General features: G+C 42.8%; 50 protein-coding genes (1 of these 50 running past the window's edge). 25 read left to right on the top strand and 25 right to left on the bottom strand.

Going from position 1 to position 57,671, the window contains the following annotated elements; genetic code table 11:
- Together ACFFGT_RS24085 and ACFFGT_RS24080 are read left to right on the top strand one after the other, a co-directional pair.
- On the top strand, positions 1–1,716 hold the 3' end of the coding sequence (locus tag ACFFGT_RS24085) for a hybrid sensor histidine kinase/response regulator transcription factor (protein ID WP_377025069.1). 2,427 nt of this gene lie to the left of the window's left edge; only the last 1,716 of its 4,143 coding nucleotides appear in the window; its start codon lies beyond the left edge, outside the window; it ends in the stop codon at positions 1,714–1,716.
- A 142-nt stretch (positions 1,717–1,858) separates the two neighbouring features.
- Positions 1,859–2,419 carry a thioredoxin family protein gene (locus tag ACFFGT_RS24080; protein ID WP_377025068.1) on the top strand — a complete coding sequence of 187 codons (561 nt, stop codon included), beginning with the start codon at positions 1,859–1,861 and terminating at the stop codon, positions 2,417–2,419.
- A 190-nt stretch (positions 2,420–2,609) separates the two neighbouring features.
- On the opposite strand, the gene ACFFGT_RS24075 is transcribed toward ACFFGT_RS24080, so the two are convergent.
- The 7 genes from ACFFGT_RS24075 to ACFFGT_RS24045 form a co-directional block, all read right to left on the bottom strand.
- Positions 2,610–3,710: a phytase gene (locus tag ACFFGT_RS24075; RefSeq protein WP_377025067.1), complete on the bottom strand. Its 1,101-nt coding sequence runs from the start codon at positions 3,708–3,710 to the stop codon at positions 2,610–2,612.
- Positions 3,711–3,771: 61 nt separating this feature from the next.
- Positions 3,772–5,025 carry a right-handed parallel beta-helix repeat-containing protein gene (locus tag ACFFGT_RS24070; protein WP_377025066.1) on the bottom strand — a complete coding sequence of 418 codons (1,254 nt, stop codon included), beginning with the start codon at positions 5,023–5,025 and terminating at the stop codon, positions 3,772–3,774.
- Positions 5,026–5,059: 34 nt separating this feature from the next.
- Positions 5,060–7,831, bottom strand: a complete 2,772-nt coding sequence (locus tag ACFFGT_RS24065; protein WP_377025065.1) for a TonB-dependent receptor — start codon at positions 7,829–7,831, stop codon at positions 5,060–5,062.
- A 258-nt stretch (positions 7,832–8,089) separates the two neighbouring features.
- Complete coding sequence (locus ACFFGT_RS24060; RefSeq protein WP_377025064.1) at positions 8,090–9,733, bottom strand: tetratricopeptide repeat protein; 1,644 nt, start codon at positions 9,731–9,733, stop codon at positions 8,090–8,092.
- Between the two features lie 157 nt (positions 9,734–9,890).
- Positions 9,891–12,995: an AsmA family protein gene (locus ACFFGT_RS24055; RefSeq protein ID WP_377025063.1), complete on the bottom strand. Its 3,105-nt coding sequence runs from the start codon at positions 12,993–12,995 to the stop codon at positions 9,891–9,893.
- Between the two features lie 424 nt (positions 12,996–13,419).
- A complete protein-coding gene (locus tag ACFFGT_RS24050) occupies positions 13,420–15,897 on the bottom strand; it encodes a glutaminase family protein (RefSeq protein WP_377025062.1) in 2,478 nt (825 codons plus the stop codon).
- 57 nt (positions 15,898–15,954) lie between these two features.
- Entirely contained in the window at positions 15,955–17,658 is a 1,704-nt protein-coding gene (locus ACFFGT_RS24045) for an arylsulfatase (protein ID WP_377025061.1), read from the bottom strand.
- 289 nt (positions 17,659–17,947) lie between these two features.
- On the opposite strand from ACFFGT_RS24045, the gene ACFFGT_RS24040 reads away from it, so the two are divergent.
- The 4 genes from ACFFGT_RS24040 (at position 17,948) to ACFFGT_RS24025 (ending at position 19,644) form a co-directional block, all read left to right on the top strand.
- Positions 17,948–18,454 carry a helix-turn-helix transcriptional regulator gene (locus ACFFGT_RS24040; RefSeq protein WP_377025060.1) on the top strand — a complete coding sequence of 169 codons (507 nt, stop codon included), beginning with the start codon at positions 17,948–17,950 and terminating at the stop codon, positions 18,452–18,454.
- A 1-nt stretch (position 18,455) separates the two neighbouring features.
- Positions 18,456–18,656, top strand: coding sequence for a hypothetical protein (locus ACFFGT_RS24035; RefSeq protein ID WP_377025059.1), 201 nt, complete (start codon positions 18,456–18,458; stop codon positions 18,654–18,656).
- The gene (locus tag ACFFGT_RS24030; protein WP_377025124.1) at positions 18,584–18,988 is read left to right on the top strand and encodes a nucleotidyl transferase AbiEii/AbiGii toxin family protein; all 405 of its coding nucleotides are present in this window, start codon (positions 18,584–18,586) and stop codon (positions 18,986–18,988) included. Before ACFFGT_RS24035 ends, ACFFGT_RS24030 begins: the two co-directional genes overlap by 73 nt.
- Before the next feature lie 188 nt (positions 18,989–19,176).
- On the top strand, positions 19,177–19,644 hold the full coding sequence (locus ACFFGT_RS24025; protein ID WP_377025058.1) for a DinB family protein: 468 nt from the start codon (positions 19,177–19,179) through the stop codon (positions 19,642–19,644).
- A gap of 59 nt (positions 19,645–19,703) precedes the next feature.
- On the opposite strand, the gene ACFFGT_RS24020 is transcribed toward ACFFGT_RS24025, so the two are convergent.
- Complete coding sequence (locus tag ACFFGT_RS24020; protein ID WP_377025057.1) at positions 19,704–20,237, bottom strand: OmpA family protein; 534 nt, start codon at positions 20,235–20,237, stop codon at positions 19,704–19,706.
- Between the two features lie 287 nt (positions 20,238–20,524).
- Here ACFFGT_RS24020 and ACFFGT_RS24015 point away from each other — a divergent pair, with 287 nt between their 5' ends.
- The 3 genes from ACFFGT_RS24015 to ACFFGT_RS24005 all read left to right on the top strand — a co-directional run bounded on the left by ACFFGT_RS24015 (position 20,525) and on the right by ACFFGT_RS24005 (position 25,067).
- Positions 20,525–21,706, top strand: a complete 1,182-nt coding sequence (locus ACFFGT_RS24015) for an alginate lyase family protein (RefSeq protein ID WP_377025056.1) — start codon at positions 20,525–20,527, stop codon at positions 21,704–21,706.
- Between the two features lie 365 nt (positions 21,707–22,071).
- Positions 22,072–23,484 carry a glycosyl hydrolase family 18 protein gene (locus ACFFGT_RS24010; protein ID WP_377025055.1) on the top strand — a complete coding sequence of 471 codons (1,413 nt, stop codon included), beginning with the start codon at positions 22,072–22,074 and terminating at the stop codon, positions 23,482–23,484.
- Between the two features lie 194 nt (positions 23,485–23,678).
- Positions 23,679–25,067, top strand: a complete 1,389-nt coding sequence (locus ACFFGT_RS24005) for a glycosyl hydrolase family 18 protein (protein WP_377025054.1) — start codon at positions 23,679–23,681, stop codon at positions 25,065–25,067.
- 290 nt (positions 25,068–25,357) lie between these two features.
- Here ACFFGT_RS24005 and ACFFGT_RS24000 read toward each other — a convergent pair whose 3' ends face one another.
- Entirely contained in the window at positions 25,358–26,170 is an 813-nt protein-coding gene (locus tag ACFFGT_RS24000) for a DUF3108 domain-containing protein (protein ID WP_377025053.1), read from the bottom strand.
- Between the two features lie 234 nt (positions 26,171–26,404).
- Between ACFFGT_RS24000 and ACFFGT_RS23995 the strand changes: the two genes are divergently transcribed.
- The 5 genes from ACFFGT_RS23995 to ACFFGT_RS23975 all read left to right on the top strand — a co-directional run bounded on the left by ACFFGT_RS23995 (position 26,405) and on the right by ACFFGT_RS23975 (position 31,616).
- Entirely contained in the window at positions 26,405–27,424 is a 1,020-nt protein-coding gene (locus ACFFGT_RS23995) for a sensor histidine kinase (protein ID WP_377025052.1), read from the top strand.
- Entirely contained in the window at positions 27,421–28,131 is a 711-nt protein-coding gene (locus ACFFGT_RS23990) for a LytR/AlgR family response regulator transcription factor (RefSeq protein ID WP_377025051.1), read from the top strand. The genes ACFFGT_RS23995 and ACFFGT_RS23990 overlap by 4 nt, the downstream gene beginning before the upstream one ends.
- A 34-nt stretch (positions 28,132–28,165) precedes the next feature.
- Positions 28,166–29,353: an alginate lyase family protein gene (locus tag ACFFGT_RS23985; protein WP_377025050.1), complete on the top strand. Its 1,188-nt coding sequence runs from the start codon at positions 28,166–28,168 to the stop codon at positions 29,351–29,353.
- 506 nt (positions 29,354–29,859) lie between these two features.
- Positions 29,860–30,456: a TetR/AcrR family transcriptional regulator gene (locus tag ACFFGT_RS23980; protein WP_377025049.1), complete on the top strand. Its 597-nt coding sequence runs from the start codon at positions 29,860–29,862 to the stop codon at positions 30,454–30,456.
- 8 nt (positions 30,457–30,464) lie between these two features.
- The gene (locus tag ACFFGT_RS23975) at positions 30,465–31,616 is read left to right on the top strand and encodes an FAD-dependent oxidoreductase (RefSeq protein ID WP_377025048.1); all 1,152 of its coding nucleotides are present in this window, start codon (positions 30,465–30,467) and stop codon (positions 31,614–31,616) included.
- 183 nt (positions 31,617–31,799) lie between these two features.
- On the opposite strand, the gene ACFFGT_RS23970 is transcribed toward ACFFGT_RS23975, so the two are convergent.
- The 5 genes from ACFFGT_RS23970 to ACFFGT_RS23950 all read right to left on the bottom strand — a co-directional run bounded on the left by ACFFGT_RS23970 (position 31,800) and on the right by ACFFGT_RS23950 (position 36,830).
- The gene (locus tag ACFFGT_RS23970; RefSeq protein WP_377025047.1) at positions 31,800–32,822 is read right to left on the bottom strand and encodes an asparaginase; all 1,023 of its coding nucleotides are present in this window, start codon (positions 32,820–32,822) and stop codon (positions 31,800–31,802) included.
- Positions 32,823–32,859: 37 nt separating this feature from the next.
- On the bottom strand, positions 32,860–33,627 hold the full coding sequence (locus ACFFGT_RS23965) for a TatD family hydrolase (protein ID WP_377025046.1): 768 nt from the start codon (positions 33,625–33,627) through the stop codon (positions 32,860–32,862).
- A gap of 142 nt (positions 33,628–33,769) precedes the next feature.
- Complete coding sequence (locus ACFFGT_RS23960) at positions 33,770–34,774, bottom strand: FKBP-type peptidyl-prolyl cis-trans isomerase (RefSeq protein ID WP_377025045.1); 1,005 nt, start codon at positions 34,772–34,774, stop codon at positions 33,770–33,772.
- A 60-nt stretch (positions 34,775–34,834) separates the two neighbouring features.
- Positions 34,835–35,812 (bottom strand): FKBP-type peptidyl-prolyl cis-trans isomerase, encoded by a 978-nt coding sequence (locus tag ACFFGT_RS23955; protein WP_377025044.1) that lies wholly within the window; start codon positions 35,810–35,812, stop codon positions 34,835–34,837.
- 7 nt (positions 35,813–35,819) lie between these two features.
- On the bottom strand, positions 35,820–36,830 hold the full coding sequence (locus ACFFGT_RS23950; RefSeq protein WP_377025043.1) for a DHH family phosphoesterase: 1,011 nt from the start codon (positions 36,828–36,830) through the stop codon (positions 35,820–35,822).
- Positions 36,831–37,040: 210 nt separating this feature from the next.
- Between ACFFGT_RS23950 and ACFFGT_RS23945 the strand changes: the two genes are divergently transcribed.
- Positions 37,041–37,460 (top strand): nucleoside-diphosphate kinase, encoded by a 420-nt coding sequence (locus tag ACFFGT_RS23945; protein WP_377025042.1) that lies wholly within the window; start codon positions 37,041–37,043, stop codon positions 37,458–37,460.
- A gap of 148 nt (positions 37,461–37,608) precedes the next feature.
- Positions 37,609–37,806: a hypothetical protein gene (locus ACFFGT_RS23940; RefSeq protein WP_377025041.1), complete on the top strand. Its 198-nt coding sequence runs from the start codon at positions 37,609–37,611 to the stop codon at positions 37,804–37,806.
- On the opposite strand, the gene ACFFGT_RS23935 is transcribed toward ACFFGT_RS23940, so the two are convergent.
- Together ACFFGT_RS23935 and recF are read right to left on the bottom strand one after the other, a co-directional pair.
- Positions 37,793–38,083: a DciA family protein gene (locus ACFFGT_RS23935; protein WP_377025040.1), complete on the bottom strand. Its 291-nt coding sequence runs from the start codon at positions 38,081–38,083 to the stop codon at positions 37,793–37,795. The genes ACFFGT_RS23940 and ACFFGT_RS23935 overlap by 14 nt on opposite strands.
- Positions 38,076–39,176 (bottom strand): DNA replication/repair protein RecF, encoded by a 1,101-nt coding sequence (gene recF / locus ACFFGT_RS23930; RefSeq protein ID WP_377025039.1) that lies wholly within the window; start codon positions 39,174–39,176, stop codon positions 38,076–38,078. Before recF ends, ACFFGT_RS23935 begins: the two co-directional genes overlap by 8 nt.
- Positions 39,177–39,454: 278 nt before the next feature.
- Between recF and ACFFGT_RS23925 the strand changes: the two genes are divergently transcribed.
- The 6 genes from ACFFGT_RS23925 (at position 39,455) to ACFFGT_RS23900 (ending at position 43,829) form a co-directional block, all read left to right on the top strand.
- Positions 39,455–40,132: a tetratricopeptide repeat protein gene (locus tag ACFFGT_RS23925; protein WP_377025038.1), complete on the top strand. Its 678-nt coding sequence runs from the start codon at positions 39,455–39,457 to the stop codon at positions 40,130–40,132.
- A 186-nt stretch (positions 40,133–40,318) separates the two neighbouring features.
- Complete coding sequence (gene ribH, locus ACFFGT_RS23920; protein WP_377025037.1) at positions 40,319–40,813, top strand: 6,7-dimethyl-8-ribityllumazine synthase; 495 nt, start codon at positions 40,319–40,321, stop codon at positions 40,811–40,813.
- 230 nt (positions 40,814–41,043) lie between these two features.
- A complete protein-coding gene (gene ytxJ, locus ACFFGT_RS23915; RefSeq protein WP_377025036.1) occupies positions 41,044–41,373 on the top strand; it encodes a bacillithiol system redox-active protein YtxJ in 330 nt (109 codons plus the stop codon).
- Between the two features lie 168 nt (positions 41,374–41,541).
- Entirely contained in the window at positions 41,542–42,423 is an 882-nt protein-coding gene (gene lipA, locus ACFFGT_RS23910; protein ID WP_377025035.1) for a lipoyl synthase, read from the top strand.
- A gap of 24 nt (positions 42,424–42,447) precedes the next feature.
- Positions 42,448–42,999, top strand: a complete 552-nt coding sequence (locus ACFFGT_RS23905) for an RNA polymerase sigma factor (RefSeq protein WP_377025034.1) — start codon at positions 42,448–42,450, stop codon at positions 42,997–42,999.
- Between the two features lie 2 nt (positions 43,000–43,001).
- Entirely contained in the window at positions 43,002–43,829 is an 828-nt protein-coding gene (locus tag ACFFGT_RS23900; RefSeq protein ID WP_377025033.1) for an anti-sigma factor, read from the top strand.
- 348 nt (positions 43,830–44,177) lie between these two features.
- Here the strand turns inward: ACFFGT_RS23900 and ACFFGT_RS23895 are convergent, their stop codons facing one another.
- The 4 genes from ACFFGT_RS23895 to ACFFGT_RS23880 all read right to left on the bottom strand — a co-directional run bounded on the left by ACFFGT_RS23895 (position 44,178) and on the right by ACFFGT_RS23880 (position 48,019).
- Entirely contained in the window at positions 44,178–45,683 is a 1,506-nt protein-coding gene (locus tag ACFFGT_RS23895) for an NAD(P)H-hydrate dehydratase (RefSeq protein ID WP_377025032.1), read from the bottom strand.
- A gap of 64 nt (positions 45,684–45,747) precedes the next feature.
- Positions 45,748–46,158, bottom strand: a complete 411-nt coding sequence (locus tag ACFFGT_RS23890; RefSeq protein WP_377025031.1) for a putative toxin-antitoxin system toxin component, PIN family — start codon at positions 46,156–46,158, stop codon at positions 45,748–45,750.
- Positions 46,158–46,397 carry a DUF8507 family protein gene (locus ACFFGT_RS23885; RefSeq protein ID WP_377025030.1) on the bottom strand — a complete coding sequence of 80 codons (240 nt, stop codon included), beginning with the start codon at positions 46,395–46,397 and terminating at the stop codon, positions 46,158–46,160. Before ACFFGT_RS23885 ends, ACFFGT_RS23890 begins: the two co-directional genes overlap by 1 nt.
- Before the next feature lie 122 nt (positions 46,398–46,519).
- Positions 46,520–48,019, bottom strand: a complete 1,500-nt coding sequence (locus ACFFGT_RS23880) for a catalase (RefSeq protein ID WP_377025029.1) — start codon at positions 48,017–48,019, stop codon at positions 46,520–46,522.
- A 93-nt stretch (positions 48,020–48,112) separates the two neighbouring features.
- Here ACFFGT_RS23880 and ACFFGT_RS23875 point away from each other — a divergent pair, with 93 nt between their 5' ends.
- The 3 genes from ACFFGT_RS23875 to ACFFGT_RS23865 all read left to right on the top strand — a co-directional run bounded on the left by ACFFGT_RS23875 (position 48,113) and on the right by ACFFGT_RS23865 (position 52,878).
- Complete coding sequence (locus ACFFGT_RS23875; RefSeq protein WP_377025028.1) at positions 48,113–49,048, top strand: hydrogen peroxide-inducible genes activator; 936 nt, start codon at positions 48,113–48,115, stop codon at positions 49,046–49,048.
- Positions 49,049–49,288: 240 nt separating this feature from the next.
- Positions 49,289–51,709, top strand: coding sequence for a TonB-dependent siderophore receptor (locus ACFFGT_RS23870; protein WP_377025027.1), 2,421 nt, complete (start codon positions 49,289–49,291; stop codon positions 51,707–51,709).
- Positions 51,709–52,878 (top strand): PepSY-associated TM helix domain-containing protein, encoded by a 1,170-nt coding sequence (locus ACFFGT_RS23865; RefSeq protein WP_377025026.1) that lies wholly within the window; start codon positions 51,709–51,711, stop codon positions 52,876–52,878. Before ACFFGT_RS23870 ends, ACFFGT_RS23865 begins: the two co-directional genes overlap by 1 nt.
- A gap of 123 nt (positions 52,879–53,001) precedes the next feature.
- Here ACFFGT_RS23865 and ACFFGT_RS23860 read toward each other — a convergent pair whose 3' ends face one another.
- The 5 genes from ACFFGT_RS23860 to ACFFGT_RS23840 all read right to left on the bottom strand — a co-directional run bounded on the left by ACFFGT_RS23860 (position 53,002) and on the right by ACFFGT_RS23840 (position 57,443).
- A complete protein-coding gene (locus tag ACFFGT_RS23860) occupies positions 53,002–54,024 on the bottom strand; it encodes a 2Fe-2S iron-sulfur cluster-binding protein (RefSeq protein ID WP_377025025.1) in 1,023 nt (340 codons plus the stop codon).
- Positions 54,025–54,027: 3 nt separating this feature from the next.
- Positions 54,028–55,488, bottom strand: a complete 1,461-nt coding sequence (locus tag ACFFGT_RS23855; protein WP_377025024.1) for an amino acid permease — start codon at positions 55,486–55,488, stop codon at positions 54,028–54,030.
- 353 nt (positions 55,489–55,841) lie between these two features.
- On the bottom strand, positions 55,842–56,453 hold the full coding sequence (locus tag ACFFGT_RS23850) for a superoxide dismutase (RefSeq protein ID WP_377025023.1): 612 nt from the start codon (positions 56,451–56,453) through the stop codon (positions 55,842–55,844).
- A 174-nt stretch (positions 56,454–56,627) separates the two neighbouring features.
- Entirely contained in the window at positions 56,628–57,107 is a 480-nt protein-coding gene (locus ACFFGT_RS23845) for a nucleoside deaminase (protein ID WP_377025022.1), read from the bottom strand.
- A complete protein-coding gene (locus ACFFGT_RS23840; RefSeq protein ID WP_377025021.1) occupies positions 57,108–57,443 on the bottom strand; it encodes a tRNA-binding protein in 336 nt (111 codons plus the stop codon).
- Between the last annotated feature and the right edge of the window lie 228 nt (positions 57,444–57,671).

Raw genomic sequence — 57,671 nt, 5'->3', positions numbered from 1 at the left:
ACATTGGTTGTGGCAACCCTTCTGTTGATCATATACCAATTGTTGCGTTTTAAAAAGAACCTCGATCTGCGCCGGATAGAAGAACAAAAACGCGAGGAGATCCATCAGTTACAGCTGCAATTTTTCACCAATATTTCGCATGAGTTCCGTACGCCGCTGTCATTGATCTTGGGCCCGCTGGAAACATTACTTGAAAAAGGCAAATCGGCCACAAGCCAATACTACGAGGTAATGTACCGGAACGCCAACCGCCTGTTGCTGCTCATTAACGAGCTGATGGATTTCAGAAAAGTGGAATCAGGAGCCTTAGGCCTGAAAGTGATGCCGGGCAATATAAATGCCTTTATTGACGAGCTTGCTGCCGAGTTTAAAGAAGCGGCCCAGCTAAAGGGCATCACTTTAAATATAGTTTTAAACGATAGCCTGGGTAATGCCTGGTTTGACAGGCAGGTGCTTGAAAAAATTGTGCTGAACCTCATTAACAACTCTTTAAAATATACCCCGGCTAATGGCGTAGTAACTGTTGAGATTTTGGATAACCCGGAAGCTTTTAAATCGGATTTTGAAAATGAGCTTGTATTAAAAAATAATTTCCGAGCGGGCAGGTATGCTTATATCAGGATCTCGGATAATGGTATTGGTATTTCTAAAGATTCCATCCAACACCTGTTTGAACGCTATTACCGCATCACCGAAACGCACCTGGGCTCGGGCATAGGGTTGGCCTTTGTAAAAAGCCTTACCGTTTTGCACAAAGGGGATATTTATGTGTACAGTCAGCGGTATGCCGGTACCGATATTATTATTGGTTTACCCATTGCCGAAAGCGATTACGGACTGAAAGAAAAATGGAGCGAAGCCACAGAAGCGGGAGGTACCAGGCTGGAGAGTATCCAGATGGAACCCACCGCCCCTGCCGGGCCGCTTTATCCGGCAAAAACCATATCGGCCAACAACAATCATAAATACCGGATATTGATAGTTGAGGATAACGACGAGATCAGGGCGTTTATTAAAAACTCACTTGATGAAAATTATACCATAACCGAAGCTATTGACGGGCACGACGGCTTAACCAAAGCCAAAGAACAACTGCCCGACCTGATCATCAGTGATGTAATGATGCCCGGCATGAACGGTATCGACTTTTGCCAGGCCATAAAAGGCGATCTGGATACCAGTCACATCCCTTTCATTATGCTTACCGCCAAAACCACTTTGCAGGCCGAAATTGAAGGGATCGACTCGGGGGCCGATCTGTATCTGCCGAAACCTATCAGCATTAATTTGCTTACCCTAAGCATCCGTAATATTTTTGAACAACGGCAAAAACTAAAGGAGCGTTACCTCAAAAACCATCATATTGAAGCACGCGAGCTGGTACATTCATCAAAGGACAAAGAGTTTATGGATAAGCTGCTGCTGATCATTGATAAAGAATTAAGCAATCCCGACCTTGACGTAGACCAGCTTTGCAATACCATAGGCATGAGCCGCACCAAGCTTTACCATAAAATTAAGGAGATCTCGGGCCAGGCCCCAAATGAGTTTATCAGGAGCATCAGGCTGAAGAAAGCTATTGAGATCATGACCCATGAAGATGTGCTGCTAACAGAGGTAATTTACCGGGTAGGCATCCAAACCCAATCGTACTTTACCAAGGCCTTTAAAAAAGAGTATGGAAAAACGCCCACACAGTTTTTGCAGGATCTGTAAGCCGGATAGAGTGAAGTAAATAATCATAGCCTTGTAAAGCTTATTGAAATAACCGTACAGTGAATAAAATTACCCCGTACATTATTTAACTTAACCACCGCAAAAGGAACTGCCATTAAGATGGTACCAAAAACAAAACGTTATGGATTTTACGGCCTATCAGCAGCTATTTTTCGATATTTTAAACAGTCCCAATCCGGCGGCACCTTATAACAATCCGGATTATTTAAATTATACAAAGCTCAACTGGTCGCGCCAGCAGCGTTGGCTAAAGGTTGGCATTCTGAACCCGGATTTGACAAATGCCATCGAAAGGATCAGCAAACCACAATTATGGACGGTTATTACCGAAGCCTGGTGTGGCGACGCTTCACATACCATACCCTTCCTGCACCGCCTTTCGGAACTTAATCGGCTCATCAAAGTTGATTACCAGTTAAGGGATTCGCCGCCGTTTCTGATAGAAAGCTATCTGACCAACGGTACCAGATCGATCCCAAAGATCATTATTGCCGACGAAAACGGTGCTGACCTCGCTACCTGGGGCCCCCGCCCGGCAGAATGCCAGCGGTTATACCTGCAAATGGTTAAAGATCATGTTGAAATGAGCGAAAAGAAGATAGCATTGCAGAAATGGTATAATGACGATAAAGGCGAAAGCTTTCAGCGAGAGTTTTTAACTATCATTAATGCAATATTATAACTCTGGATAAAACATGCAACTTGGAAAAAGGCGTCATTGCGAGGTACGAAGCAATCCCCGACTTTACAGGGCGAATCTACATAGTTACTCTGCTTATTGGGGATTGCTTCGTACCTCGCAATGACGTTTTTTAAGTGTCCCATCAGGGTCCTCTGCGAGAGACCCTGATGGGACGGCAAATAGTTTATTACTATTTCACCTTAAGCTCTTTGCCGGCAATATCTTCCCAACGGTAATAGTGAAAAGTTTTATCGTTGCTCATTACCACAAAAATACCATGCTTAAAAGTATCGTTTAACGGTATAGCTGTTACATCGCTTCCGTCGCTTTGCCTTGCGGCAACGTTGGCTATCTTCAGCAGCTTATGCTCAAAATGATTTGTTTTAGTACCTTCCCTGCTAAAGATTTGAAAGCGGTTTGAGCCCTGGTCAGATACCAGGATATAGCCTGTTGTATCCGTTAATTTATAAATCGAGATCCCCTCATGATCGGCACTAAAGCCCGAGGTTCCGAATATGGCCAGTTCCTCGTCGCCTTTTTCAGGATCGGCATAATACTGACGCACACCGGTTTGCTCGTCTGAGTAGTAGATATAGCCCAACTCGTTATCAACAGCAATTGATTCAATTTCTTTTTTGCCGCTGTATTTGCCAAACTTACGTACCAGCGTAGCTTTTACATTACCGGTACCGTCATCTTCAAGCAAATACTGCCAGATATATCCGCCTGTTTGCGGGCCATTTTTGCGACCGGCAATGGCATACATTTTTCCTGCCTTTGAGGTATAGATAGAAATTCCCATCAAATCGCGGTATTCAAAACCTGTTTCACCAACAAAAGCGTCAATGCCGCCATTATCTACAGGTTTCATATCAGGCAATGAATAGATCCGGAGCTTATGGGTCATCCGTTCGGTGGTAATAACAATATCGGTGGGTTTGCCGCCAAGCATTAAACCGTAGGCAAGGTCAACATTGTTTGGGCGTTTTAAACCACGAACAACTTTGTCCTTAATAATCTTCCCTTGCAGGTCGAACACGTAAAGGGCACCTTCGCTGTTTTTATCGGTACCTATGATAAGGCTTTTAGCCGGATCGGCCGGGTTGATCCAGATAGCAGGATCATCGGTATCATACAATACAGGTTCGGTAATAACTACCGGTTTTATTTCGGGCGACGTGCTGCCGGGGATAGTAAGGGCTTTACTGTTGCGTACCTGGCTTTGACCGCAGGCCGTATTACCGATGGCTACAGCCAATGCTACAAATGCTAATTTGCTTAATTTATTCATTGATTATTATTAATAAAAAATGATCCTGCAGGGGGATGCAGGATCATTGCTATGAGTTAATTTATTTTGTTCCGAAAGCGCCGATGTAGTTAGCCGGATCGGGCGATACATAAGTTATCCCGTTTACGGTAATACCTGCAGCATGGTGACGGGTAAAATCTGTTTTACCATGGTTTAAAGCAGGCGAGCCGCTTTGTAAATGAAAATCCCAGCTTACATCATAAACGGCGTTTAAAACCGGGGTTGATTCAGGATAGTTAACAAACTTGGGATCATTATCGCCCGCGTTGGTACCTCTGATCTCATTAACACCAGCAATAATATCTTTAGATGGCTGAAACTGGTTTACCGTGGTTTGATCATAACCATAGTAAAGGTTATTGCTGATGATGGTACGCTTATCTTCGGTTGACTTAGTATCACGTTTGATACCAAAACGGGTGTTTGCAAACAGGTTGTTATAAATATCGGCGTGAACATTGTTCTCCAGCCAGATAGAACCACCTTTTGCCGATGGCCTGCGCCAGCCGGTATTTACCATAGTATTATTATAACATATGATATAGGCCTGCGGGGTACGATCGCCCGAGTTTGATAGCTTTAAAGCATTGGTATTAGCACTGTAAACAAAGTTAAAGCCTACATCTGCCAAACAGCCCGATTTAAAGTTCATGGCTTCACCGCCGGTTACACCTGTGGTATAAAATGTATTGTTGGCAAAAATGATGTTACCGCCTTCAATGTAAGTACAATCCTCCTGGAAGTTGCGTACAGTTGAATTTACAACGATAAGTTTACCATTAACATTTGAAAACCACAATGCAGGAAGGTTTTCGCCTGCAACAGCTTTATAAAGCCCTAACTTTACCGAAGTTGAACCGTCAGAGGTTGTATTGCCGCCATATTCTAAAATAGTATGGTCAAGCACCAGTTCAGCACAGGTTTTAGCTGCAAGGATGCCGCCCCACATTTTACCGAATTTTTTGGCATCGGTACGGTATTCCGGATTTACTGTTATCCTTACCGGGTTTTCGGCAGTACCTAATGAATACAGGTTGCCTTTTACTATAAACTCGGGTTTGGCAACAGTATCCATCAGTACAGTTACTCCCTCTTCAATTGTGAGCGATTTACCTTCGGGGATAATAATATCACCTTTAATGATCTGGGTGCTGCCTTTGGCCCAAACACCTGATACCTCACCACTTGCAGAACCATCTGCAGAGCTGGTATCAACATCAAGGTTAGCTTTTCTGCAACTGCTAAAAGCTATGGCCGATAGCAGCACTGCCGCGAATATTTGTTTTATTTTCATTGTAATGCCTTTTATTTATGGTTGATAAATTATGTTAAAGTTTATAGCGAACACCTATCAAATACGTTTGCTTGTAGTAGTCACTACGGATTAATGTTTGCCCGTTTGCTACAATGTTATCATCTTTTAATGTTGCATTTTCAGGGTTGGTGCCTTTCAGAAACAATTTAGCCGGGCTGTTAAGCAGGTTGCCAGCCTTTATAAATACGCTCAGGTTATTTTTGAAACGTTTTTCGGCAGATGCATCCATCTGGATAAAGCCACGCTGCCAAAGGTCATTGTTCAGGAACTGTGATACAGTGTTGATACGCGGACCAGTATAAGATCCGGCTAACTGTGCATCCCAGCCTTTTTTTGTGTCTTTATACAATAATGACAAGTTGGCGATATGTTCTGACTGACCGTACAATGGCCTTGTTTGATTTACTGAAATCTTGTGCGTATCACCGGTAGCAGCATCAGTAACATAAGTATCTTTAGGCGTAGTGATACGTGAGTGGGTGTAGGTATAATTTGCCTTTACACCAAACTTGTTAAAGAATTTGGTGAAATCAAGCTCCAATCCGTAATTTTTAGCAGTACCAAAGTTACCCGGTACGTAATAAGTGTCCTGTCCGCGTGTGGCATCGGCCTGGAAGCTGTATTCAATAGGATTTGTGATCCTTTTGTAAAACGCACCTGCTAACAATTGCATGCTCGCATCAGGGAACAACTCGTACCTTAAGTCGTAGTTATCAGCAACGGCATGTTTAAGATCGGGATTACCACGCTCGTTGTACTCGTCACCAATTCTTCCGCCAGGAATAAGCTCATAAAAGCCCGGCCTGTTGATTGATTTGAAATAAGAGGCATGCAATTGGTGTTTGTCACTTAAAAAGTATTTCAGCGTTAAGCTTGGCAATACATCGGTATACGTTTGGTTACCGGTTGGCCTTGATTCTCCCTGGGGGAAAAGCATCCTGTAACCCTGGTCAGTATGCTCTACACGTGCGCCACCAACTACCTGGATGGTTTTTGTAGTAAATTTAAACATACCATAACCTGCACCAATTTTTTCGGATGCATCATTAGTTAAAGAGTTATTTACGGCACCCGCCGGGTTGGTTACATTAAAGTTCAGCTGGGTATAATTCGTAAAATCTGTACCATACAAGGCGCTTGGATTGGCAGCAGTAAGGTTGTAGTTGTTATAGAAGCTGGTACGCTCTTTATCACGATATAAACCACCTGCAGAGAAATCAACATTAACACCCCCGATTGGCGCAGTATAAGTAAGGTCCAGGTAACCTGCTTTGTCCTCATCAGTATTACGCTCCCAACGATGGGTAAGCGAAGTACCATTTGTAAGATAAGTACGCCTGTCAACAAAGTTTTCGCGCACACCATTTAAGCTGATGGTAGTATTGTTAGGCACTTCATTTTCGGCCGAAGAATAAACTGCCGACCATTGTACTTTAAGTTTATCGTTAAACAGCTTATGATCACCGCGTAGTGTTCCGCTGTAAATTTGCTGCTCGGTAAAACGACTGCGGGTTGAATAACCTAACTGCGCATTTCCTTTATCCGGATCATAGTCGGTTGAAAAATTGGTAGATTTTTCGTCGCGGACCTGGATACTGGTTAGGTTAACATAAGTATTAAAAAAGCTCAGTTTATTGCGGCTGTCTAATACATAATCAACCTTTGAAAATAAGCCGTAACGTTTTTGCTGTTCAGAGTATTCCCTGTCGTCTCTGCTGGTAACCGCGGCATACTCAGCTGTTGGAACTACTTTAGTATTGTAAAACACACTGTTGCTACCCCGGTAAGTATTCTGGTAACTACCTGCTACTAATACACCTAATTTGTTGTTGAAAAAACGCTGACCTAATGACAAGCTACCAACAAGGTTTGGTGCAGGGTGTTTAAGTGAGTAGTTTAAAGTTCCGGTACCAAAATCGGCCTGGGTTGCCTGGTATGTTTTACCATTGATTTCATAAGGCGATTTGTGGTTAATGCTTGAATAATCGTAGCCCATAAATTTACGATCAAGAAGCAACTGACTATAACCACCGGAAATATTAGCGTTTATTTCAAAGCGCTGAGGAGCATCCTTCATTACCAGGTTAACAGCACCACCAACAGCATCACCTTCAAGATTAGGTGTTAGCGTTTTATAGTATTCCAGCCTTGATAGCAGATCGGAAGGGAAAATATCAAGCGGTACGTAACGGTATTTGTTATCAGGGCTTGGAATTTTGATACCGTTTACAAGGGTATAGTTATACCGTTTATCCATACCACGTAAAATAGGATACTGGGCATCGCCGTTGGTATTACGCTCAACCGATACACCAGATACACGGGAAATAACGTTAGCCACTGTTAAATCGGGAGATACCTCGATGGCCCTGCCAGATACAACGTTCATTACCTGCGTGGCCTCCTGTTCAATACGGCGGGCCGTCCTCTCGGTCGAGCCGCTTCTTTGAGATGCTACCGTGATTTCCTGCAATTGTTTGTTTGCCTCGTCGAGGTATATTTTCAGGTGCGGGGTATCATCTTTGGATATTTCAACCTCCTGCACTGCGGTTGTGTACAGGATGTAAGAAACCCGTAATGAGTAAGTGCCCTTTGGTACATCCTTCAATTCAAACGAACCATCCAGGCCTGTGGTCGTGGCAATCTTCGTTCGGTCGAGGCTAACGGTAGCCCCTACCATTGGTTCGCCGGTTTTACGGTCATAAACATGACCTTTCAGCTTTGCTGCGTTAGCGGCGGTAACGCATAACAGCAGGAATAATAATGTTTGTAAGTATTTTTTCATTTTGCGAAACGATTAATGCAATTGTGATTTGCTTTTTGACGGGGCAAAGGTGTTTAAACCACCGGTACTTACATTAAAACATGCCGTTACAAAAAGGAAACAGCGTTACATGAGGCGTATACGCAACAGCAGCACAAAAATATAATTAATTGATTTTAAGCAATATAACAAAAACACAAACCTCCATTATCATTCAGTTACCGTTACATTAAGCAAATGTTAAGCCGTTAAAACAATAAAAAATGAGGGATAATTGTATTACAGGGCTTGTATAAAAGTGGTAAGGTTTTCGCCCTGTTCAATATTGAGTTTTTTCCTTAAACGGTAGCGGGCCACCCGCAAGCTATCAATGGAAATGCCTAACAAACCGGCTATATCTTTCGAATCCATATTAACCTTAAGCAGGGCTATCAGGCGCAGATCTGTTGAGGTAAGATCATTGCTGCGCTGTTTTAACTTATCAAAAAAACTTTGGTGAACCTGTTCAAAAGCAACAGTAAACTCTTTCCAGTGTTGCTCGTGGTTAAAGCTCTGGTTTATCTGCAGTATAATTTGCTGCATCTGCCTTTTCTGATCGCGCTTATCTTCCTTCACCATATCCTGCAGTGTATTGCGCATGCTCTCTAATAGCTGGTTGTTCTTGATCAGGTTTAACGTGTGCGATGATAATTCCTGTCCCTTAAGGTCCAGCTGCTGTTTCAGGCTTTCTTCTTCCAGCTGCTTATTCTTCAACTCCAGCTCCATTAAATCGCGCTGCGCTTCAAATATCGACCGGTTTTGCTCGGCCAAAACACGCTGGTCCCTGATCTTGAGGCGCTGCCTGCTAAAGGTTACAAACCCAAGTACAACAAGCAATAAAAAAATGGTAATACCGGCAATGGTAACTATCTGGTTGGTTTTACGGATATTATTAAGGCGCGTAATTTCATCACTTTTTTTATCCATATCATACAGCACCTGCAAAAATGAAGTCTGCTTCAAACTTTCCCGCGAATACACATCAAGTGAATACTTACGGCTAAGCTCAAGGTAGTGGTAGGCGCTATCCATCCGGTTCATGAGCTGGTATGATTTGCCCAGGTCACGGCAGGAGGCGGCCAGCTGGTACAGGTTCCCTGTTTTTAATGACAATGCGTATGCTTTGCGCGATTGGACGATCCCCTGTTCATATTTACCCGTTTTCCGTAAAATATCGCCTATGTTATTGACCACCTCAATACTGGCAACTTCATTGTTATACTTATTGTAGATCTCTAATGATTTTTTGAAACAAGCATATGATGAATCATAATTAGCCAGGTCTTCATGAATGCTGCCAAGGTTCTCGTATATTTTTGCCTGCCCGTAATCGTCGCCTATTCGCTTGTAGCTGCTTAAGGCCAGGCGCTGGTAATAAAAAGAGCTGTCGTACTTATGATGTTTTTCATACAGGTGCCCTATTGCGCCAAAAATTTCGGCCTGGCCTTTTTTATTATTGGTTGCCCCGTATAAAGCCAGCGCTTTTTTATACAATTGAAATGATTTATCCGACTGCCGGTTGTAATAGTACAGGATCCCCATTTTACCCAGGTTTTCGGCCAGCAAGTCTTTATTGCCTACCTGTCCGAACACTTTATCAGCATGTAAATAAAAATCAAGTGCCTGTGCGTAATGGCCCTGGTTAAAACAGATCTGCCCCATTTGCTGCAGGCTCATGCCAGCAGTAAGGTTATCATTATCCTGAACGGCAGTGGCATGGATCTTTTTCAGAATGATCAATACCGAGTCGGGATGCTGCTGTGCAAGCAACTGCAGTTGCTGAAATCGATCAGTTTTGTTTGACTGAGCCAAAGCCGTTGTACCCGCTGTTAATAAAAACAGGTACAGCGATAATTGAATAAGCCTGATGTAAAGTTTAATCATATCTGAAAATTGAGCGGGCATCCTCATACGAAAAGAAGCCACTCTTAATCACTTAAGCATAAAAATGGCAAGCAAAAGAAGCATTTCAATATGACTTTAATGTTAACTAACTTCCGTATGTTAACTATTTTACATTCATCGGGCTGCTAAACTGCATTTACTCATCGTCCTGGGTTTCTTTCAGCTCATCCTCTTTTTTACCCTTACCCAAATGGATCAGTGGTTTATCCTGAGTACCGGTAATGGTCATCGGGATGCCGAAAATACCGAAAGGCGGCAGCCCTAACCTGAATTTCAGGTTCAGCTTACCATCCAAACCTACCTGGCCTTCAAACCTCGGTCTGAAACCCGCGATACGCATTTTGGTGCGTTCAATAGTAATGATGTTATTTGCTATTGTGGTTTTAATATCAACCTTTTTCACATCGCCGTGGCCAACGCTATCGTGTCCGGTTTGCTTACCTACAGCGCTCAATAATTTCAACCCGTATACTTTTACCTGTTTTACAGATAGCACACCTCCACCTTTTAATGACGGATAAACCGGTTTCATATCGCTGTTAAGCTTGCCGGCCAGCTTATAATCCAACGATACAATGCCCTGCACATGTTCTGCCGAAGTAGCCATATCATGAAACAGCTTGATCTCGCGGTAAGCCCTTTGGATATCAAATTCTTTAGCGCTAATGTGGTAATCAAAAAAAGCTTTCTGCGGATTGATGCTGCCATAAGTGGCGTCCATAACCACTGGCGCACCTATCAGGCTGAAACCGGCCTGTTTAAGGATGATCTGCCCGTTAGTAATGTTCATAGCACCTTTGGCATCGCTGATATCTAAACCACTATATTTTACTTTTTTTACATCAGCAGCAAAATTAAGGTCGAGGTTGGTTGGCACCAGTATTACACCTGATGATTTGGATGGTTTAGCTGATGGCGGAACGCCCGCAAATGCCATAAAATCATCAGCAATGATCAAATCGCTTTTTAAGTTAAACTCGCCTTTCAGCGGCGAATTTGGCTGAAGCGCGTAACCTATCACATTGGATAAAGCACCATCAAGCACCACTATTGATTTACCATAGTTAGCCTTAAACTGGTCAAACTTCATTTTATCCTGGTTAAAGCTGAATACGCCATTAGTGATAAAAAACGGTTTGGGGAACAACTCGGTGGTAAGTTTGATATTCTTCACCTTCATACTGCCCGAATTGGCCAGCTTATCATACCGGCCTGCAGTAGCATCGCTTTGCTTGCCTTGCAGTTTAAAATTGGTGCTTACAAAACCATTTACATCATACCCTTTTACGGCAAACACTTTATAAATTTTGCCTAAATCCAAACTGCCGCGGGAGGCCACATTATAATCAAGATCATCAAAATTGCGCAGATTGGCCCTCAGTAAAAATGGCTGCCCTTCAAAATTGAACGATACCGGTTTAATGTTCACCTTAAGCCCTTTTAATGAACCTGTATTGTTAAAAATATTTACGCTTACCTGCACATTTTGCATAGGGTGCGGATAATATTTTGTTTGGATGTAACCGTTCTTCAGGTTGATTTCGGCATTGGTAACCGGGAAGATCCGGCGGGCAGGAATATACCGGCCTTTGCTTTGCAGGTTTGCATCAAAATCGCCGCGGAAGTCAATGCTGTCAACCGGGTAAAACTGTTTGATATCATCTAAATGAAATTTGGCATTTAAACCGGCATCAATCAAAGCTCCGGCCTTATTGCTTAGTTTCAGATAGCCCTTTATGTAATTATTCAGCGCATTGATGTTCAGATTGCGCACATCCATGGTGGCGTTGGCAATATTATGATCGGGGCAGGCGGCATCCAGGTCAAAACTGATATTGTTGATGGCTTGCGGCAGTTTGGTGTATTTAAAATATCCATTCCTGAATGTCGACCTGAGTTTAAATTGGGGAATGCTGGTAATTACCGTATCCATCTTTTTCCTTAAGCCTGTTTTTCTGATACCGGTGGTGTATTTACCCTCGGCCAGTAAATGTAATCCATACCTGCCCTTCACCTGGAACGGCTTAATTCCAAAAACTTTATACCATTGCTCCAGGTCAATTTCGGTATTCACCTTGGCATAAATATATGGCGATTTAATCCCCTTTACTTTCAATACCGAACCGAAGTAATCCTTACCGATATTAAAATAAACCGAATCGACATTAAGGGTTAAGCTATCGGGGTTGAGACCCGGCAAACTGGCATCCATATTCAGGTACAGGTTTTTAACCGGTGCAGGGGTACTCTTGTTAACGATGGAACCATCGCGCACTTTCATGCTGATACTCAAATTAGGCATGATATTTTTTGAGGCGATGTACTTTCCGCTAAGGTCAAGCTGGATGATACCGTTACCGCTGATATCCATATTGTCGACATATTTGGCGTATTCATCCGGGATGGCGGTAAAAACATCCCCAAGATCATTCTGATCGCTCCTGATCTTGAAATCCATATCATAACCATCTTTCAAAAACTCAAACCGACCTTTAAATTTAACCGGGAGCTTGTTAATGAGCAGGTCGTTTTTTTGAAAGGCAAATGCCAATGATTTGGTATTGATGCTGGTAACCAGATCAGCATTTACTTTTTTCTTAAGCACATAAGCTTTATTGCCGTAATAAAAATCGACCGAAGCAGCATCTACATGACTGTAAAGGTCGAAGATATCTTTGCTTAAATCGCCGCTGCCCTTATAGTTAAGCTCCCGCGCGTTGATCTGCATAGGCAGCGAACGGTCGTCATAAACCAAATGGCTTTTTTCTATCAATATCTGTTCAATCCCTAAGGATGCACTGGCGGTATCGGCTTTATTGTCCTCCTTTGGAGGAGATGATTTGTAAACGTTATAATTGGCTTTACCCGCGCTGTCAACCTGAATGTTGATCAATGCGTGATCGAGATAGATCTTGTTTACGTTGATCTTGCTTTTAAACACCGATGAAAGATCGATAGCCAATGAAATTTCTTTAGCCGAAATCAGCGTATCATTCTGAAAAGGCACACTACCATTGAGTACAAAATCATTAAGCGTAAGGGTAAGCGACGGGAACTTTTTAAAGAATGACAAGCGGGTGCTTGAAAACGAAAGCTTGCTGTTTACGCTGCCTGCAGCCCATTGTTTTATTTTTTGAGTCACCGTTTCGGGAAACAGGTACGGCAACAGAAACATTAACAGCAACAAACTTACAATAGTAATTGCGCTTATTTTAAGCGTTTTAACCAATATTTTTTTCAAAGGGAGCGGCATAAAGATTATTATAGCTAACGAAGCATGAAAGTAATCATAAAACCTAATTATTTAATATCAAATAATGATGATTGTAGTGTTAGGAGAAAGTGATGGCTGGTGCGGTGAAAACACCGCAGGTGTTAAAAAAAATGTCATTGCGAGGAGCGGCAAGGAGGGAGCATTGGGGCGACGTGGCAATCTCTTAGCTGTGCATAAACACTTTGCAGGTTCGCTCTGCATCCGACGAGATTGCCACGCTGCGCTCGCAACGACATGGTTTTTGTTTATTTTCCAGGCAACTTTCATCTTCCGAACTATTACTGATCGAAGTTTCGCTATCGCTAACTTCGACCACAACAAGAGTGGAAGACTTAAACAACAAAAGGCCCGCGAATGCAGGCCCTTTGTTCAATCAGGAAATTTCCAGCATTTACTTCGCCGCCAATTTATCCCTCAAAGTTTTCATGTAATAACCACCAACCACGCTCCGGGCCTGAAAACCTACCATCTTACCGTTGGTAGTTTCATGCCAGTCACTCAGTGGTACACGCGATGGGGTTTCGGTTGCAAATTTGTAAACCGGGGCAATTAAAGCGTTGAAATCTGCTTTGTTATCAGCCATGGTTGCTGTCCACAATATCCAGTCGCTTTTTGAATAAGTTTTACGGCTATCCAATGGCAGGCCAAAATCATTTTGGTGAGCCAGGTAATACTTAAATTCGGTATCGTAAACCTTTTGCGGAAACAGGTGCAGACCTAATACTTTATCCCAAACCATGTTATATTTCTGGCTCCAGGTGTTTTTGTTATCGAAAACTAAAGCGTAGTGGTCGCCGGCGTTATCTTTCTCTTCCCATTTAACAGCCATTTCTTTAGCCATGGCTTTGTATTTTTTTGCAGTAACAGCATCGCCCATCATACCGGCCAGTTCGCCGTAGGCATCAATAGCCACAATAGCTTTTACAGATAAGTTGGCATTATGCGCCAGGTGACCGGCAAAGTCGTCGGTACACAATTGGTTACCCGGATCAAAACCTGCCTTAGCAAGGTAATCAGTCCAAATGGTTAATGTTTTCCAGTGTTTTTTTGCATAATTGGCATTGCCTTCAACTTTGGCAATAGCCGCTGTAAGTATGATCATGTTACCGCTTTCCTCAACAGGCATATCTTCACCATAAGTTTGACCATTAGCCAATGGGTAGGTACCTAAATCATGCGATGAGTAAGGCTTGTTCCATTTACCGCTTTCGCTGAAGTAGAAGATGCCGGTCAGCATGCCTTTCATCAGCTCAGGGTTATAAAGTAGGTACATAGGTGCCGAAGGATAGGTAACGTCAACCGTATTGATGGACCCGTTGCTGAAGTTCTCTTTTGAGAGGAACAACAAATCTCCCTCAGGACTTTTAACCAACTGATGCGCCGCTATGCTTTGGCGATAAGCCATAACGCAAAGTTTGGCATATTTCTCACCTCCTGCTTTAACAGCATCCTGGTATATTTTAGCATCGGTTTTAATACAGGTACCTATTACTTTAGCGTAGTTCTTTGTAGCATCGCTCAGTACGCCTTCAATAGTAGCACCCGCGGTATTACGCCACCAGGGCCTTAAATTGGTTTTGAAGTATTGTATCGAATAGATATCATCATACCCAACCGAAATAAATTTAGATACCGGGGCAGCGCTTACTTTGCCAAACGGCAATACGGTATTCAGCATTAATTGCTTGCCAGTTGCCGTAGCAGTGCCGGCTTGAGCACCCATAAAGGCAGATACAGCGTCACCTTCGGGAGTGATGTATTGTTTAGCGCCTGCAGTTGATGAAGCTACATAAACATAGCCCCAGTCAATTCGTAGGTTATCGCCTTTTTTTTGCAGTACCGGTTGTTCAACGGTGCCTGCTTTTAACAGTTTAAGCCCGTTCTGGCTGTATTTTGATGCTGTAACTTCTTGCGATGGTGTATTTACAGCAACGTTGCTTGATACCCCCTGGTAAATCTGCACATCATGCGCCTTACCATCTGTAGATTTTAGCTGGTAAGTGATATATGATACCGGGGTAGCAAATAATTTCAGGTCGCTCATTACCAATGGCGAGGTGAAAGTAAGTTTCAGGTTAACCTCACCTGCTTTAAAGTTATATACCGTTTGGGTAGCAGTAACTTTAACGCTGGTTTGTTCAGCCAGTTTAACGGCTTCGTCATCTTTGCTCAATACTTCTTCGGCAAGGCCGGCATCAATGAATGAGCCGCCACCGGTGTTTTTGCAATGTATAGCCAAAACATTCTCACCCACCTTTAAATTTGATTTTGCGCTGGCTGATAATGCAACAGTTTCAAAATCGCCATTAGCGCCACCTTCAGCAGCAATCTGCTGACCATTCAGGTATACTTCGGCTTCATCATCATGATAGATCTTCAGCATCAAACGACCTTTAGGCAGTTCGGCAATATTGAATTTACGACGAACCCAAATGTCTTTACCCCGCCACTCAGTGCCTTTGCTTGCACGTTCATCACCAAACGGTGCAGTACCGGTTTTCCAGCCTTGATCATTAAAACCTGGTTTTTCCCAGCCATCGGCAGGCGCTGTTTCGGCCTGGTACTGGCTGCTGTATGATTTTTCGTCGGTAGCCGCTAAAATGGTTCTGTAATTAACGGCAGATGCCCCCATAAAACGATAGTAATTACCATCAACCTTAATAATACCTAACATCGACTGATCCTTACCAGTCCAGTGTTTGGTGGTCGATTCGTTCAACTTATCGGTATTTGACCAGATGCTGAAATACGTGTTGTGCGTGATCAGCGGATAGGATGGCATTTTATCCTGAGCCAAAGCTGTTTGTGCAACAAACGAAGCAGCCAGTCCGGAAACGAGCAGATACGTTTTTTTGAAAATGCGATTCATAAATTATTGATGTTCGGTTTTAAATTAATTATTCTATTCGTGTTTTATTGGTTTGCATTATTTGCCCGGCTTTGGAAATACCTGATGTGTATTTGCCCAGGCATGCCAAAGACTATCCAATTGGTGTACCTTGCCAGGGTATTTAGATTTCAGATCGGTTATTTCGGTTTTGTCCTGTGTAAGATCATATAAATGCCAGGTAGAGTCATTGCTAAGCGATACCAGCTTCCAGTTTCCTGAACGTGCGTACCGGGCGCCGAAATGTTCATTAAAAAGATCTTCATGCCCAGTCGTTTGTTTGCCTTTAAATGTTGGCACAAGGCTGATCCCTGTAGTTGGCGGAATGTTATGCCCTTTATATGTTTTAGGATACTTAGCCCCGGCCAGTTCAACAAAAGTGCTCATGAAATCCATCACATGGCCTACATGATCATCAAAACCTCCTTTGTTAGCAACAATACCCTTTGGCCAGAAAGCGATCATCGGGGTATGAATACCTCCCTCATATGATTCGGCCTTCCAATACTCATATGGTGTATTAGCCACATTTGCCCAACGGGCTCCAATTGATGAATAAGTAGTTTCAGGGCCCGGCAAAGCTTCTTTTTTAGTGGCGTAAACTATTTTACGGCCATCGCGGGTTTCATTGGGGCGGTCAAATCCTGGGCCATAAGCGGCACAGTTTTCGGCGCTTGCCCCATTATCCGACAGGAAAACAATAAGCGTATTATCCAGCTGACCGGTTTCTTTCAGTGTTTTAATAATCCTGCCTATACCCTGATCCATCCTGTCGATCATGGCAGCATGAACAGCCATGGCCTTGGCATCCCAATCTTTATCCGGGTTGTTTTCCCATTGCAGATCGCCCTTCCATCGGTCGGACAGCTTAGTTTTAGTTGGGTCGATGAGGCCAAGCTTCACCATTTTTTTATATCTCGCTTCACGGATGGCCTGCCAGCCAACTTTGTACGTGTCTTTATATCTGGCAATATCCTCAGGCTTTGCCATCAACGGCCAGTGCGGGGCATTTTCGGCAACGTACAAAAAGAACGGCTTTAACGATTTAGCGTAGCCCTTGATGTAAGCCACTGCCGTATCGTTAATAGCATCTGTATGATAGTAGTTTTTAGGGACTGTTTTAATGGGCGTAGTACCGTTAACCAAACTAAAGGGATCATAAAAATCAACCACGCCCCAAATAGTACCGAAAAATTTCTCAAACCCGCGACTGGTTGGATACTGGCTAATGGGCGAAAAATCGGCAAAGTCTTTATGATGGTTTAACCAGGCCATCTGATCCTGGGCATTAGGTTGCCCATTGGTATTGGATACATGCCACTTACCCGACATGGCCGTATGGTAACCGGCAGATTTCAGTACTTCAGCAAGGGTTACTGCGTTATCGGAAATGTGGCCGAGATAGCCAGGCTCATCTTCGGCATCGGTCATTTTGCCTATACCTGCTTGTTGATTATATAAACCTGTGAGTAAAGATGCTCTTGTTGGGCAGCAACGCGATGTGTTATAGAATTGCCTGTACCGGATACCATTTTGAGCAAGATAATTGATATTAGGTGTATTAACCTCGCCACCATAGCAGCCAATATCAGAAAACCCAAGGTCATCAGCCATGATCACAATGATGTTGGGCCGCTTCTTTGGCGGTTCAGTTTGCTTTACAGGCTTAGCCTGCCATGCACCCGAAACAAGAGCTATTGCACCGGTGCAAAATAAACCGGCATATAGTTTATATTTATTCATAGGCGATCACATTACCTGCGCCAGAGCTGGTTAAATTTATGTTTTCAACAAAAGCAGGAAGGTTAAAAATGGCCGGAGCTATGATGCTTTAACATACAGCACAACGAACAGTTTTGCACGTTCCAAATTAAAGCAATCATTTTACACAAAACGGCTCAATCATTGGTAAAATCGTATCATTTTATGATGGATAATCGGTAACGAAGAACATTATATCCTTAATCTGTCCAGATGCCATAAATTGAAATTTGCATAAACCATTATTTATAAACAAATTTGTTTATAAATAATGAAAGCTGTATTAGAAAAATACAAGGGAATTCATCCCGGGATTGTACTTGAACGTGAGCTTAAGAAACGAAATCTTAAGAAAGGCCCATTCGCGCTTTCATTGCAGGAGTACCCGCAAACGTTAAATGGCATAACAAAAGGCCAAAGAGGATTAACGCCTGCACTTTCATTAAAAATAGATAAGGCTTTAGGTATGGAAGAAGGAACGATGCTTTTGCTCCAGGCTTATTATGAAATAAAAAAAGAGCAGCAAAAAAACAACTTAAACAAGCATCCTGATCTCTCAATTATTAGAAAAATACTATTCTGGGACACCGACATGAATAAAATTGACTGGGAGCAACAGCATAAAGCTGTTATTCAACGTGTGTTTGCAAGGGGAAATGAGCAGGAAAAAAAAGAAATTATCAGATTTTATGGCGAAGACAAAGTAAAAGCAGTAGCAGACAACGCCACCATCGAAAATAATAGACCGAAGATAATGGGCCATTTAAAATCAAAATAATATGCTGCGTTGGAATACTGTAAATGATCTTTTAAAAAACTGCCTTAAGAGCTTAATGAAAGCCGATGAGCTTAAAGATTTCAGGCTTGTTGGCGGCACCGCCTTAAGTTTGTATTTAGGCCATCGGATATCAGTAGAATTGACCTTTTTACAGACGCCACCTATGGTTCTGTTGATTTTGATGCTATTGAAAGCTTCCTGAAAAAAGAATTCAGCTATGTTGAAGCAGAGTTTGGTGGCAATCCGGGCATGGGAAAATCATATCTTATTGGTACAAACCCGGATAATGTTGTAAAGTTAGATCTATATTATTCCATGGATCCCTTTTTTCAGGACGCTATTGAGGAAGATAATTTACGCATAGCAACCGTAGAAGAGATAATTGCGATGAAAGTAGATGTAATACAAAGAGGTGGCAGAAAAAAAGACTTTTGGGATTTACATGAGCTACTTGCTCGGTATGCCATAGCTGATATGATAGATCTGCACAGGCAACGATTTGAATGGACACAACAAGCATCTCATCATAAATAATTTCACAAACTTTTCAGATGCCGATGATGACCTTGACCCTATTTGTTTAAAAAACAAAGAATGGATATTTATTAAGGAAGATATTGAAGAAGCTGTAAACAGAATTGATGAATAAACCTCATCCAAATACAGTCTCAAATCAATACATCATTTTATCTTTAAACAAAGTTTCATTTTCGCCCAAGCATATGAAAATTTACACCTCCCTTTCCGAAAGGTTAAAAACCCAGCACCAAACTATGGCGCAATTGGTTGCAGGTATAAGCAATGATAAGCTAACTACCCCTCCGGCATCCGGCAAATGGAGCGCTTTAGATAACATTGCCCACCTGGCCCGTTATCAGAAAATATTTACAGCGCGCGTACATCAGATCATTAATGAGGATACGCCCATATTTGACCGCTACAATGGCGATCTGGATCCGGAGTTTGCACCTTTCAGGTTGATGGGCCTGGCCGAACTGCTTGATATCATCAATACAGACCGGGCAATTATCTTCGATCTGCTATCGGCGCTCAGCGATACGGAACTGTTGCGCATTGGGGTGCACCCTAAATATGGCAGACTTACCATTATAAAATGGGCTGATTTTTTTATACTGCATGAGGCCCATCATCTATTCACGGTTTTCCAGCTGGTTAATGGCACAGAATAATTTGCCCAACAAAAAAGGCAGCCCGATGAGCTGCCTTTGTATTATTTAAAAGTTTTTATTTACTGTGCAATCTTCACTTCAACACGACGGTTAAGCGCACGGCCTTCTTCATTCGAGTTATCGGCTATCGGTTTACTTTCACCCCAGCCTTTTACAGTTAGGTTATCGGCATTAACACCGCTGTTTACAAGGTATAGTTTTACAGAGTTTGCCCTATCAACAGATAATGACATGTTATGCTCAGCAGTACCTTCTGCAGAAGCATTACCATTTAAAACAAACTTAACCGATTGATCTAATTTCAATTCTTTAACAATATGATCCAAAGTTTGGTACGAAGCAGTTTTTAACACTGCCGAGTTAAATTCAAACTGGATATTGCTGAAATTATAATCTGGTTTTTCAGGTGCCGGAGCAGGGGCTGGTGCCGGAGCGGGAGCAGGTTTTGGAGCAGGTGGCGGCGTTGCAGCTTGTTGGGTTGGCTGGGCCGGCGGCGGTGTTTGCACAACGGCTTTTTTGGTTTTGCAGGCTTGGGTAGTAATAGCTAAAGCAGCTATAGTAAGAGCTAATAAAGGTGTTTTTAGAGTTTTCATATCTAATGATTTGCGTAAACATAAAAAACGTTGGCATAATGTTTATAGTGCCCAACCATAATTTTATGGTTAAATAACGCTTTTTACATACAGGTGTAGATTATTTAATCAATAGTTATGCCATTTGCATCGAAGAGCCTGCAAATCCTAATGAAGAATCCCCCTAAGAATCTCTTACTTCAACGTTATCGTGAAAAAAAGCCTCTGCAAATCCCCTACACACTAAAAATACCAATCCAATTCCCCGGCCTATTCTTATCTTGTCGGCACCATTACAAACCATCGCCATGAAAAAATTATTTGCTGCAATTTTAATCGCGGTAACCTGTTTAACGCAATCTTCTTTTGTTTATAAACAGCCGCTGCCCGATAAATCCACCGCTGAAAAAACTGCGGAACAAATCCTTAAAAAACAAATAATGGCCGAAGCTGCCTGGGCCATGCAGCAGCAACCGGTTACGGTTACCGCATCATCATCGCCAAGAAGCGCAGGTGGTAAGCACGATTTTTTTTCGGAAGCCGATTATTTCTGGCCCGATCCTAAAAATCCCGAAGGCCCATACATTAACCGTGATGGGCTTACCAACCCGGATAATTTTGTAGAACACCGCAAAGCCATGATCCGTTTCAGCAAAATCGTTGGTGCACTGGCATCAGCCTATAAAATAACCGGCGATGTAAAATATGTTAGGCAGGCCGTTATTCATCTTAAGGCCTGGTTTGTTGATCCCGAAACCATGATGAACCCAAGCCTTTGGTTTGCACAGGCGGTTAAAGGACAATTTACTGGCCGCAACTACGGCATTATCGATACCATCCACCTTATGGAGGTTGCGCAGGGCATTATTGTTATGGAAAAGGCCATGGATGCAGAAACCACAGCCGGCGTTAAAAAATGGTTTGCCGACTATACCCAATGGCTTATGACCAGCAAACCGGGTATGCAGGAAAGAGATGTGAAGAACAACCACGCTACCTGCTGGGCCATGCAGGTAGCCTCTTTTGCGAAACTTTGTAAAAACGAGGTAGTGCTTGATTCAATACGGATACGATATAAAACCATATTACTTCCCCGGCAAATGGGCACCGACGGCAGCTTCCCATTAGAATTGGAACGTACCAAGCCCTATGGCTACTCTATTTTTAACCTTGATGCCATGACCATGTTATGCCAGATCCTTTCAAGCCCGCAGGATAATTTATGGAACTTTGAAACAGCTGATGGCAAGTCAATCAAAAAAGGAATAAGCTACCTATACCCCTTTGTTTCAGATAAAAGCAAATGGGCTTTAAAACCCGATGTAATGTATTGGGATAACTGGCCCGTTGCGCAGCCATTCCTGCTGTTTGGTGCTAATACCTATCATGAAAACGCGTGGCTAAACACATGGAAAAAGCTTGACCATAACCCTCAGGTTGAAGAAGTTATCCGGAATTTGCCTATCAGGCACCCGCTTATCTGGTTTTAACCGGATAAGCGATTTACAAAATCAACGCATTTTCCACGCTATAATAATATATAAACTGTGAGTTAAGCGTATCATAAAAATATTTCTTTATCAGAAAGGCGGATATTCCCCGTTAAGATTACACTACAAAAGCACTACTACGCTTGCGATTGAATCGTATTGAAGCTATTATAAGGTATTTATAATAAGATGTTTATATAATTTTACTCATACAAAAACATCAATAATACCTATTAACGCCCCTTTCCTGATATTAGTATATGATATTCATAAGTATCATGAATTTAGTTAACAGGTTGTGTTTTTATTACAAGGCCAATTATTAACCTAAATAAATACATCAAACACACTTAACAAATTAACTTATGAGATCAAAATTTAACTCTTACCTCTTTGGCCTGATCCTGGCTGCGCTTGCAGCGCTATCATCCTGTAAAAAGGATAACATGAACCAGTTTAAAACCGGTGGCGATTCAAATACAGATAACAGCAGCAAGCCGGTAGCTGTTAATAATGCCGTACCCATTGCCTCATTTAAAGTAATAGGTTACCTGCCCAGCTGGCAGGGCGATGTAAATACCGTTCAATACAGCAAACTAACCCATGTTAATTACGCTTTTCTTACACCAACCAACACCGGGGGGCTCAATCCGCTGGATAACCTTTCAAAATTCACCTCCCTGGTATCAAACGCGCACAGCCACAATGTGAAAGTTATTATTTCTGTTGGCGGCGGCGGCGGCGGCGATGCATTCCATCCTATTGTTGCCAATGCCGGTTACCGCACCGCTTTTGTTAATAATATGGTTAACTTTTGTAACCAGTACAATGTTGATGGGGTGGATATCGATTGGGAATTTCCATCGGCAGGTACCGAAACCAATAATTTTTATTTACTGCTGCAGGAATTATCAACTGCTATGCACAATGGCGGCAGGGTATGTACCATCGCCTCCATTTCAGTTGGTGCCACTTACGTTACCAGCAACATGTTCTCCATCCTCGATTGGATCAATGTTATGGATTATGACGATAACAACTTCCAGCACTCTACTTACCAGTCGGCAGTTGATTGTTTAAATTACTGGGCAGGTCGCGGCCTGCCTGCTGCAAAAACCATATTGGGTGTTCCGTTTTATGCCAGGGATAACCGGTATGATTATTCAACTATGAACTATGTTGATGTACTGGCCGCAGGCGGCAGTCCTAATTCAGATACATTCCAAACTTTTGGTTATAATGGTATCCCAACTATCAAAAGTAAAACCACACTGGCGCTTAACCAGGCAGGAGGTATGATGATCTGGGATCTGGGTGGCGATGCTTCAGGTGCTAACTCCCTGCTTTCGGCCATAAACTCCGTTATTACAGGTGGTACTACTACTCCGCCAAATACACCACCGATAGGTACTGTAATTTCACTTAAAGGCTTTAACGGCAAATACGTAAGCGGCGAAAACGGCACCCAGGCCATGACCTGTACCCGTACCACCGCCGGCGATTGGGAACATTTCACCGTGCTTGATGCAGGCAGCGGCAAAATTTACCTGCGCAGTATGGGCAAATATGTATCATCAGAAAACGGCACGCAGGCCATTACCTGCAACCGCACTACCCCAAGCGACTGGGAAAAATTTGACTGGATAGTTACCACCGACGGCAAAATTACCCTGCGTGGCAACAACGGTAAATTTATCTCCAGCGAAAACGGCACCCAGGCCATGACTTGCAACAGGGCTACCGCATCGGGTTGGGAAGCGTTTGGGTTGAATCAATAATAAAAAACTAAAACCAAAGCAGGGGATTGTGCGATTCCCTCCCTCGGGAGGGTGCAGGGAGGGGTTCCACTACTATGCCAGTTATAGGCAAAGCGTATAAACCCCTCCCTGCTCGCTCTGCCTCGCCGCCGCCCTCCCGAGGGAGGGAATTTGAAGAATTTAGCCTTTAATCCATTTACCAATAAACCACCTTTATGAAAACAACTTTAAACTCCCGCCTGCTATGGTGTATAGCAGTAGTTTTCTTCGCGCTTTCATCGTGTCGTAAGGATAATTTTTCAGCCAATCAGCCCAATAACCCTGTTGATAACAGCGCTCAAAAGGCAGTAGCTGTTGATGCCGTGCCTGGCTTTAAGGTAGTAGGTTACTTGCCAAGCTGGGCTGGTGCCGTAAGCGCTGTTCAATTTTCAAAACTCACCCATGTTAACTACGCTTTTGTTGCGCCTACTCCATCGGGTGGTATCGGCGCGGTTGACAACGTATCCAAGCTGCAAAGCCTGGTATCAACCGGTCACGCTAATGGTGTAAAAGTACTGGTATCCTTTGGCGGCTGGAACAATGGCGACGACAGCGCTTTTGAAACATTGGCCGCCAATTCAACTTCACGTACTAATTTTGTGAACAACCTCATCAGCTTTGCTAACCAATACAATTTGGATGGCATAGATATCGACTGGGAATATCCTGACGATGGCGCTTCGGCTAATAATTACGCCGCACTGATGTCGCAATTAAGCACTGCACTACATAACCAGGGTAAGCTGTTAACTGCTGCTGTAATATCAAGCGATGGTTCAGGTGTATTGAACAGCGTTTTTGGCTATGTTGATTTCCTGAACCTGATGGCTTACGATGGTGACGGACCAAACCACTCGCCATATTCACTGGCCCAAACATCATTAAACTATTGGATTGGTCGCGGATTGCCAAAGGCTAAAGCTATTTTGGGTGTTCCGTTTTATGGTAGGGAGCCATATACCTCCTATGCCGATATCCTTGCGGGTGGCGGCAGTCCTAATTCAGATACCTGGAACGGGATTGGTTACAACGGTATTCCAACCATTAAAAGCAAAACTACACTGGCAATTAACCAGGGCGGAGGTATCATGATGTGGGAGTTATCACAGGATGTTACGGGTGCTAATTCTCTATTATCAGCTATAAACTCGGTTATCAACGGCAGCACAACGCCGCCTACATCCCCTCCCATCGGTACCGTAATTTCGCTTAAAGGCTTTAACAACCTATATGTAAGTGGCGAAAACGGCACACAAGCTATGAACTGTAACCGTGCTACCGCAGGCGATTGGGAACATTTCACCGTACTTGATGCAGGCGCCGGTAAAATCTACCTGCGCAGCATGGGCAAATATGTATCATCAGAAAACGGCACGCAAGCCATTACCTGTAACCGCACTACACCAGGCGACTGGGAAAAATTTGACTGGATAGTTACCACCGACGGCAAAATTACCCTGCGTGGCAACAACGGCAAATTCATCTCCAGCGAAAACGGCACACAAGCCATGACTTGCAACCGGGCTACAGCATCGGGCTGGGAAGCCTTCGGCCTAAACCAATAAAACTATTAACTGATCTATAACAAGGCCGGGGCTATGATTTGACATCATAGCCCCGGCTGTTTTCAGAGGATTATATTATGCACGTTAAGGAAAAATGTCATTTCGATAGAGCTTGAGTGGGGATGAGCGCCGGAGCGAAAGAGAAATCTTATACACCCTGACAAGCGTAATGCAGGGCGTAGAAGATTTTTCGCTATCGCTCAAGAGATAGTTTCTCCTCACCCTTACCGCACAAGTCCCCTACCTGTTCGTTCGAAATGACAACAGTAATTTGTTATTTTCATCAAAAATCACTTCGCGAACCTCGGCAGCAGATTAGTGGCGGCACCCATCATTTTTACTTTATATCGATACCCTCCCCCAAAAGAATCTTCCTCTTTTAAAAACTCGTGGTTCTTTTTGCTGATCCAGTAGGTTTCGGTAAAATGGCGACCGTTGTAATCGCTCTCGTTATACAGTTTCCAGCAATCAACCTTGTTACCATCCAGTGTGGCAATTACCTCGCTGCCGGTTACTTTGTATAACACATAAAGCGGCGCCGGGATTCCCGCCTCATAAAAAGGGACAGCAAAACTTTTGCCCTCGGCCAGCGGTAACATCTCAAAGGTTTCAATGTCTAAATTCCAGTTAAGGTTGGCGAAAGCGAAATCAAGCTTAAAATTCTTTACCTCATTATTGGCAACGGTATCGGCACTTACCACTTTATCAGCAGCCCAGTTAAAGGCTTTTGTTTTTTTACCGATGGTTTCTGAATGATAGATCGGCGCAAAATCCGCTGCTTTATTGATGGAATATATAGAACGATACGACGAACTATCGCTGCCATACCAGTGCTGGGTTACGGTAAATACCTTTTCGCCGTTGCGGGTTTCGAGGTTGATATCGCGCAGCCAAAGCCAAAATTTCAGACTGCGGTTGTCTTTTGTATTTTGAAAATACACGAGGTACTGTTTTAACCCGGGTTTAAGTGCTGATGTAAGCAGGCGCTTGTCTTTTACGCGGATGGTATCGGTTTGGGCAAATACTTTGGGCGTATGCGATAGCAGCAGTAAAAGGCTGAGGCTTATGGCTACTATTTTTTCGGCTAAGTGTTCGGTTTTCATGATAATTTGATTGTTTGATAAGGATAATTTCTGTTAACAGTTCAAAGCTGCCCTTTATCAATCGCCCGGTAAAATCAGTTAAACCAATGCTCCGTTCTTTTTAGCCTAATCCTGTATTTATTCAATAATGCACCGGCAGCCCGGCTTATTGAACATTTAGAGCCATTTATTGAATAAATACCGGCAATGATTTAAAACCGGCATCAACAAACAAAAAGCTTAGTAATTTTAAAAATGCAATTATTTAAAACCCGGCCAACTATTAAACAACTCCAGCTTTTGGTATGGGTATCAGTGTTCCTGCTCCTGTTTTTTTCTTATTTGCCGATGGATGGCGCGGCCGAATCGGCTATCTATGCCAGTGTAACCACCTCCTTTTATGCCATTATGATATATGGGAATATCCAGGTACTATACCCGCTGTTTTATCAAAAGGGCAAATATGTTTGGTATGTGCTGCTGGTGATTTTATTTGTAGCAGCAACAGGCGTGCTCCGTGGGTATACTACCTTATTCCTTTATAATACATTCTTTGCAAAAACACCGGAGGAGATCAGTTTAAAAGCTATCATTAATTATGTTTCGGGCGGAGTACTTATTTATATGATGAGCCTCATTTTCCGGATAGCGTTAGAATACTTCAAGCTAAAACAACAAACCGAAGAGATCATCATTCAAAAAAGCCAGGCCGAGCTAAACCTGCTTAAATCACAGGTGCAGCCGCACTTTTTATTCAACACGCTTAACAACATTTATTACGAGGCTTATCGCGAAGCGCCCCGCACAGCGGCTTTGATTGAGCGGCTTTCGGATATTATGCGCTATTTTGTTGATGAAAGCCCCAAGGATGATGTGGCTATCGGCACCGAAGTGCAGTTTATTGAAAATTATATCGCGTTAGAAAAAATCAGGATCAGGCATGAGGTGGTGGTATTTTTTGAAAAGAATTTCAATTCAGATCTCCGGATTCCACCTATGCTGCTCATGACTTTTGTGGAGAATATTTTTAAGCATGGTATCGATAAATCGAGCGAGCAAAACCTCATCGGCATCTCTTTGGTTCAACAGGATGGCTACCTGTTTTTTAAAACCAATAATGCCATCCATACCGAAATGGCCGGCAAGCGTACCACCGGCTTTGGTATTGTTAATTTAACTAAAAGGCTAACCATGCTGTATGGTTCAAACTTTGACCTCAAAATTGATAAAAGCAACAACACCTTTGCCGCATATTTAAAGATCCCGATAGCATGAACTTAAGCTGTATCATAATTGATGACGAACCCAATGCGGTTAACCTGCTCGAGATCCTGGTGCAGCAAAGTACCCAATGGCAGCTTAAAGCAAAATGCTATAACGCGCTTGAGGCGCTTGCCTTTTTGAAAAACCATAAGGTTGATTTTATTTTTTTGGATATCAACATGCCGCAGCTAACGGGCATGGAACTGGCAGGCCTGCTGCCACCGCAAACCAAAATTGTATTCACCACCGCCTATTCGGAGTATGCAGCCGAGAGCTATACCTACCAAACTATCGATTACCTGCTGAAACCGATCACCCTGAAACGTTTCCTGGCGGCTATGCAAAAAATAGAAGCTTATTTTGTTAAGCCTGCTCCTGTGATACAGCAACCCCCAACTACTGATGAGGGCTATTTCTTTGTAAAATCGGGCAAGGTATTACGCCGGATCCTGCTTGACGAGATCTTATACTTTGAAGGCGAAAAGGAATATGTAAGGCTGGTAACCGCCCAGGAACAATTACTTATTTATCGCCGTTTAAAAGATATTGAAGAACAGCTTTCGCCCCCCTTTGTACGGGTACACAACTCCTATATTGTAAACACCAAACAACTGGTAAAAATTCAGGATAACCATATCTATATCGCCGATAAACATATCCCCGTAAGCGAAAAATTTAAAGATAGCTTTATGATGATAATTAATAAAAGGATATTTTAGCATAAGTAAGGCAAACCAGGCCTTGCCCTATCTTATGAAATTCAAAAAACTATCTGCCCTGTTGCTTTTGCTATTTGTCATGTTCAATAACTCATCCTTCGCGCAGCAAAAAACCGGCTTCCTGTTGGTTGATGAGCAATTGTTAGCCAAATCGAAAGAGCTATTAAAACAGGGAGATAAAGAAGCATCCGCAAAAATTAACACCATTATCGGGCGGGCGGACAGCGCGCTTACCAAAGGCCCATATTCCGTTACTTTCAATAAAACCAAAACAGCGCCCAACAACGATAAGCACGACTATGTGAGCCAGGCCCCCTACTGGTGGGCCGATCCAGCAAAACCAAACGGCCTGCCCTATATCCGCAAAGACGGCGAGCGTAACCCGGAAATTTATTTATTGCACGACCGCAGCCAACTCGGCGACATGTGTTCGGCCGTAAAGCAATTGGCATTTGCTTACTACTATACAGGCAACGAAAAATATGCTGTGAAGGCCAAAACCTTACTGCAAACATGGTTTATTGATCCACCTACCCGCATGAACCCCAACTTAAACTATGCGCAATACATTCCGGGATTAAATGATGGGCGGGGTATTGGTATTATTGAAAGCCGTGAACTAACTGTCATCCCCGATGCCATTGCCATGTTGAACGGCAGCAGTGCTTTTGACGCTAAATTGGTAAACAATATTAAAGATTGGTTCAAAGCTTTTGCCGGCTGGCTGCAAACCAGCCCTAATGGTAAAGACGAACATTCACAACTCAATAACCATGGTTCCTATTATGATGTACAGCTCATTGATTATTCGCTTTTTACGGGAGATAAGAAAACGGCTGTACTATTGCTTCAAAATACTACTATAGCCCGGATCGAAAAACAGTTTACACCCGAAGGTGCCCAGCCCCTTGAACTGGCCCGCACCAAATCATGGGATTATGTGAACATGAACCTGTATGCCTGGTGCCAGCTGGCAATACTGGCAGGGCATGTAAATATCGATCTGTGGCATCAGCAGACTGCTGATGGCCGGGGAATGAAGGCTGCTGTAAAATGGCTGATCCCCTATGCTTCCGGCGAAAAGAAATGGGAAAACCAGCAGATAGCCGGGTTTGAGTACGAACAGTTAAAATTTATTATGGATAAGGCGAGTGCGCAATATCCTGATCTGAAGTTTGATGAGGTGTTTAAGAGATTCCCAAGAGAATTGGAGGTGGAATAATGGGAGTATACTATTTAGATAACTTACCCGGCAATCCCGTTTTTTTAGAAACTCTTTCGCCTTTTCTACTTTGTTCACAACAAAAGGGGCATTAGAATGATCTTTGATATCATTACTTAAGATGGCACGACCATATCCTATTTCCGTGTCTCTCGTTTTTTTGATTGTTGACATAGTACATATTTACTTAATAGTTACCTCACTCACTTCCACGATAAATTTAAAACTGGAGCATGAGGAGCGCGCCTCTTCTTCACTCTCACTGCTATAAGCACATAGTTTAAATAACTGTTACTAATCCTCTCCTTTTAAGCTATTTTCTCGCAAAGGCGCGAAGACGCAAAGTTTTTTCTTAGCGCCTTCGCGTCTTTGCGTGCTTAAATAAATCGTACACAATTGATATAAACCTTTCGCGTCTTCCAACCCAATTGTCATAATTTCAAAAAACAATTATAAGTAAATAAACATTTACTTATAATTGTATCGAGATTCAAATTACTCACATTATGAGGCCAAAGAATTTAGAAAAAGAACAAGCCATCCGCACCATTGCCCTGGATATCATCGCCAGTGAAGGCCTGGAAAACCTGAGTATGCAAAAGCTGGCTAAAGCGGCTAATGTATCTCCCCGTACCATTTATATTAAATACGAGGATAAGGACGATCTGCTGATCAAGCTTTTCATTACTGAAGTTTTAGGGGCTTATGAAGCTGCCATATTAAAAGACTTCGATACGGAGATGGATTTTGAAACCGGGGTAAAAAAACTCTGGCATAACGGTTTTCAATATTTAACAAACAACCGTACACACTTCGCGCTGATCCTGTATGGCAAATCCTCACCGCTGTTAAATAAGGCTTATCAAAAGCAAAATATCAGGCAGGGGCAGTTTTTTGCGCCTATCCATCAGTTTATGGAGGCTAAAGTAAAGGCGGGGATCATTCTCAATCTTCCTTTTGACGTGCAGCGGGCATTATTGTTCTCTCCGATGCTTGATTTGGTAAACGAGTTTTTTGATCACGCCGACAGGCCTGTACAGATTATTACCGATGAAGTAATTGCAACCTGCTGCGATGCGGTAATAAAAGGAATAATGAAATAATTAACAACATGAAAGCAATTAAAAACAAAAACATAGCTATTGTAGGCGGCGGCCCCGGCGGGCTAACCCTTGCCCGGATCTTACAAATGAACGGCGCCAGCGTAAAGGTTTACGAACGCGACCTGAACCGGGATGTGCGGGTGCAGGGCGCTACGCTTGATCTGCATGAAGAATCCGGATTAAAAGCGCTCGAAGTGGCCGGTTTGATGGATGCATTTAACGCCAACTACCGTCCCGGCGCCGACAAGCTCCGCGTTGTAGATAAACATGGCAACATTGTACTTGATGAACATGGTGCCGATGGAGGTTCTTATAACCGTCCCGAAATTGATCGTGGGCCGTTAAGGAAAATCCTGCTCGAATCTCTACAGCCCGACACGGTTGTTTGGGATAGTCAATTTGTAGCGCTCGGCGAACAGGATGGCACAATTAAATTGGAGTTTAAAAATGGCACAATCGCCTGGGTCGATGTGGTGATAGCAGCAGACGGTGCCAATTCCAGGATCCGCCCGTATATTACTCCTATTAAACCTTTTTATGCTGGTGTAAGTGTGATAGAGGGCGCAGTTTATAATTCGGAAAAGGCAAGCCCCCGGATCCATGAACTTTTGAACGATGGTAAAATATTTGCCATGGGCGATGAAAAAACACTCATAGTAAGCTCAAAAGGTGATGGCAGCCTGGTATTTTATGCAGGTATTAAATCGTCCGAATCGTGGTTGCAGGATAGCGGAATTGATTTCAGGGATAAAGCGCAGGTATTTGCCTGGTTTAAACAGGAGTTTGCTGGCTGGGATAGCATCTGGGATGAACTGTTTGAAAACGCCGAACCTGTATTTATACCCCGACCGCAATATTGTATGCCTTTAGATCAAACCTGGGAAGCTTTACCAAACCTTACCATGCTTGGCGATGCCGCTCACCTGATGCCACCCTATGCCGGCGAAGGCGTAAACATGGCTATGTTCGATGCTTTGGAACTGGCCCAATGCCTGCTTAGTGATGATTATGCCGATACACATGATGCAATTGAAGCCTATGAAAAACAGATGCGCACAAGGGCATCAGAAACCGCGGCCATGACATTGGAGCAAACGGATTCATTGCATTCGGCTGATGGGTTAAGGAATTTGGTGGCGATGTTTAACCCGGAGGAATAATCCCCAATAATGCTCCGCTAACAGCCGTTAAAACAAAAGCGTCATTGCGGGGTACGAAGCAATCCCCGATCTGCAGAGCCGCTCTGTATAGTTTGGGATTGCTTCGTACCTTGCAATAACGGTTTTATTATGCTATTTTAAAAACCTACTTTTAATCAGGCTATCAGCATCACTTTATAAAGTTCATGATACCGTAATCTCGCCCCTCAAATCTGTTTCCAGCCATTCTTTCACCTGCAGCGGGTCATCGCTTTGGCCAAGCAGGTACATCATTTTGGTTACAGCCGATTCAAAGGTCATATCATAGCCGTTGGCAATGCCGATATCTTTAAGGTGCTTGCTGGTTTCGTAACGGCCAAGCTCAACAGTACCAACCTTACATTGCGAAATATCAAGGATCACTTTACCCCTGTCCACAGCATTTTTAAGCAGATCGATAAACCAGGCATCGGTTGTGGTATTGCCAGCACCAAAGGTTTCCATTACTATACCCCGTACATCTGCACTTAAAATGTTCTCTACTACTTTAGGGCTTATGCCCGGGTACAATTTCAATACACCAACATCACTCACCAGGTTGTTGTGCACTATCAGCGAGCTTTCATCTTCAGGCTGCCTGATATCGTTTACACTAAAGCGTAAATGCACGCCAGATTCGGCCAAAATAGGATAGTTTGGCGAGCGGAAAGCCTCAAATTTGGATGAATTATATTTAAAAGCCCTGTTACCGCGGAAAAGTTTATAATCAAAATAAATACAAACCTCGGGCACGCGGGCACGATCGTTCTTTTTAGCTTTGGCAATTTCAATTGCCGTCATCAGGTTTTCCTTTGCATCGGTACGGATGGCGCTTATAGGCAATTGCGAGCCCGTGAAAATGATGGGCTTGCCTAAGTTCTCTAACATAAAGCTCAGTGCAGATGCAGTATAAGCCATTGTATCCGAGCCGTGTAAAATCACAAAACCATCGTTATCATGGTAGTTTGACTGGATTAAACCAGCCAGTTCGCTCCAGATCTCGGGGTTCATGTTTGATGAATCTATGATCTCTTCAAACGAGTGTACCTTAATACGGCAGTTAAGCTTTTCAAGCTCGGGCACATTATCCATTATTTGCTCAAAATTGATAGGCTTGAGCACCTTTGTAACCGGATCACTCATCATACCTATTGTCCCTCCGGTATAAATGATCAAAATTTGGCTCATTAATTAAGGTTTATGTTGTAATAAATATTAAACAATTTTAAATTCCGAACACAAGCCTGGAATTTTCGGTAGTGACCTCAGCCACTTTCTCAATGCTTGTTTGGTGAAGCTCTGCTACCTTTTGGGCAATAAACACCAGGTATGAGCTTTCATTAGGTTTACCCCTGAACGGAACGGGCGTAAGGTACGGAGAATCTGTTTCTAAAACTATATGCTTTAAGTCAATTTCCGGTATTACCTTCTCAAGTCCCGAGTTTTTATAGGTTACAATGCCACCTATCCCGAGGTAAAAATTAAGGTCGATCACTTTTTGGGCCTGCTCAACCGTGCCGCCAAAACAATGAAAAATGCCGCGCAGCTTTTCATCAGCTTCCTGCTGCAATACCTCGTACACCTCGTCAAAAGCATCGCGGCAATGGATCACAATTGCCAGGTCAAGGCTTTTGGCCCAGTTAATCTGCTTTACAAAAGCATCCACCTGTTCTTTTAAATGCGTTTTATCCCAATACAGGTCAATACCAATCTCACCAATGGCATAGATCTTATTCTGCTGATGGGCATTCATAATGGCCGAAAGTTCGTCTTCCCAATTTTCCTTTACATCGCAGGGATGTAAGCCCAGCATCGGGTAGCAATATTGAGGATACTCATTCACCAAATCATAAACCAGTGGTACGGAAGCTGCATCAACATTTGGTAAAAACAAGCGGGTAATGTTATTATCGATACAACGCTGCATTAACGCCGTGCGTTTGTCAGTAATGGTTTCGTAGTATAGATGGGTGTGCGTGTCGGTTAAAACCATGCTGCAAAAATAAACCTTGGATACTTAATAACGAATTTATAGCGGTAAAGTATCCCCCCAATTAATTTAAAATTGCGCCTTATAAACAAAAAACCTCCTGCTTTTAAGGCAGGAGGTTGATTATCATATATTTTCAATACTACTAATTGGTTTTTTTGGCAGGTTTTACTTTTACCATTTCAATATCAAATAACAAGGTGCTGTTTGGCGGAATAGCGCCCGAACCCCGCTCCCCGTAACCAAGGCCTGATGGGATAACGAAAGTGGCTTTTGAACCCTCGTTCATTAAAAGCAAGCCTTCTTCCCAACCCGGTATAACCCGCCCCTCGCCAATAACAACGCTGATAGGTTCATAAGGACGGCCTGGTTGATCTAAACCTGCAGCCTTGGCATTAGCCTCAATGCTGCTGTCAAACACTTTTCCGTTGAGCAATTTGCCGGTATAATTTACCAGCACTGTATCACCGTTTACCGGTTTATATTTATCCGACGGACTTGTGATCATGTATTGCAGACCCGAGGCTGTAGTTGTGGTTTTAAGACCGTGAGCAGTTACGTACTCATTGGCTGCGGCAACTTCAGCTTGTTTTTGTTTTTCCATGGCGGCATTCCTTTCGGCCATAGCTTCATTTATGGATTGTATCTTTTCCATCTTTAAAACAAAAGTCAGGAAACTGCCTTTCGGAAAAAATGGCGGGCGGGCTTCTTCATGGCCTTTAAATATCGAATCGGTAGGGATTTTTACCAATGCGCTGTCTTTAGCGGCAAGCAGAGGGAACACATCCATCATATCGCCCAAAGCGCGTGACGGTTGGATCTGTGCCTGTGCAGGATGACCTGCAGTATAGCTGCTGTAAAGCACAGAATCTTTACCTGTTTTCTGGATAAAGTTAAAGGTGATCACATCGCTGATCTTTGGCTTTGCACCCGGATTTGCAGTGTAGATCTTATAAAAAGAACCTTTAGAAGTTTTAAGCATGCCAGCAACCTGGGGAGGTGTGACACTCTTTTTCACGATGGCAGGCTTTTTTACAGCACCACTTTTGGCTGCAGCCGTATGTTTTTTTACACCACCTGTTTGTGCACTGGCTGTCAATGCCGAGACAGTTAGTAAAGATGCTATAAAATAAAGAATGTACTTTTTCATAAGCTATAAATAAAAAAGCCTTTCCTGCGGGTGCAGGAAAGGCCTTGTAAAATAGTATAATTATTTTGTTGCCGGAGTTGGCATTTGCATTTGCGGCATAACCGGTTTCGGTGCGTTTGGATTTGGATGAACGATATCAACCAGCTCAACTTCAAACACAAGCGGTGTGTAAGGCTGCATTTGCGGGCTGCCCTGATCGCCATAACCTAATGCTGATGGAACAACCAACACTGCTTTGGTACCTTTATTAAACAATTGGAAAGCTTCATCCCAACCTTTGATCACTTTGCTTTCACCTACCGGGATACGGATAGGCTGATAAGGGTTCATTGGGTTGATCTGCATTTTTTCTTTTACAGCTACAGCTTTAACACTTGTTTCCAAAACCTTGCCGGTAACAAGCCTCAAAGTATAGTTAATTACGGCTGTATCACCTACTGCTACGTTTGCACCGCTGCCTGGTGTAGTAACTGCATAGTTTAAGCCTGAAGTTGTTGTTACAAATTTCAGGTCTTTATGAGTATCTAAATAACCTTTGATCTTAGCGGGCTCTTTACCTTTAAGGGCATCAGTTTGACCTTTCATGTACTGGGTAACACGATCGCGGAAAACAGTTTCGTTAAGAGCGCCTTTGGCAATAACCTTTTCAATTTTAATTGTATAAACCAGGTATTTACCTTTAAAACCCGGCGGGCGTTGCTGACCACCTTTAAATACCGAATCGGCTGCAATTTTGAATGTAGCGCTATCACCTTCGCCCAATAAGCTCAACCCTGAAACAATATCACCTTTCATCTGAGGTTTAGGCATCAGCGTTGGTATAGGCTGGCCATTATCATATGAGTTATTGATAATTGAATCTTTATCAGTTTTAAGGATCATGTTCAGTGTCATAAAGTCACCTTCCTTAACTTTGGGATTGCCTTTTGAAGTGTGGATATTATAAAGCAAGCCGCCTTCGCCCTGCTTAAACCCACCGTTGCAACTTGCAAATCCAATAGCCGCAAGTGACAGAAACATCAGTTTTCTTTTCATCATTACTTTTTTACTGTATTAATAGTTTTTTATATTCAGGTAAAATTTGTTTAAATTGTTGTACAACCTGCTCAAGGCTGTTTTCGGAATGACCACCGGCCGCATTGCGGTGACCGCCGCCATTAAAGTATTTTTTGCAAATCTCGTTAGCCGGGAACTCCCCTTTTGAGCGTAACGAAAGTTTTACCCTGTCGCTGCGTTCAACTATAAAGGCAGCCAAACGTACGTTTGCCATCGATAGTGCATAATTTACCACACCTTCTGTATCACCGGTTTCAACATCAAACCGTTCCAGGTCCTGCTTGCTAACTGCAATAATAGCTGTATTAAATTCGGGCAGTACTTCCAGGCAATTAGCCAGGCAATGGCCCAAAAAGCGTAACCTGTTTTCGGATGCGCTATTGTATACCAGCTCATGAATGCGCCAGTTAACAGCACCGGCATCTATTAAATCGGCAACTATGCGGTGAACTGTTGATGTAGTGTTTGGAAGCCTGAATGAAGCCGAATCGGTCATGATGCCTGTATAAAGACAGGTTGCCACATCCTTATTTACAAGCTCTTTATGGTGCAATTCGTTTACAATAAAATCATACACCAATTGCGCGGTAGCGCAGGCGTTGATATCCCAGTGCCTGTAATCGTCAAAGTCGGCAGGTTCCAGGTGATGATCGATCATGATCTTGTAAGCGCTGCTTCCGCCAACTAATTCACCCATATCGTTGATACGGCTCAGGGCATTAAAGTCAAGGCAAAATATAAGTTTCGCATCGGCTATCAGGGCGGCAGCCTCTTCGCGGTGCTCGGTATATATAATAACATCCTCATTACCGGGCAGCCAACTTAAAAAGTCAGGGTAATCTGTAGGGGCAATAACCCTGGCATGATGGCCCTGCTGTATCAAATAATTATATAAGCCTAATGACGACCCCATAGCATCACCATCAGGTTTATGATGGGTTGTGATCACTATCTTTTGAGGCTGCGTTAAAAGGTCAGTAAGCGAAGCTAAATCAAACATCAATTCTTAAAAAAGAGTTGCAAAGCTAAATAAATTAATCAAATACAAACCATCTAATTTAATTCAAAAAGCTTTATCTTACAGTTACAAAAGCCTATTTTTGCCGCAAATTTTAAATATCACCCAAGCTATTAACAAACTTGTGGTTTAAAGTTGACCCAAAAAAGGCATTTAGTCTATTAATAACCCAAAAAAGAAACAATTATTTCAATGAAAACCAACAGAACATTTACCATGATAAAGCCTGATGCTGTTGCTGACGGTCATATCGGTGCTATTTTAGACATTATAACCAAAAACGGTTTTAAAATTATTGCCCTTAAATACACTAAATTATCTGCCGAAAAAGCCGGACAGTTTTACGAAGTGCATAAAGAGCGTCCTTTTTATAACGGATTGGTTGAATTTATGTCATCAGGTCCTATTGTGGCAGCTATCCTTGAAAAAGACAACGCTATTGCCGATTTCCGCAAACTGATTGGCGCTACTAACCCTGCTGATGCTGCTGAAGGTACCATCCGTAACCTGTATGCAAGGTCAATTGGCGAAAATGCCGTTCACGGTTCAGACTCTGACGACAATGCCGACATTGAAGGAAACTTCTTTTTCTCGGCTTTTGAAAGGTTTTAAGTAAGCTCATTTCGGGTGCAATCAGGCAACCAGCGGGTTACACCCGAAATGTTTACGTTTTTCTTGCAATTATGGTTACATTTTTTTTAACTTTACATCCGCACCTGAACTATATTACATAATTGACAAACCGATAATATCACACAACATGAAACCACTATTCAAATACATATTTTACGTACTAATATTGGTATTGTTGGTTATTGGTTCGATTATGCTTTACAGGACACACCCCGAAGCGCAACTTGCCTTCACTATTCCAGGCCTGTTCATCCTTGCTTATTCAAAGCTTACCGACGACCTTAAATTAAGGCAACACGGTTTACGCATGTTTAGAGGAAGATAATCTCTTCAACAAGCACACTTTTAGCTTCATTGTTTATTTTTTCAATTATCTGGCTGCGCATCAGCATCAGTTCGTTTTTTATTACGGATGATTCTATCCGCAGGAATAATTTTTTATCGCGCACAAATAACTCTTTAGTACGGTTAGCTACCGATTTGCCTACCAGGTTTGGCCAGGCCGTAATAACGCCCGTTTCATCAAAACGCCGTTTGATCTTATACACATTAAGCATTTGCTCAATGGCCTCTTTAAGTGTTTTGTCGTTAGTTTTACGCATCAATCGCTCCTCCCTTTACTTTAAATAGTTTAACAGCTACCCCTATTTTATTAAAAACACTTTCAACACGTTCTACCCCGGTATCAGTTATAAAAACCTGCCCGAAATCATTATTTGATACCATCTGCATTAATTTGGTAACCCGCCCGTCATCAAGCTTATCAAAAATATCATCAAGCAAAAGCAAGGGCTTAAATCCTTTTTGCTGATACAGGAAAGTATACTGCGCAAGCTTAAGCGCAATTAAAAATGATTTTTGCTGTCCCTGCGATCCGAATTTTTTCATGGCCATACCGTGAATATTGAATTGCAGGTCATCTTTATGAATCCCGGCTGTCGTACGTTCCAGCACTTTATCCCGGTCAAAGCTCTTCTTTAATAAACTGTCAAAATCATCTCCCAGCAATTGCGATTCATATACCAGCTCAACACGCTCGGCATTATCGCTCAAAAAATCGTAATGCTTATTAAAAATAGCAACAAACCCCTCCATGAAATCCCTGCGCCTTTCAAAAATGCGATTACCTGAAGCGTTCAGCTGCTCATCAATTACTTCAAACAACCCGGCATCATATCGCCCCGTATCAGCCACTTGTTTTAAAAGCGCGTTGCGGTTGGTGAGGATCTTGTTATAAGTGATCAGCTCATCTAAATAATGATTATCTGTTTGCGATATTACATTATCAATAAACTTGCGCCGCTCTTCGCTCCCTTCGGTAATGATACTGGTATCATTTGGCGAGATCATTACCAGCGGCAACAGCCCGATATGATCGGCCAGGCGCTGGTAGTCTTTTTTATTGCGTTTAAACTGCTTTTTTTGATTGCGCTTTACCGAGCAGGCGACAGCCTCGGGCTGATCATTCTTATTAAATACGCCGGTAACAATAAAAAAATCGGCACCCTGCTTAATCTGCTGGCTGTCTATCGGGTTAAAGTAACTTTTGCATAACGACAGGTAATGAATAGCATCGAGCAAATTGGTTTTGCCCGCACCATTGTTTCCGGTAAAAGCGTTAACCCCCTCGCTGAAAACCAGTTCGGCCTCATCGTAATTTTTAAAGTTGATAACTGACAGCTGTTGCAGGTGCATGGGATGGCAAAGTTAGTGTTTTTTGGTGAGTGGTTGTTTTTTGGGTGAGTGGTTGATTGAGTTTATTAGGTGAATGGTTGGTGTATTTTGCGAAAAGCGGCTTATTTAGGTTGATTAGCAAATGATTTAGCTTGATTAAAGCATGGCCTTTTAGCAGATTTTCACTACTCACCTGATCAACTCAATCAACCGCTCACCCTTCTTTAATTATTTAATACAAAAGGTATTGCCAGTAAATTTGAAAACCGTATTTTTGCAAACTTAATTTTAGAACAACAATGTCAAAAACCCAGGCTAACATCAAAGTTGCAGCACCAGAAAACAATTTTGGTCAGAGTGGCAAATTTGTGCGTGAGAATCAAAAAAGCTTATTATTTATTGTAGGGGCCATTATTGCCCTTATAGCTATCTATTTCATTTACTTAAAATTATACTTAGGTCCGCGTGAAGTTACTGCCACTAACCAAATGTATAAAGCACAGGATTTTTGGCAGCAAAAAAACTGGGACAAAGCCATTAAAGGTGATGCCGGTTTCCCGGGTTTTGAAAAAATCATCAGCGATTACAGCAATACCAAAGCTGCAAACCTTGCTTATTTTTACTTGGGTACAGCTTATTTAAACAAAGGTGATTACCGTAAAGCTATTGACAACCTTACCAATTACCGCGGTGATGATAGCATGCTGGCAGCCGAAGCTTTTGGCAGCACCGGCGATGCTTACGTAGAATTGAAAGATTACGAAAAAGCAGAAACCTATTTCAGCAAAGCTGCTGATAAAGCAAAGAATAAATTTTTATCGCCGCTTTACCTTAAAAAATTAGGTTTAGCTTACGAGGCTCAGAAAAACAACAAAGACGCTGCTGAAGCATATAAAAGAATAAAAACTGAATATCCTGAAAGCGACGAGGCTCGAAATATCGACGAATATATAGCCCGCGCTGAAGCGAAACAATAATTTATTTCGGATTTGAGAATTTCGATTTCGGATTTATCGGGTTTTAAATACCTTTAAATCCGGAATCGATTTTTTTTATAAGCAGATTTTGATCATCGATCACAGCGCTTAACAGATCCGAAATCGAACCTCCGAAATTCGAAATAAAAAATATCCGAAATCGAAATTCCCAAATCCGAAATATCTATGGCTACACAGCTTAAAAACCTTTCCGACTTTTCGAATACCGAAATACCATCAGCAGCACCGTACCGCTTCGGTATAGTTGTAGCCGAATGGAATGCCGAAATTACCAATGCACTTTACCAGGGCGCATACCAAAGCCTGGTAAGTAACGGCGCACTGGCCGAAAACATTTTTTCATACCAGGTACCCGGCAGCTTTGAGCTTACATCAGGAGCAGAGCTATTATTAAAAAAAGGTGGTTTCGATGCGGTAATTTGCCTGGGCTGTGTAATACAGGGCGAAACAAGGCATTTTGATTTTATTTGCAACGCAGTAGCAAACGGAGTAAGCAATGTTGCCATAAAATACTCAAAACCTGTTATATTTGGTGTATTAACTACTGATAATCAGCAACAGGCTATTGACAGGGCGGGCGGCAAACATGGCAACAAAGGCGATGAAGCAGCTATCACTGCTATCAAAATGGCGGCCCTTGCTGAAACATTAAACAGTTAAAACCCGTTAAAGCAATTAATTTTAGCTCAACATGAAAAAATTAGTTTACATAGCACTTATAGCTGCGGCAGTTGCAACAGTATCATCTTGCTCAAATAAATTATGCCCGGCTTACGGCTCATATCCCAAAACTGGTCGTTAACAGTTAATTGTCATTTTTAAACCTGCTTAAACACATTACACAGTTTTTGTGTTATAATTACGTTATAGCATTTTAACTATATAATAATATGAACTGGATTTCGTTGGAGACGGCCGATCAGCTTATGGCGATCAAACAACAAGAAGGCTATAGCCTTATATTTAAACATAGTACACGTTGCTCCATCAGCATGATGGCAAAAAGACGTTTTGAGCTTGACTGGGATAATCTTCCCGAAAATATATCCCTTTATTTTTTAGACCTGATCAAATACCGCGACCTGTCAGGCCAGGTAGCGCAATTGTTTCAGGTACACCATGAATCGCCACAATTATTACTCATTAAAAATGGCGAATGCATTCTTGACCAATCGCACAGCGGGATCTCTGTTGATGAAACTTTAGAAGTGCTGAATTAGTCTTTTAGTTCATGGTTCATAGATAATGGTTCATGGTTTTTAGAGAAAACTGATGAACCTCCCCATATTGTTATAAATGATAATCGTTTTGCAATAATCCGGGCGACTATGAACTATGAACCATCCACCATGAACTAATAATATTCAGTTTTTAACTACATTTGTACCATGATTGAATTGCCGGTAGTTCCTGCTGTTAGCCAGCCTGTACGCAAGCCCGATTGGCTTAGGGTTAAGCTTCCTACAGGAAAAGAATATGCTCACGTACGCAGCCTGGTTGATACTCACAAGCTGCACACTATATGCGAAAGTGGTAATTGCCCTAATATGGGCGAGTGCTGGGGGGCCGGCACTGCTACTTTCATGATCCTGGGTAATATCTGTACCCGTTCGTGCTCGTTTTGCGCTGTTGCAACCGGCAGGCCTTTAGCTGTTGATGTTGATGAGCCAAACCGCGTAGCCACCTCCGTAAAACTGATGCAGGTAAAACATTGCGTTATCACCTCTGTTGATCGCGACGACCTGAAAGACGGTGGCTCCATCATCTGGGCTGAAACCATCAATGCCATCCGCCGTGAAAGCCCCGATACTACTTTAGAAACCCTGCTGCCCGATTTTAAAGGCAACTGGGATAACCTTGCCCGTGTTTTGGAAACCAGGCCCGAAGTAGTTTCACATAACCTCGAAACAGTTAGGCGCCTCACTAAAGAAGTGCGGATCCAGGCAAAATATGATCGCAGCCTTGAAGCATTGAAACATATTTCAGAAGCAGGCTTACGCACAAAATCGGGCATTATGCTTGGTTTGGGCGAAACAGAAGAAGATGTTCTGGAAGCCATGGACGACCTGCTTGCCGCAGGTGTACACATCCTTACGCTGGGACAGTATTTACAACCAACACGTAACCACCACCCGGTTATAGACTGGATCCATCCCGACCAGTTTGCCCGTTACAAACAATTTGGACTGGATAAGGGTTTTAGATATGTGGAAAGCGGCCCGCTGGTTCGCTCATCCTATCATGCAGAAAAACATCTGTTTGAAATGTGATAATTCCTTTATATCTTCACCACGTTGAGTAAAAAACGAAAAATATCGCTATCGGAAGAAGAGCTGGTGCTATCATTGCAGCACCGGGAAAAAATCGCCGTAGAAGCGCTATATGATATGTATTCGGCCTCGTTATTCGGGGTGATATCACGCATAATAAATGACACCGCTATAGCCGAAGATGTTTTACAGGAAACCTTTGTAAAAATCTGGCATTCCTTTTCAAGCTACAGTACTGAAAAAGGCCGTTTATTTACCTGGATGGTTAATATCGCGCGCAACCTTGCGATAGATAAAATCAGATCAAAAGATTTTAAGAACCAAAACAAAAACCAGGAGATTGAAAATAACGTAACTTTCATTGACGAGCAAAGGAACACAGTTTACAAACCTGAGTTAATGGGCGTTAAGGATTTAGTGCAAACGCTAAAACCCGAACAAAAGCTGATCATAGAGCTGGTGTATTTTAAAGGTTATACCCACGTGGAAGCCGCCGAAGAATTAGGCATTCCGCTGGGTACCATTAAAACCCGGTTACGAATGGCTATCCAGGAACTCAGAAAACATTTTAATTGAAAGTGGAAGATTTAAAAGCATATATAGAATCAGGGATACTGGAACTTTACGTTTTGGGGGATGTTACCCCGGCCGAAAAGTTGCAGGTTGAAGATATGGCTTCAAAGCATCCGGCTATTAAGGCCGAGCTGGATGAAATAGAGCGCTCAATGGAACTGTATGCTGAAGAAAACGCCATCGAGCCATCAGAACATTTACGCAGCCGCATATTAGGCAGCTTACTTACCAATTTTGGCGACGATAATAACTTTCCAACACAAACACACGTAGAACGTGAAAAAGTTGTTGTTATGCAGCCTGATAAAGAAAAAGAAACCAATTTTTATAAATATGCATTTGCTGCATGCCTTGCTTTATTGTTAGCAAGCGCAGTGGCGTTGTATAATCTTTATAGCCGCCTTAACGATACAAATACCCAGCTAAGTGCAATGCAGGCCCAAAACCAGCATTTTAGCAACACTGTTAGTGCAAAAGATAGCGAACTTAACCTTTTAAGAGATACTTCATATAAACTGATCCACTTAAGAGGTACTGCCAAATCGCCTGAATCGATGATGACCGTGGCCTTTAGCCCATCTAAACAAAAAGTGGTTATTGATATGGAAGGCCTTAAACTACCGGCAAACGATCAAACCCACCAGTACCAGCTTTGGGCATTGGTAGGCGGGAAACCGGTTGACCTGGGTGTGTTTGATGCAACAGCCGATTCGAGCGGATTCAAGAACATGAAAGCAATAGCCTCGGCCGATGCCTTCGCAGTAACACTTGAGCCGAGAGGCGGTAGTGCAAGTCCAACATTGTCAGAAATGGTGGTGCTCGGCAAATACTAAAGCCATAAAAAAGCAGCCTCCGGGCTGTCATAAAGCAAAAAGCTTACATTTTTTTCAGATTTATTCCGAAAACGATGTAAGCTTTTTGCTTTTTATACGTTTGGTACTTATATTTCGTGTAAACCTAAACTACACGGGATTAATAATTTAACTTTTTTTTAACAAAAACCAAAACCAATTATTAGTTTTTTTGTAACTAATAAGTACGTGCAAACGTCTTATGAATAGTTAGGACATAAACGAGAGAAAAAACCAAAAATCCTAACCCCCAGATTTGAGTATTTAGTTCTTTATAAGATCAGTTAATAGTTAATTTAAAACGGCTGTATAATACTTGCAGCCGTTTTTTTATGCTCTTAACTTTGCCATGGTAACCGGCAGCTGCGTGATAAGCTTACCTGGTAAAACAACATGCATCCGGCTGGGCAGTGCCAGCTCATCTCCGGCCTTACCATGAATATAAGCGCCAATAATGCAGGCCCGCTCCGGCGGGTACTTTTGTCCAAGCAGCGCAGTTATCACACCGGTAAGCACATCGCCCATTCCCCCGCTTGCCATAGCGGCATTTCCTGACGAGTTAAAATAAGCTGTGCCCTCAGGTGTAGCAACAATGGTATAATCATTTTTAAGCAGGATGCATAGGTTTAGTTCCTTTGCCTTTTTTATTGCAGTTTGCAGCCGCTGCCACCAGTTGGTATGTTCGCCAAAAAGCCTGTCAAACTCTTTCATGTGCGGGGTTAAAATACTCCCTGCGGGCAATTGTGTTAACAATTCCTGATTTTCGGAAAGCAGGTTCAAGGCATCGGCATCAATAACCAATGGCTTTTTATAGTTTTTGATGATGGCTTTTAACAATACCAAAGCATCATCATCTTTTCCTAAGCCCGGCCCTACAGCTATCGAGCTAAATTTATCCCATTCAATATCGGGCAATTCAGTACCGCTCCTTACTATCGCCATAATTTCGGGCAGGTAGCTATTAAGCGCTGTTAAACCACTTTCGGGGATACAGGCAGTTGTTAACCCTGCCCCCGCATGTGCCGCCGCTGATGAGCTTAATAATGCCGCTCCCATAGTTTTTGCCTGTCCTGCAACAATCAACGCATGACCGTATGTTCCTTTATTACTAAAACGGTGCCGTGGTTTCAGCATTTGCCTGATATCTTTTTCTTCAATAAACTGGTATGGTGAATTCAGGCCCTGAACAAACTTTTCGCTGATACCAATATTTACCGACTCCCAGCAATTGATATAAGGTGCCGATTCGGGCAGCAGGAAATTGATCTTGGGCTGCTGAAAGGTGATCACAAGATCGGCTTTGACGGCGATCGTATCTTTAGGTACTTCACCTTCCGAAAAGAAACCTGTAGGAACATCAACAGCAACCACTGTGCGCTCAAGTTCATTGATATACTTAACCAGCCGTTCATAATCGCCGCTAAGCGGCTTGTTTAAGCCACTGCCAAGCAGCGCGTCAATAATTACCGGGCTGTCATCCTCTGGGATTTCACTGCCTTTTGTAAGTTCAGTTATGGTTACGCAGGTTTGCTTTAACCTCTCAAAATTGTGGTTAAAATCGGCAGATGCCTTATCCGAAAACCGGGCTATTACAACATAAAGCTTATTATAATGATGATCGCACAAAATACGTGCTATGGCAAGGCCATCGCCTCCGTTATTACCGGTTCCGCAATAAAAAGTTATGGGCTCATTTTTATCGGGGAAACGGTTTGCAAACCAGCCCACAAAAGCCCTGGAGGCGCGCTCCATCAGGTCGACAGATGATATCGGTTCATTAACAATAGTATAAGCATCGCCCTCGCGAATTTGTTCGGCAATTAATAAAGGAAGCATATATCCTAAAGTAAGGATTTATGGGATTTGTTTTAAGAGAAATTATTGGTGGCCACCACGGTTCTTAAAGACGCTTAACAATATTCAAAAATTCGTTAGCAGAAATTATCTTAACAGAAGGAAAGGCGAGCTGTTTTACAACGTTAAAATGAGAATCATTAGTAACCAGATAATCAGCATTTGCGGCTACGGCTACGTCAAAAAATTTATTATCATCCGGATCGCTGATGATTAAGTTCCACGAGTAGTATACTTTTTGATTAATCACATTAACCGCTTCAACAAAAATTTCGAGCACTATTTCTGCTGCTTTGGTGCCTGAACGGAGCTGAATTATTTCTTCGTACTCATAAATAATCTCATCAGATATGATAAGATTATATTTTTCATCAATAAAAGCCTCCCATATGGGTCGGTACTCACTCTTTTTCCCTATCGCAACTAACAGAATATTTGAGTCGAGTACAATGTTCATCAATGCTTTTTGGAAGAACTACGAAAATGCACCTTACTTAATTGTTCGTAAGTTTCGGCTGTAATATTGTTTCCACTTTCCCATTCCTCAATTGCTTCATCCAATTGCTGAGAAAGAAGCTTAACTGCAAGACGTCTTATTTGGGCAAAGTCGGCTTCAGGCAAAGGTTTTTTTAATAGCCTCAGCATCATCACCTGTTGCTCGTTTAAAGACTCGGAGGTTAACTCTTTTGCTCCCATAAATCAAATATAACGAAATGCTGAGATAAATTATTTTTTAATTGCGCGTTGTAATCCCTAAGGATAAAAACAAAAAAAGGCGGACAATAATGCCCGCCCTTATTTATTAGTAGTTGTAGGGGCTAAACATTTTGGGGCATTTGCTTCATGGTTTCGGCCAGGTCAAGCTCCAGGCCTTTGGCAACAGCCATACCTAAATTGATATCGGCCCTGAACCAGTGGCAAAGCTGGCGGTTAACGATCATATCTTTTTTAGGGCCTTCAATGCCACTCATCGAGTTTACGATGTTGGCAATCAAATCCTTTTTTTGCTGGCCATCCATCAGGCGGTAAAGGTTTCCGGGTTGGGTGTAATGATCATTTTCGCCTTCGGCGTTACGGTCGTACCAATCACCTACTGAGCTTCCAAAATCCCAGGCAGGTTCCTTGTAGCTTTGGTCAACTTCAATATCGTCAAAGCTGTTAGGGAAGTAATTAGGGTTTGAACCACCGTTACCATTAACGGTCATCTGACCATCGCGCTGATAATTGCTTACCAGGTAAGGGCATTTATTCACCGGGATCTGCTCGTAATTGCCGCCTAAACGGTAACGGTGCGCATCTGGGTATGACAGGATCCGCCCCTGCAGCATTTTATCGGGCGAGTAACCCACACCATCAATAACGTGTGCCGGTGCAAATGCAGCCTGCTCCACATGTGCAAAATAGTTATCGGGGTTTTCATTTAATTCTAATACACCTACATCAATCAACGGGTAATCGGCATGTGGCCATACTTTAGTTAAATCGAACGGATTAATATGGTATGTTTTAGCATCAGCCTCAGGCATCACCTGTATTTTAAGCGACCATTTAGGAAAATCGCCGTTATCAATAGCAGTTAACAGGTCATGTTGCGCAAAATCGGGGGCTTTACCGCGCATGTCTGCGGCTTCGGCATCGGTAAAGTTTTTAATGCCCTGCTGGGTTTTAAAATGGAACTTAACCCAAAACCTTTCATTATTGGCATTAATGAACGAAAAAGTATGACTGCCGAAGCCATCCATATGACGATATCCGTAAGGCGTACCGCGATCGCTCATTAAAATGGTTACCTGGTGCAAACTTTCAGGATTCAGCGACCAAAAATCCCACATCATGGTAGCGCTTTTACAGTTAGTATATGGGTCGCGTTTTTGGGTGTGGATGAAATCACCAAATTTTTTAGGGTCTTTTATAAAAAACACGGGGGTGTTGTTACCAACCAAATCCCAGTTCCCATCTTCGGTATAAAATTTAATAGCAAAACCACGCGGGTCACGTTCTGTATCTGCCGAACCTTTTTCGCCGCCTACAGTCGAAAAACGCAGGAACAATTTGGTTTGCTTACCTATTGTGTTAAAGATCTTGGCACGGGTATATTTTGAAATATCATGCGTAACTGTAAAAGTTCCATAAGCACCAGATCCTTTTGCGTGAACCACACGTTCCGGGATCCTTTCGCGGTTAAAGTGGGCCATCTTTTCGTGCAGGATGAAATCCTGAAGTAAGATCGGTCCGCGGGGGCCGGCTGTCATGGAGTTCTCATTTTCCACATAAGGCTTCCCTGATGCAGTGGTTAATTTCTTTTTATTTGTTTCCATATTTAGTTGGTTTTGATAATTCAAACCTCATGAAAATATTTCAATAGAAAAAATCAATATTTATTATCTTCGCATAGTATTTATCTATATTACATGACTATTACACAACTGGAGTATATTGTGGCGGTTGATACCTACCGCAGTTTTGTTGCAGCAGCCGAAAAATGCTTCGTAACCCAACCTACATTGAGCATGCAGGTGCAAAAACTGGAAGACACCCTGGGTGTTAAGATTTTTGACCGCAGCAAACAACCTGTAGTACCTACCGAAATAGGGATTGAAATAATTACACAGGCGCGCATCATGTTATCTGAAAGCGAAAAGATCAAAGAGATCATTTCCGACAGGCAAAAGGAGCTTTCGGGCGAATTGCGGGTGGGTATTATCCCTACTGTTTCGCCGTATATATTACCCAAAATCATTCACGGCTTTATTGAAAAATATCCGCAGGTAAAACTGATTGTATGGGAACAAACCACTGAAGAGATCATCCAGCAGTTAAAACTGGGCATGCTTGATTGCGGTATCCTTTCAACCCCGCTGCATGAAAGCAATCTTACCGAAATCCCTGTGTTCTATGAAAACTTTGTAGCCTATGTATCCAAAAACAGCAGGCTGTCAAAAAAGAAAAACATTGTTCCGGATGATATAGATATGGAAGAGATCTGGATCCTGAACGAAGGCCATTGCATGCGCGAGCAGGTACTTAACATTTGTCAACGCCGTAAATCGACCAAAGGTTTTCAGCATTTTGAATATAATACCGGCAGCGTTGAAACCCTTAAACGCATGGTCGATCAAAATAACGGCGCCACCATATTGCCCGAGCTGGCCCTGTCCGAACTGAGTGAAAAACAATTGGATAAGGTGCGCTACTTTAAATCGCCCGAGCCCGCCCGTGAGGTAAGCATTGTGATACAACGCAACTTTTTAAAACGCCGCATGATCGAGGCTTTAAAAGCTGAGATCCTGGAGTTTGTACCAAAGCGGATGAAGAGTAAAAAGAAAAAAGAAGTGATGGATATTTAGGCTCCGCCCTTTTCTTCCAGCCATACTTACGAAGTTTTTAAAACTTCGTAAGTATTTCCTTTCTTCTCTTTTGAGTTATTTCCATTTTGGAAACCTATGAGTTTCCGGACAATACAGTGCAATGTAAGTTACTGTATTACAGAACATAAAACAACGCTATTTAGATTTATTATAAATAATTTGCATCATAACACTTGCGTGACTACTTTTGGGCACTTATTTATATTTAGTCTAAATAAAATGAATCAACCCCAACCATCTTTTAAAAAGATCTTTTCGCTTTCATTTTTAGCAATCCTGCTACTCATCAACACTATCCCAACTTTTGCGCAGCAAACAAGGGGCACTCTTAAAGGCAAAGTTATTACTGCAAAAAATGACCCTGCCGAAAATGTCTCAATCGTACTTAAAGGCACCAAATTTGGCACCATAACCGACGAAAACGGCCTGTTTGAAATTAAAGCCCCTCAAGGTAATTATACGCTTGTAATATCTGAAGTTGGTGCAAAAGGCCAGGAAAAAACAGTAACCATAACAGCAGGCCAAACAACTAACCTTCCCGCTATCAGTGTTGATAATACTATTCACGGCTTACAGGAGGTAAATATCAATGCTAATAAAACCAACAAATTTAAACGTACCCGCAGCGAAGATGTAGCCAAAATGCCTTTGGCCAACCTCGAAAATCCGCAGGTTTACAATACGGTTAGCAGCCAATTAATACAGGAACAATTAGCTTTTTCTGTAGATGATGCACTCAGGAATGCTCCCGGTTTACAAAAAATGTGGGATGCAACCGGTCGCGGTGGCGATGGTGGCGCTTACTATAACAGTCGTGGTTTTATAGTACAGAGTACCATGCGCAATGGTATTGCCGGTAATGTTACCAATAGTATCGACGCGGCAAACGTCGAAAGGATCGAGATCATCAAAGGCCCATCGGGTACTTTGTTTGGCAGTTCATTAACATCATACGGTGGTTTAATAAACCGCGTAACCAAAAAACCTTATGATACCTTTGGCGGCGAAGTAAGCCTGTCGGGCGGAAACTTTGGCTTTTATCGCGGCAGCGCCGATATCAATACGCCTGTCGATAAAGATAAAAAAGTATTATTCCGGCTAAATACCGCGTTTAATCATGATGGCAGCTTTCAAAACAATGGTTTTTCGCGCAATGTAGTTATCGACCCAAGCATCGTTTACAAAGCCACCGACAGGTTAACTATCAGTGCTGATGCAGAACTATCCTATGGTAAAAACGTAGGTAAAACCATTTTCTTTTTCCCTTATGGACAAACAGTTCAGCAGTTAGGCTTCAATAGTGCCGATAAATCAAATATTGATTACAGGCAAAGCTACCATGGCGATGGTCTTACCCAAATATCACAAAACAGGAACATCTACGGCGAAGTAAAATACAAGATCTCAAACGCATGGACCTCACGTACCAACCTGAGCTTTACCCATAGCTACTCAGATGGCCACGGCCTTTACTATTACCTGATGCCGGGCGATTCCATATCACGTAACGATCAGGCTACCCGCAACAGCAAGGATGACATGATCGAGATTCAGCAAAACTTTAACGGCGATTTCAAAATAGGCAAGTTCCGTAACAGGTTTGTTGGTGGTTTGGATTTCTTCAGAGAAAACTCACAGCAGTATTTCTACGGCAGTACGCTTGATACAGTATCGACAACAGGAAACCACAACTATAATAACTTTAACGGAGCAGCCATGGATGCTATTTATGCATCAGGAGCTATTGGCTTTACCTATCCGGCCATGTATAAACAAAACACTTACAGCGCCTACATATCAGACGTGTTTAATATTACCGATCAGTTAATAGCATCGGCAGGTGTACGTGTAGACAGGTTTGACAATAAAGGTAACTACGACCCGACAACACAAAAAACTTCGGGAGCTTTTAAACAAACCGCATTTTCGCCAAAATTTGGTTTGGTTTATCAGCCGGTAAAAGATCACGTATCAATATTTGCCAATTACCAGAACAGCTTTAACAACCAAACCGGTACTACCGAAAACAATAAACCACTTAAGCCTGAACAGGCCAATCAAATTGAAGGCGGTGTAAAATTAGACCTGTTTGATGGTAAATTAAGCAGTACAGTAAGTTACTACGATATCAAGGTAAAAGACATTGTACGCCCATCTACTGTAAACCCGGTGCTTTCTGTACAGGATGGCACGCAATTCAGCAAAGGTTTTGAAGCTGAAGTAATTGCAAATCCCGTACCTGGTTTAAACTTAACTGCAGGCTTTACTTACAACAATTCAAAGCTTACCAAAACTGCCGATGCAACTGTTGAAGGCCTTCGCCCTGCAACAGCGGGTTCACCTTACCAGGCTAATTTCTGGGCAAGCTACAAAATTCAGCAGGGCTCTGTTAAAGGTTTAGGTTTTGGTATTGGCGGCAACTATGCCAGCGACAACAAGATTATCAACAGCTATACTTTAGGAGTATTCACGCTGCCATCGTACACTATACTCAATGCATCAGCATTTTACGACACCAACAGATACAGGTTTGGAGCCAAGCTTGATAACTTTACCAACCAAAAATACTGGTTAGGGTACACTACCGTTAACCCGCAAAAATTAAGAAGTTTTGCATTAAGCGCCACCTACAAATTTTAATGATGACGCTTTTTAAGAAAACCATATTATTCATACATCGCTGGCTCGGATTTATATCCGGGCTGGTGGTGTTTATAGTGAGTATCACCGGCTGTATCTTTTGTTTTCAGGATGAGATCCAGGATGCTATACATAGCTACCGTAAAGTCGAGGTACAAAACAAGCCATATATAGCTCCCTCAATCCTCAAGGCCGAAGCGCTAAAAGGCCGCAAAGGGGCTACAGCCAGTTATATTTACTACTATGGTATTGGTCGTCCGGCCGGAGTATTGGTAACCGATAAAAAAGAAGGCCTCCTTTTTGTTTACCAAAACCCTTATACCGCCAGGATCACTCATACCGAAAGCCCTGCTTCAAATTTCTTCGTTGTTGTTGAATACATTCACTTGTACCTATTGTTACCAGCCAACATAGGCAGCATGGTGGTTGGCATTTCGGTAATTATTTTTGTAGTGCTGATGATAACCGGTATAGTACTGTGGTGGCCCAAACGCAAAAGCGACCGTAAGCGGAGCTTTACCATTAAGTGGAACGGACGCTGGCGCAGGGTGAACTACGACTTGCATAATGTACTGGGCTTTTATGCTACCAGTGTCGCCATTATATTGGCTATAACCGGCCTTTCAATTGCCTTTGACTGGGTGCGTGAAGGCATTTACGCTACCGCCAATCTTGGCAAAGCACACCCCGAAGAAAAGGTGGTTTTCAAATCCGACTCGTTATTGAACGGTAAAATGGATACCACCCAGGTTATCAACAAAGCGTATTTAGCGGCCAAAGCCGGTTCGCCAAATGCGGAAATGTTCTTGATATATGATGATGCCACCAAAGCCGGCGCTGTAGGTATAACCGCCTACGCGCAAGCCCTGCACTACTATAAAAGCGATAGCTACACCTTTGATAAATACACCGGCAAATTATTGAACCGTACGCCCCATGATCAAAAAAGCGCCGGCATGAAGATGAATAACATGAACTATGATATTCACGTAGGCCAAATCTTAGGGCTGCCCGGTAAGATCATCGCTTTTTTAGTGAGCCTCATTTGTGCCAGTTTGCCTGTCACAGGCTTTATAGTTTGGTTGGGCAAACGCAAAAAGTCCAAATCAAAAAAAGTAAAAACCGTTGTGCATAGACGGACGGTAAGGCAGCATTTGCCGGCTAAGTAATAAGCCCTCACTTACCACCCGTCATTGCGAGGCACGAAGCAATCCCCTACTTTACAAGGCGAATCTGCATAGTTACTCTGCTTATTAGGGATTGCTTCGCACCTCGCAATGACGTCTTTTTAATCATAGTTCGACTACCACCTCATCATCCAGCGGATGCCCGGTGCAGGTCAGGATCCAGCCTTGCGCAAGGTCCGTTTCGGTAAGCACATCGTTCTTCACCATTTCTACTTTACCGCCGGTGCATTTAACCATGCAGGTAGAGCATACGCCGCCACGACAGCTATAAGGTAATGGGATATTGTTTTGCAGGGCTGCCTGCAGTATGGATTGATTTTCACCCACTACAATATCATGCAGTTCTCCCCTATATTTAATTTTGATGTTTTTGGGCGGAAAGCTGGTATAGCCGCTTGTTACAGCAACAGTTTCGAGCACAAAATTTTCACGGCGGATCTTAGCCTGGTCAATGCCCATATAAACCAGGTCGAACCGGATCATGCGCATGTAGGGAAAGGGGCCGCACAGGTAAAACTCTGCATCGGCCAAATTAAAACGGGTGTGCTGCTTTACCAGCTTTTCTACCTTATCAGTATTGAGGCGGTTGGCCTCACTGCTCAGCAGGTGGATAATGATTAACCTTTCGGGATGCTCAGCTGCCAGTTTATCCAGCTCATCTTTAAATAAAACAGAGGCAGCATTTTGATTACTGTAAATAAGTATCAGCCTGCTTTTACCATCCCGGCTCAAAATATATTTTAGTTGCGAAAATATAGGGGTAACGCCGCTGCCGGCGGCAAATAAAAACAGGTCTTTTTCCTGCTGATAGTTGCTGATAGTAAAACGCCCGGCCGGGGCGAGTGCCGTTAACTCATCACCTTCCTTTATCCTGGTAAGCATAAAACGGGAGATCTCACCATTGGTAATGCGCTTTATGGTGATAGCCAAACAGGGCTCATCCGGTGACGAACTTAGTGAATATGACCGCCTGGTCTCTTCCTGCCGGTGGCTAAATATCAGGGTAATAAACTGCCCTGCTATATATGGGATGGAACTCCCATCAACACTGCTCAAATAAAACGTAGCAGTATCAGGAGTTTCCCATTTTATGCGTTCAACTTTTAGTTTTAAAATATCTTCAGTCATCAATTAGTAGCGCTGGTGCTTATCCTCAAGCATTCTGCGGATAACGCTGTTCTTTTTGCCGTAAGTATAGTAGATAACCAAACCAATTGCAAGCCAAATGATCAATCGTAACCAAGTATCGCCGGGTAAAAATGTCATCATGGCAAAACAGGTCAGGATCCCCAGTATCGGCACAAGCGGAACAAGAGGTGTTTTAAAAGGCCGGTGAATATTGGGCTGCTGTTTACGCAATATGAGCACCCCGGCGCAAACCATAACAAATGCAAGCAGGGTACCAATGCTGGTCATTTCACCAACTACACGGATCGGCACAAAGGCGGCAAACAGGGCGATAAAGGCGCAAAGCATAATATTCGATTTCCAGGGCGTACGAAATTTAGGGTGGATCTCTGAAAACACTTTGGGCAGTAAACCATCTTTCGACATAGAAAAGAAAACCCGCGACTGGCCCAGCAGATCGACCAGGATCACTGAGGTATAACCGATCAATATAGCCAGTACGATAGCCTTACTCAGCCATTGATAATGCGTTTTTTCAATGGCGATGGCAACCGGCGCGCCCGAACCTATAAACTCCTTATAATTAGCCATACCGGTCATTACGTGTGCAAACACAATGAACAATACCGTACAGATGAGCAGTGAACCGATGATCCCGATAGGCATATTGCGCTGCGGGTTCTTAGCTTCCTGTGCCGCGGTTGATACAGCATCAAAACCGATAAACACAAAAAACACTAACCCGGCTCCCCTCAATATGCCCGACCAGCCATAATCGCCCCAAACCCCGGTATTTTGCGGAATATACGGATGATAGTTTTGCGGGCTAATGAACGACCATCCCACCGCAATAAACACCAGCACAACCCCAACTTTTAAACAAACAATAGTGGCATTAACCAATGCCGAGCCCTTCGTACCGCGGATAATGATACTGGTAACCAAAATCACAATTAAAGCAGCAGGTAAATTAATGATCCCGCGCAGCACATCGCCATTGGCCGCCATTGCTGTTTCAAATGGCGACAGGGTAAGCTGTGGAGGCAAATACAGATCAAACCACGACAAAAACTTAGTAAGATATTGCGACCAGCTGATGGCTACCGTTGCCGCCCCTACGGCATATTCAAGCACAAGGTCCCAGCCTATGATCCAGGCAAAAAGTTCGCCCATGGTAGCATAAGAGTAGGTGTAAGCGCTGCCCGCAACCGGAATCATGGCCGAAAACTCGGCATAACACAGCGCTGCAAATGCACAACCTACCGCAGCAATTAAAAAGGAGAGCGTTACCGCAGGTCCCGAATGCTGCCCTGCTGCTATGCCGGTTAATGAAAATAAACCGGCCCCTATAATGATACCTATTCCTATTAAAATAAGGTTAACAGGCCCAAGCGAGCGTTTCAATGAATGTTCCCCTTCCTCCTTTGATTCGCGGAGCAGGGTTTCTATGGGCTTTTTGATCATGATATAAAAAAGTCCACAAAGTTAGTAGATTATTGCAGAGGTGTGGTATGGGGATATAATTGGGAGGTAAAATATACGCCTTGGCAACATCAATTGCGACGATCCGTGAAGACACGGATCGAGGGAAGGAGTAATCCCCCACGTCCGCGCCCTCACGGACGCCAACAAAAATAAGACTCATGTCATTGCGAGCGTAGCGCGGCAATCTCGTAGCCAATACATGTCCGATCTGTATAGCTACGAGATTGCTTCGTCGTGCCTCCTCGCAATGACATGGTTTTTTGTCTGACACCAACAAAAAAGCGGCAGGATCATCAGATCCTGCCGCTTCAAATTTATAAGCTTAAATAAAATTAAGCAGTTGCTTTTGCGTAAAGCTCGGCAACGTGGTTCCAGTTAATTACATTCCAGATAGCCGCCAGGTAATCAGGGCGACGGTTTTGGTATTTCAGGTAGTAAGCGTGTTCCCAAACATCGATACCCAAAATCGGGGTACCTTTAACTTCGGCAATGTCCATTAATGGATTGTCCTGGTTAGGAGTTGAAGTTACAGCTAATTTTTTATCGGCAGTAACAATTAACCATGCCCAGCCAGAGCCGAAACGGGTTGCACCAGCTTCAGATACTTTGGTTTTAAAATCGGCAAATGAACCGAAAGTGCTTTTAATAGCATCGGCCAAAGCGCCTGTAGGCTCGCCGCCACCGTTTGGTGATAACAAAGTCCAGAACAAAGTATGGTTAAAGTGACCACCGCCGTTGTTACGTACAGCAGCAGGGAATTTAGAAATATTTTTGATGATATCGTCGATATTGCTATCGGCTTCCGGCTTGCCTTCCAAAGCTTTGTTTAAGTTGGTAACATAAGCCTGGTGGTGTTTGCCATGGTGAATTTCCATGGTCAGTTTATCAATGTGCGGTTCCAGAGCATCAGTAGCGTAGGATAACGCCGGTAGTGTAAATGCCATAATTTTAGTTTTAATTTTAAAGTTTACTGTTTGTTGTGACGTAACAAATATAAGCGTTGACGGAGGTATTTGTTCTAAATAATTGTCATGTTTTCTTTTTAGTTCATAGTTGATAGTTCATGGTTCATAGCTTATACCTATCTTCCATTACCATCAACTATGAACCATGAACTATCAACTCTTTTTCCGCTTCCCCTTAAAAAAATCCTTTACCAGCTGGCTGCATTCGGCTTCGCGGATGCCTCCGGTGATCACAGTTTTAGGGTGGGTTATTTTTTGATTGATGCGGCCGAAGCCGAGTTTATTGTCATAAGCGCCAAATACGATCTTACTTACCTGGAACCAGTACGATGCCCCGGCACACATTACGCAGGGTTCCATAGTAACATAAAGGGCACAACCCTGCAGGTACTTACCTCCCATTAAATTGGCCGCCGCTGTAAGCGCCTGCATTTCTGCATGGGCCGATACATCATTAAGCCGCTCGGTAAGGTTATGCCCCCGGCCAATAATCCGGCCATTGTAAACTACAATTGCTCCAATCGGAATCTCATCTTCCTCAAGCGCGTAACGGGCCTCCTTTAAAGCCTCGCCCATAAAATAATCATCGGGCGATATGGTGGTGGCATCATCATCAAAACTGATATATCTCATTTAAATAAGTTTGCTGCCGTTTGGCACAGGTTTTTCAACGGCGGTTAATACAATATCTCCGTTTTCGTCAGCAAAACCGGTAACCAGGAATTCCGACATAAAATTGGCGATCTGTTTTTTAGGAAAGTTAACAACGCCTACAATCTGCCTGCCAACCAGCTCTACTTTGGTGTAATGTTTGGTGATCTGTGCGCTGGACCACCTGATGCCGAACTCTCCGAAATCAACCCTCACTTTAAATGCCGGTTTGCGGGCCTGGGGGAAGTCTTCTGCTTCCAGTATGGTGCCTACGCGGAGTTCTACTTTTTCAAAATCATGCCAGGTGATGGTTTCCATGGAGGCAAAGGTAAAAAATATGCCTATTACTGTAGTTACAAACTACAGGCATAAAAAATCCGAAGTCGGAGGCTTCGGATAGCGAGGTGTTTAAATAAAAAATGTCATTGCTGTAAAGGTTAGATAATTCGGTAACAGAATTAGCTTTATATAACTAAGCTAATTTTGTTATGCGAATAAACACCAATGATCTGACGCTAAAGCGAAACTATCTAAGTAAGTATCGTT

Source organism: Mucilaginibacter angelicae, from assembly GCF_042434235.1.
In the GTDB taxonomy this organism is placed as follows: domain Bacteria; phylum Bacteroidota; class Bacteroidia; order Sphingobacteriales; family Sphingobacteriaceae; genus Mucilaginibacter; species Mucilaginibacter angelicae.
This window is presented reverse-complemented; position numbering and strand designations above follow the sequence as displayed.

Coding starts and splice junctions, on each gene's coding strand:
- ACFFGT_RS24080 (WP_377025068.1), top strand. CDS start 1,859: ATGGATTTTACGGCCTATCAGCAGCTATTTTTCGATATTTTAAACAGT.
- ACFFGT_RS24075 (WP_377025067.1), bottom strand. CDS start 3,710: ATGAATAAATTAAGCAAATTAGCATTTGTAGCATTGGCTGTAGCCATC.
- ACFFGT_RS24070 (WP_377025066.1), bottom strand. CDS start 5,025: ATGAAAATAAAACAAATATTCGCGGCAGTGCTGCTATCGGCCATAGCT.
- ACFFGT_RS24065 (WP_377025065.1), bottom strand. CDS start 7,831: ATGAAAAAATACTTACAAACATTATTATTCCTGCTGTTATGCGTTACC.
- ACFFGT_RS24060 (WP_377025064.1), bottom strand. CDS start 9,733: ATGATTAAACTTTACATCAGGCTTATTCAATTATCGCTGTACCTGTTT.
- ACFFGT_RS24050 (WP_377025062.1), bottom strand. CDS start 15,897: ATGAATCGCATTTTCAAAAAAACGTATCTGCTCGTTTCCGGACTGGCT.
- ACFFGT_RS24045 (WP_377025061.1), bottom strand. CDS start 17,658: ATGAATAAATATAAACTATATGCCGGTTTATTTTGCACCGGTGCAATA.
- ACFFGT_RS24040 (WP_377025060.1), top strand. CDS start 17,948: ATGAAAGCTGTATTAGAAAAATACAAGGGAATTCATCCCGGGATTGTA.
- ACFFGT_RS24035 (WP_377025059.1), top strand. CDS start 18,456: ATGCTGCGTTGGAATACTGTAAATGATCTTTTAAAAAACTGCCTTAAG.
- ACFFGT_RS24025 (WP_377025058.1), top strand. CDS start 19,177: ATGAAAATTTACACCTCCCTTTCCGAAAGGTTAAAAACCCAGCACCAA.
- ACFFGT_RS24020 (WP_377025057.1), bottom strand. CDS start 20,237: ATGAAAACTCTAAAAACACCTTTATTAGCTCTTACTATAGCTGCTTTA.
- ACFFGT_RS24015 (WP_377025056.1), top strand. CDS start 20,525: ATGAAAAAATTATTTGCTGCAATTTTAATCGCGGTAACCTGTTTAACG.
- ACFFGT_RS24010 (WP_377025055.1), top strand. CDS start 22,072: ATGAGATCAAAATTTAACTCTTACCTCTTTGGCCTGATCCTGGCTGCG.
- ACFFGT_RS24005 (WP_377025054.1), top strand. CDS start 23,679: ATGAAAACAACTTTAAACTCCCGCCTGCTATGGTGTATAGCAGTAGTT.
- ACFFGT_RS24000 (WP_377025053.1), bottom strand. CDS start 26,170: ATGAAAACCGAACACTTAGCCGAAAAAATAGTAGCCATAAGCCTCAGC.
- ACFFGT_RS23995 (WP_377025052.1), top strand. CDS start 26,405: ATGCAATTATTTAAAACCCGGCCAACTATTAAACAACTCCAGCTTTTG.
- ACFFGT_RS23990 (WP_377025051.1), top strand. CDS start 27,421: ATGAACTTAAGCTGTATCATAATTGATGACGAACCCAATGCGGTTAAC.
- ACFFGT_RS23985 (WP_377025050.1), top strand. CDS start 28,166: ATGAAATTCAAAAAACTATCTGCCCTGTTGCTTTTGCTATTTGTCATG.
- ACFFGT_RS23980 (WP_377025049.1), top strand. CDS start 29,860: ATGAGGCCAAAGAATTTAGAAAAAGAACAAGCCATCCGCACCATTGCC.
- ACFFGT_RS23975 (WP_377025048.1), top strand. CDS start 30,465: ATGAAAGCAATTAAAAACAAAAACATAGCTATTGTAGGCGGCGGCCCC.
- ACFFGT_RS23970 (WP_377025047.1), bottom strand. CDS start 32,822: ATGAGCCAAATTTTGATCATTTATACCGGAGGGACAATAGGTATGATG.
- ACFFGT_RS23965 (WP_377025046.1), bottom strand. CDS start 33,627: ATGGTTTTAACCGACACGCACACCCATCTATACTACGAAACCATTACT.
- ACFFGT_RS23960 (WP_377025045.1), bottom strand. CDS start 34,774: ATGAAAAAGTACATTCTTTATTTTATAGCATCTTTACTAACTGTCTCG.
- ACFFGT_RS23955 (WP_377025044.1), bottom strand. CDS start 35,812: ATGATGAAAAGAAAACTGATGTTTCTGTCACTTGCGGCTATTGGATTT.
- ACFFGT_RS23950 (WP_377025043.1), bottom strand. CDS start 36,830: ATGTTTGATTTAGCTTCGCTTACTGACCTTTTAACGCAGCCTCAAAAG.
- ACFFGT_RS23945 (WP_377025042.1), top strand. CDS start 37,041: ATGAAAACCAACAGAACATTTACCATGATAAAGCCTGATGCTGTTGCT.
- ACFFGT_RS23940 (WP_377025041.1), top strand. CDS start 37,609: ATGAAACCACTATTCAAATACATATTTTACGTACTAATATTGGTATTG.
- ACFFGT_RS23935 (WP_377025040.1), bottom strand. CDS start 38,083: ATGCGTAAAACTAACGACAAAACACTTAAAGAGGCCATTGAGCAAATG.
- recF (WP_377025039.1), bottom strand. CDS start 39,176: ATGCACCTGCAACAGCTGTCAGTTATCAACTTTAAAAATTACGATGAG.
- ACFFGT_RS23925 (WP_377025038.1), top strand. CDS start 39,455: ATGTCAAAAACCCAGGCTAACATCAAAGTTGCAGCACCAGAAAACAAT.
- ribH (WP_377025037.1), top strand. CDS start 40,319: ATGGCTACACAGCTTAAAAACCTTTCCGACTTTTCGAATACCGAAATA.
- ytxJ (WP_377025036.1), top strand. CDS start 41,044: ATGAACTGGATTTCGTTGGAGACGGCCGATCAGCTTATGGCGATCAAA.
- lipA (WP_377025035.1), top strand. CDS start 41,542: ATGATTGAATTGCCGGTAGTTCCTGCTGTTAGCCAGCCTGTACGCAAG.
- ACFFGT_RS23895 (WP_377025032.1), bottom strand. CDS start 45,683: ATGCTTCCTTTATTAATTGCCGAACAAATTCGCGAGGGCGATGCTTAT.
- ACFFGT_RS23890 (WP_377025031.1), bottom strand. CDS start 46,158: ATGAACATTGTACTCGACTCAAATATTCTGTTAGTTGCGATAGGGAAA.
- ACFFGT_RS23885 (WP_377025030.1), bottom strand. CDS start 46,397: ATGGGAGCAAAAGAGTTAACCTCCGAGTCTTTAAACGAGCAACAGGTG.
- ACFFGT_RS23880 (WP_377025029.1), bottom strand. CDS start 48,019: ATGGAAACAAATAAAAAGAAATTAACCACTGCATCAGGGAAGCCTTAT.
- ACFFGT_RS23875 (WP_377025028.1), top strand. CDS start 48,113: ATGACTATTACACAACTGGAGTATATTGTGGCGGTTGATACCTACCGC.
- ACFFGT_RS23870 (WP_377025027.1), top strand. CDS start 49,289: ATGAATCAACCCCAACCATCTTTTAAAAAGATCTTTTCGCTTTCATTT.
- ACFFGT_RS23865 (WP_377025026.1), top strand. CDS start 51,709: ATGATGACGCTTTTTAAGAAAACCATATTATTCATACATCGCTGGCTC.
- ACFFGT_RS23860 (WP_377025025.1), bottom strand. CDS start 54,024: ATGACTGAAGATATTTTAAAACTAAAAGTTGAACGCATAAAATGGGAA.
- ACFFGT_RS23855 (WP_377025024.1), bottom strand. CDS start 55,488: ATGATCAAAAAGCCCATAGAAACCCTGCTCCGCGAATCAAAGGAGGAA.
- ACFFGT_RS23850 (WP_377025023.1), bottom strand. CDS start 56,453: ATGGCATTTACACTACCGGCGTTATCCTACGCTACTGATGCTCTGGAA.
- ACFFGT_RS23845 (WP_377025022.1), bottom strand. CDS start 57,107: ATGAGATATATCAGTTTTGATGATGATGCCACCACCATATCGCCCGAT.
- ACFFGT_RS23840 (WP_377025021.1), bottom strand. CDS start 57,443: ATGGAAACCATCACCTGGCATGATTTTGAAAAAGTAGAACTCCGCGTA.